Source organism: Arthrobacter sp. MA-N2 (assembly GCF_000517125.1).
GTDB lineage: Bacteria > Actinomycetota > Actinomycetes > Actinomycetales > Micrococcaceae > Arthrobacter > Arthrobacter methylotrophus.
Genome location: NZ_KI912155.1, coordinates 3,473,319 through 3,530,989, shown reverse-complemented (window position 1 = coordinate 3,530,989; position 57,671 = coordinate 3,473,319). Strand labels below are relative to the sequence as shown.

At 63.2% G+C, this 57,671-nt stretch carries 48 protein-coding genes and 1 pseudogene (1 of these 49 only partly in view); 33 read left to right on the top strand and 16 right to left on the bottom strand.

The annotated features are described in order from the left end of the window. A protein-coding gene (locus A3M3_RS0117270) for an elongation factor G-like protein EF-G2 (RefSeq protein WP_028267384.1) crosses the window boundary here: on the top strand, positions 1 to 687 show its end. The gene continues 1,488 nt to the left of window position 1, outside the view; 687 of the gene's 2,175 nt are visible here — the last part of the coding sequence; its start codon lies off the left edge, out of view; the stop codon is at positions 685 to 687. Between the two features lie 20 nt (positions 688 to 707). On the opposite strand, the gene A3M3_RS0117265 is transcribed toward A3M3_RS0117270, so the two are convergent. The 8 genes from A3M3_RS0117265 to kynA all read right to left on the bottom strand — a co-directional run bounded on the left by A3M3_RS0117265 (position 708) and on the right by kynA (position 8,170). Then, positions 708 to 1,409: an alpha/beta family hydrolase gene (locus A3M3_RS0117265; RefSeq protein ID WP_028267383.1), complete on the bottom strand. Its 702-nt coding sequence runs from the start codon at positions 1,407 to 1,409 to the stop codon at positions 708 to 710. A gap of 2 nt (positions 1,410 to 1,411) precedes the next feature. Next, positions 1,412 to 2,032 carry an L-threonylcarbamoyladenylate synthase gene (locus tag A3M3_RS0117260; RefSeq protein WP_028267382.1) on the bottom strand — a complete coding sequence of 207 codons (621 nt, stop codon included), beginning with the start codon at positions 2,030 to 2,032 and terminating at the stop codon, positions 1,412 to 1,414. Positions 2,033 to 2,059: 27 nt separating this feature from the next. After that, positions 2,060 to 2,944 carry an ABC transporter permease gene (locus tag A3M3_RS0117255; protein ID WP_035743125.1) on the bottom strand — a complete coding sequence of 295 codons (885 nt, stop codon included), beginning with the start codon at positions 2,942 to 2,944 and terminating at the stop codon, positions 2,060 to 2,062. Then, positions 2,937 to 3,923, bottom strand: a complete 987-nt coding sequence (locus A3M3_RS0117250) for an ABC transporter ATP-binding protein (protein ID WP_028267380.1) — start codon at positions 3,921 to 3,923, stop codon at positions 2,937 to 2,939. The genes A3M3_RS0117255 and A3M3_RS0117250 overlap by 8 nt, the downstream gene beginning before the upstream one ends. Next, on the bottom strand, positions 3,920 to 5,029 hold the full coding sequence (locus A3M3_RS0117245) for a LolA family protein (RefSeq protein ID WP_231497292.1): 1,110 nt from the start codon (positions 5,027 to 5,029) through the stop codon (positions 3,920 to 3,922). Before A3M3_RS0117245 ends, A3M3_RS0117250 begins: the two co-directional genes overlap by 4 nt. 127 nt (positions 5,030 to 5,156) lie before the next feature. After that, the gene (locus A3M3_RS0117240; RefSeq protein ID WP_028267378.1) at positions 5,157 to 6,005 is read right to left on the bottom strand and encodes a PaaX family transcriptional regulator; all 849 of its coding nucleotides are present in this window, start codon (positions 6,003 to 6,005) and stop codon (positions 5,157 to 5,159) included. Continuing rightward, a complete protein-coding gene (locus A3M3_RS0117235) occupies positions 6,002 to 7,240 on the bottom strand; it encodes a kynureninase (RefSeq protein WP_028267377.1) in 1,239 nt (412 codons plus the stop codon). The genes A3M3_RS0117240 and A3M3_RS0117235 overlap by 4 nt, the downstream gene beginning before the upstream one ends. 60 nt (positions 7,241 to 7,300) lie before the next feature. Beyond that, positions 7,301 to 8,170 (bottom strand): tryptophan 2,3-dioxygenase, encoded by an 870-nt coding sequence (gene kynA / locus A3M3_RS0117230; protein WP_028267376.1) that lies wholly within the window; start codon positions 8,168 to 8,170, stop codon positions 7,301 to 7,303. A 166-nt stretch (positions 8,171 to 8,336) separates the two neighbouring features. Between kynA and A3M3_RS0117225 the strand changes: the two genes are divergently transcribed. The 7 genes from A3M3_RS0117225 (at position 8,337) to A3M3_RS0117195 (ending at position 18,213) form a co-directional block, all read left to right on the top strand. Next, positions 8,337 to 9,776 carry an aspartate kinase gene (locus A3M3_RS0117225; protein WP_081736852.1) on the top strand — a complete coding sequence of 480 codons (1,440 nt, stop codon included), beginning with the start codon at positions 8,337 to 8,339 and terminating at the stop codon, positions 9,774 to 9,776. Between the two features lie 110 nt (positions 9,777 to 9,886). Next, the gene (locus tag A3M3_RS25705) at positions 9,887 to 11,323 is read left to right on the top strand and encodes a diaminobutyrate--2-oxoglutarate transaminase family protein (RefSeq protein WP_081736851.1); all 1,437 of its coding nucleotides are present in this window, start codon (positions 9,887 to 9,889) and stop codon (positions 11,321 to 11,323) included. A gap of 33 nt (positions 11,324 to 11,356) precedes the next feature. Further along, on the top strand, positions 11,357 to 15,472 hold the full coding sequence (locus tag A3M3_RS25700) for a Pls/PosA family non-ribosomal peptide synthetase (protein ID WP_231497291.1): 4,116 nt from the start codon (positions 11,357 to 11,359) through the stop codon (positions 15,470 to 15,472). A 53-nt stretch (positions 15,473 to 15,525) separates the two neighbouring features. Continuing rightward, positions 15,526 to 16,029 (top strand): HAD domain-containing protein, encoded by a 504-nt coding sequence (locus A3M3_RS0117210; RefSeq protein ID WP_035741976.1) that lies wholly within the window; start codon positions 15,526 to 15,528, stop codon positions 16,027 to 16,029. A gap of 163 nt (positions 16,030 to 16,192) precedes the next feature. After that, a complete protein-coding gene (locus A3M3_RS0117205) occupies positions 16,193 to 17,407 on the top strand; it encodes an inorganic phosphate transporter (protein ID WP_028267373.1) in 1,215 nt (404 codons plus the stop codon). Further along, positions 17,404 to 17,625, top strand: a complete 222-nt coding sequence (locus A3M3_RS0117200; RefSeq protein WP_028267372.1) for a hypothetical protein — start codon at positions 17,404 to 17,406, stop codon at positions 17,623 to 17,625. Before A3M3_RS0117205 ends, A3M3_RS0117200 begins: the two co-directional genes overlap by 4 nt. 36 nt (positions 17,626 to 17,661) lie before the next feature. Then, a complete protein-coding gene (locus A3M3_RS0117195) occupies positions 17,662 to 18,213 on the top strand; it encodes a dihydrofolate reductase family protein (RefSeq protein ID WP_028267371.1) in 552 nt (183 codons plus the stop codon). Position 18,214: 1 nt separating this feature from the next. On the opposite strand, the gene A3M3_RS0117190 is transcribed toward A3M3_RS0117195, so the two are convergent. Beyond that, positions 18,215 to 18,682: a hotdog fold thioesterase gene (locus A3M3_RS0117190; protein ID WP_081736850.1), complete on the bottom strand. Its 468-nt coding sequence runs from the start codon at positions 18,680 to 18,682 to the stop codon at positions 18,215 to 18,217. A 181-nt stretch (positions 18,683 to 18,863) separates the two neighbouring features. Between A3M3_RS0117190 and polA the strand changes: the two genes are divergently transcribed. The 4 genes from polA (at position 18,864) to rpsA (ending at position 25,541) form a co-directional block, all read left to right on the top strand. After that, positions 18,864 to 21,506, top strand: a complete 2,643-nt coding sequence (gene polA / locus A3M3_RS0117185; protein WP_028267369.1) for a DNA polymerase I — start codon at positions 18,864 to 18,866, stop codon at positions 21,504 to 21,506. Positions 21,507 to 21,594: 88 nt separating this feature from the next. Beyond that, on the top strand, positions 21,595 to 22,911 hold the full coding sequence (locus A3M3_RS0117180; RefSeq protein ID WP_028267368.1) for a GNAT family N-acetyltransferase: 1,317 nt from the start codon (positions 21,595 to 21,597) through the stop codon (positions 22,909 to 22,911). A 41-nt stretch (positions 22,912 to 22,952) separates the two neighbouring features. Then, complete coding sequence (locus A3M3_RS0117175) at positions 22,953 to 23,897, top strand: polysaccharide deacetylase family protein (protein ID WP_051423244.1); 945 nt, start codon at positions 22,953 to 22,955, stop codon at positions 23,895 to 23,897. 168 nt (positions 23,898 to 24,065) lie between these two features. Beyond that, positions 24,066 to 25,541: a 30S ribosomal protein S1 gene (rpsA, locus tag A3M3_RS0117170; RefSeq protein ID WP_028267366.1), complete on the top strand. Its 1,476-nt coding sequence runs from the start codon at positions 24,066 to 24,068 to the stop codon at positions 25,539 to 25,541. A gap of 334 nt (positions 25,542 to 25,875) precedes the next feature. On the opposite strand, the gene A3M3_RS0117165 is transcribed toward rpsA, so the two are convergent. Beyond that, positions 25,876 to 26,565 (bottom strand): IMPACT family protein, encoded by a 690-nt coding sequence (locus A3M3_RS0117165; RefSeq protein ID WP_028267365.1) that lies wholly within the window; start codon positions 26,563 to 26,565, stop codon positions 25,876 to 25,878. A 22-nt stretch (positions 26,566 to 26,587) separates the two neighbouring features. Between A3M3_RS0117165 and coaE the strand changes: the two genes are divergently transcribed. The 4 genes from coaE to A3M3_RS0117145 all read left to right on the top strand — a co-directional run bounded on the left by coaE (position 26,588) and on the right by A3M3_RS0117145 (position 31,473). After that, a complete protein-coding gene (gene coaE, locus A3M3_RS0117160; protein WP_028267364.1) occupies positions 26,588 to 27,808 on the top strand; it encodes a dephospho-CoA kinase in 1,221 nt (406 codons plus the stop codon). Between the two features lie 9 nt (positions 27,809 to 27,817). After that, positions 27,818 to 28,147, top strand: a complete 330-nt coding sequence (locus A3M3_RS0117155) for a hypothetical protein (protein WP_028267363.1) — start codon at positions 27,818 to 27,820, stop codon at positions 28,145 to 28,147. A 29-nt stretch (positions 28,148 to 28,176) separates the two neighbouring features. Next, the gene (uvrB, locus tag A3M3_RS0117150; protein WP_028267362.1) at positions 28,177 to 30,261 is read left to right on the top strand and encodes an excinuclease ABC subunit UvrB; all 2,085 of its coding nucleotides are present in this window, start codon (positions 28,177 to 28,179) and stop codon (positions 30,259 to 30,261) included. 177 nt (positions 30,262 to 30,438) lie between these two features. After that, positions 30,439 to 31,473, top strand: coding sequence for a TerC family protein (locus A3M3_RS0117145; RefSeq protein WP_028267361.1), 1,035 nt, complete (start codon positions 30,439 to 30,441; stop codon positions 31,471 to 31,473). Positions 31,474 to 31,516: 43 nt separating this feature from the next. Here A3M3_RS0117145 and A3M3_RS0117140 read toward each other — a convergent pair whose 3' ends face one another. The 3 genes from A3M3_RS0117140 to A3M3_RS0117130 are packed head-to-tail and all read right to left on the bottom strand — an operon-like array spanning position 31,517 to position 35,929. Further along, a complete protein-coding gene (locus A3M3_RS0117140; RefSeq protein WP_028267360.1) occupies positions 31,517 to 32,869 on the bottom strand; it encodes an alpha/beta fold hydrolase in 1,353 nt (450 codons plus the stop codon). After that, on the bottom strand, positions 32,862 to 33,362 hold the full coding sequence (locus A3M3_RS0117135; protein WP_028267359.1) for a GNAT family N-acetyltransferase: 501 nt from the start codon (positions 33,360 to 33,362) through the stop codon (positions 32,862 to 32,864). The genes A3M3_RS0117140 and A3M3_RS0117135 overlap by 8 nt, the downstream gene beginning before the upstream one ends. A gap of 20 nt (positions 33,363 to 33,382) precedes the next feature. Next, positions 33,383 to 35,929 (bottom strand): DEAD/DEAH box helicase, encoded by a 2,547-nt coding sequence (locus tag A3M3_RS0117130; protein ID WP_028267358.1) that lies wholly within the window; start codon positions 35,927 to 35,929, stop codon positions 33,383 to 33,385. A 57-nt stretch (positions 35,930 to 35,986) separates the two neighbouring features. Here A3M3_RS0117130 and A3M3_RS0117125 point away from each other — a divergent pair, with 57 nt between their 5' ends. The 17 genes from A3M3_RS0117125 (at position 35,987) to A3M3_RS27600 (ending at position 55,474) form a co-directional block, all read left to right on the top strand. Next, a complete protein-coding gene (locus tag A3M3_RS0117125; RefSeq protein WP_231497290.1) occupies positions 35,987 to 36,778 on the top strand; it encodes a trans-aconitate 2-methyltransferase in 792 nt (263 codons plus the stop codon). 138 nt (positions 36,779 to 36,916) lie between these two features. Further along, positions 36,917 to 38,662 carry an ABC transporter ATP-binding protein gene (locus A3M3_RS0117120; RefSeq protein ID WP_028267356.1) on the top strand — a complete coding sequence of 582 codons (1,746 nt, stop codon included), beginning with the start codon at positions 36,917 to 36,919 and terminating at the stop codon, positions 38,660 to 38,662. A gap of 89 nt (positions 38,663 to 38,751) precedes the next feature. After that, the gene (locus A3M3_RS25695) at positions 38,752 to 40,563 is read left to right on the top strand and encodes an ABC transporter ATP-binding protein (protein ID WP_051423243.1); all 1,812 of its coding nucleotides are present in this window, start codon (positions 38,752 to 38,754) and stop codon (positions 40,561 to 40,563) included. Beyond that, entirely contained in the window at positions 40,560 to 40,940 is a 381-nt protein-coding gene (locus A3M3_RS0117110; protein WP_028267355.1) for a GntR family transcriptional regulator, read from the top strand. Before A3M3_RS25695 ends, A3M3_RS0117110 begins: the two co-directional genes overlap by 4 nt. Before the next feature lie 65 nt (positions 40,941 to 41,005). Beyond that, positions 41,006 to 43,933 carry an excinuclease ABC subunit UvrA gene (uvrA, locus tag A3M3_RS0117105; RefSeq protein WP_028267354.1) on the top strand — a complete coding sequence of 976 codons (2,928 nt, stop codon included), beginning with the start codon at positions 41,006 to 41,008 and terminating at the stop codon, positions 43,931 to 43,933. Between the two features lie 100 nt (positions 43,934 to 44,033). After that, positions 44,034 to 44,750, top strand: a complete 717-nt coding sequence (locus A3M3_RS0117100) for an HAD hydrolase-like protein (RefSeq protein WP_028267353.1) — start codon at positions 44,034 to 44,036, stop codon at positions 44,748 to 44,750. Further along, on the top strand, positions 44,737 to 45,405 hold the full coding sequence (locus A3M3_RS0117095) for a lysophospholipid acyltransferase family protein (protein WP_028267352.1): 669 nt from the start codon (positions 44,737 to 44,739) through the stop codon (positions 45,403 to 45,405). The genes A3M3_RS0117100 and A3M3_RS0117095 overlap by 14 nt, the downstream gene beginning before the upstream one ends. Before the next feature lie 65 nt (positions 45,406 to 45,470). Continuing rightward, entirely contained in the window at positions 45,471 to 47,468 is a 1,998-nt protein-coding gene (gene uvrC, locus A3M3_RS0117090) for an excinuclease ABC subunit UvrC (RefSeq protein ID WP_028267351.1), read from the top strand. 83 nt (positions 47,469 to 47,551) lie between these two features. Further along, positions 47,552 to 48,475 carry an RNase adapter RapZ gene (gene rapZ / locus A3M3_RS0117085; protein ID WP_028267350.1) on the top strand — a complete coding sequence of 308 codons (924 nt, stop codon included), beginning with the start codon at positions 47,552 to 47,554 and terminating at the stop codon, positions 48,473 to 48,475. Next, positions 48,475 to 49,491, top strand: coding sequence for a gluconeogenesis factor YvcK family protein (locus A3M3_RS0117080; protein WP_028267349.1), 1,017 nt, complete (start codon positions 48,475 to 48,477; stop codon positions 49,489 to 49,491). Before rapZ ends, A3M3_RS0117080 begins: the two co-directional genes overlap by 1 nt. Before the next feature lie 9 nt (positions 49,492 to 49,500). Then, complete coding sequence (whiA, locus tag A3M3_RS0117075; protein WP_028267348.1) at positions 49,501 to 50,481, top strand: DNA-binding protein WhiA; 981 nt, start codon at positions 49,501 to 49,503, stop codon at positions 50,479 to 50,481. A 109-nt stretch (positions 50,482 to 50,590) separates the two neighbouring features. Further along, on the top strand, positions 50,591 to 51,214 hold the full coding sequence (locus A3M3_RS0117070) for a superoxide dismutase (protein WP_028267347.1): 624 nt from the start codon (positions 50,591 to 50,593) through the stop codon (positions 51,212 to 51,214). Positions 51,215 to 51,499: 285 nt separating this feature from the next. Continuing rightward, the gene (gap, locus tag A3M3_RS0117065) at positions 51,500 to 52,510 is read left to right on the top strand and encodes a type I glyceraldehyde-3-phosphate dehydrogenase (RefSeq protein ID WP_028267346.1); all 1,011 of its coding nucleotides are present in this window, start codon (positions 51,500 to 51,502) and stop codon (positions 52,508 to 52,510) included. Between the two features lie 9 nt (positions 52,511 to 52,519). Beyond that, a complete protein-coding gene (locus A3M3_RS0117060; protein ID WP_028267345.1) occupies positions 52,520 to 53,746 on the top strand; it encodes a phosphoglycerate kinase in 1,227 nt (408 codons plus the stop codon). A gap of 83 nt (positions 53,747 to 53,829) precedes the next feature. Next, positions 53,830 to 54,645: a triose-phosphate isomerase gene (tpiA, locus tag A3M3_RS0117055; protein ID WP_028267344.1), complete on the top strand. Its 816-nt coding sequence runs from the start codon at positions 53,830 to 53,832 to the stop codon at positions 54,643 to 54,645. 47 nt (positions 54,646 to 54,692) lie between these two features. Further along, positions 54,693 to 54,950 (top strand): preprotein translocase subunit SecG, encoded by a 258-nt coding sequence (secG, locus tag A3M3_RS0117050; RefSeq protein ID WP_028267343.1) that lies wholly within the window; start codon positions 54,693 to 54,695, stop codon positions 54,948 to 54,950. A gap of 125 nt (positions 54,951 to 55,075) precedes the next feature. After that, positions 55,076 to 55,474 carry an RNA polymerase-binding protein RbpA gene (locus tag A3M3_RS27600; RefSeq protein WP_331280367.1) on the top strand — a complete coding sequence of 133 codons (399 nt, stop codon included), beginning with the start codon at positions 55,076 to 55,078 and terminating at the stop codon, positions 55,472 to 55,474. Here A3M3_RS27600 and pgl read toward each other — a convergent pair. From pgl to A3M3_RS0117035, 3 genes and pseudogenes are all read right to left on the bottom strand, one after another. After that, on the bottom strand, positions 55,427 to 56,245 hold the full coding sequence (gene pgl, locus A3M3_RS0117045; protein ID WP_028267342.1) for a 6-phosphogluconolactonase: 819 nt from the start codon (positions 56,243 to 56,245) through the stop codon (positions 55,427 to 55,429). The genes A3M3_RS27600 and pgl overlap by 48 nt on opposite strands. An 8-nt stretch (positions 56,246 to 56,253) precedes the next feature. Beyond that, the gene (locus A3M3_RS25690; protein ID WP_051423242.1) at positions 56,254 to 57,177 is read right to left on the bottom strand and encodes a glucose-6-phosphate dehydrogenase assembly protein OpcA; all 924 of its coding nucleotides are present in this window, start codon (positions 57,175 to 57,177) and stop codon (positions 56,254 to 56,256) included. Continuing rightward, positions 57,174 to 57,671, bottom strand: a pseudogene (locus A3M3_RS0117035) (glucose-6-phosphate dehydrogenase); the annotation flags it as partial. The pseudogene A3M3_RS0117035 and the gene A3M3_RS25690, both read right to left, overlap by 4 nt.

Sequence of the window (57,671 nt, the reverse complement as noted above, 5' to 3'; positions counted from 1 at the left end):
GTCCTGGACAGGTTGCGCGAACAAGGAGTGAAGCTGCAAACGGTGGACGTCATCACGCCGCTGCGCGAGACATTCGCCACACGGGCCACCGGCCACGGGCGCTATGTCAAACAATCGGGCGGCCACGGGCAATACGCGATTTGCGATATCGAAGTGGAACCGCTTGACCGCGGGGCAGGATTCGAGTTTGTCGACCGGATTGTGGGCGGGGTGATTCCCGGAACGTATGTGGTTTCGGTCGAGAAAGGCGTCCGCGCGCAGATGAACAAAGGGGTGCGGGCCGGGTTCCCGGTGGTGGATATCCGGGTGACTTTGGTCGGCGGCAAGACCCACAGCGTCGACTCTTCGGACGCGGCGTTCCAGGCCGCGGGCGCGCTCGCCTTGCGGGAGGCTGCCGCCGCGGGCAGCATCCAGCTTCTGGAACCGATATCGGCCGTGGCCGTCCTCGTCGCCGATGATCACGTAGGGGCCGTCATGAGCGACTTGTCCTCCCGCCGCGGGCGTGTCACGGGAACCACCTCCGTAGGCGGGGAAATTACCGAGATCAGTGCGGAAGTTCCGGAACAGGAATTGCTGCGGTACGCGATCGTGCTGCGGGGACTGACCGCCGGCAGTGGTCGATTCCGCCGCGAGTACTTGCGGCACGAGCCGCTGCCGCCGGGGATCGCTGTTGCCGCGAAGGCTTAATGCCTGCTTCTGCGGGTGGCTCAGCTGTTCTTGCGAAGGAATGCCGAGACCGGTGCCGCCAGGGACGCCCCGATGTCCGCCGCGCTCTTCTTGACCCCGGCGCGTTCAAAGGAATGGTTGCCACCGTCCCACCACTCGATGGAGGCGGCGGGGCCGATTCGGGCCACGACGTTTTCGAGGAGCTGCGGAGTCGCGAAGGTATCCCGGGTGCCTTGGAGGAACAGCATCGGCAGCGTGAGTCCATACAGGTGCTCGTCGCGGAGCTTCTCCGGTTTCCCTGGCGGGTGCAACGGGTAACCGAGGTAGACGAGTCCGGACGCAGGCATGCCCTCGGCGACGGCCATCGACGCCATGCGACCGCCGAAAGACTTTCCCGCAGCCCATTGAGGTTCGCCCTCTGAACGGGACGCCGCTAATTCCATGGCGGCTCGCCAGGCAGCGATCGCCGCAGGCGGCCGGTCGGGGAATCTCTTGCCGGCTTCCCGGTAGGGGAAATTGAAGCGCAAGGTCGCGACGCCGTCGTCGTTCAATGCGCGGGCGAGGCCTTCGAGGAAGGGATGCTCCATGCCCGCCCCGGCTCCGTGGGCGAGCACGAGGGTTGCGAACGGTTTGTCGGGCCGGGCGTAGATACCGGAAACCCGGGTGCTTTCAGTGCCTTCAGCGTCTTCAGTGCCTTCAGTGTCTTCGGTGTCCATCGTGATACGGGTTTCGGCGGCGTCCATGCTCACTCGAAGCGTGAGGGATCGCCGGTCCCGTGCCGCACCACTTCCGCGGTGCCGCTGGAGAAGTCCACCACGGTTGTGGGTTCCGCGCCGCAGTCGCCGGAATCGATCACCGCATCCACCAGGTTGTCCAAGCGTTCCTTGATTTCCCAGCCTTGGGTCAAGGGTTCTTCTTCGTCGGGGAGTAGCAACGTGCTGGAGAGGAGCGGCTCGCCGAGTTCGGCCAGCAGGGCTTGGACGAAGTTATGGTCGGGAATGCGCACGCCTACCGTCTTTTTCTTGGGGTGCAGGAGCCTGCGCGGGACTTCCTTGGTGGCGGGCAGGATGAACGTGTAGCTGCCCGGGGTGACGGCCTTGATGCTCCGGAAGACGTCGTTGTCGATCATGACGAATTGGCCAAGCTGCGCGAAGTCTTTGCAGACCAGTGTGAAGTGGTGTTTGTTATCGAGCTTGCGGATCGCGCGGATCCGATCGAGGGCCTCCCTGTTGCCTATTTGGGCGCCGAGTGCGTAGCAGGAATCGGTGGGGTACGCGATCAGTCCGCCGGACTGCAGGATGTTCACCACCTGGGCAATTGCGCGTGGTTGGGGGTCCTGGGGGTGGACGTCGAAGAATCTTGCCATGCCATGAGCTTACGGGCACGCCGTACTTCAGGACAGGACATCCTTGCTCGTGAACTTGCCATAGGCCACAGCGCCGGCAGCCACAATGTAGCCCGCTTGCAGTAAAGCGTTGTCTCCGAAGCTCGTCCAGGAGATGGGTTGGCGCAGCAAGTCTGCGAAACCGAGCCAGTAGTGGCTGAACAGCCACGGGTGCAGCCAGTCCAATTGCGGTAGATTGTCGGCCACCTGCGACACCACGGACAGCACAACGGTTGTTGCCATGGCTCCGACAGGGACGTCGGTAAAGGTGGAGATTGCCAGCCCGATAGCGGAGAGCCCGAGCAACGACACGGCAATATAGGCGGAGATCAGCAAGGAACGCACCACGGATTGCCCGACGTCGATCGTGTCGCCGGAGAGCAGCGTGACGGGACCCACCGGGAAGAGTGCGACGCCGGCCAGCGCACCGGCGGCGGCCACCGTCAGGGTTGCTGCCAGGCAGAACGCCACCGCGGCTGCGTATTTGATGAGCAACAACCGCACTCGTCCCGCCGGCGCCACGAGCAAGTATCTGAGCGTGCCGAGATTCGCCTCTCCTGCAATCGTGTCGCCCGCCACTACCCCGACAGTGAGGGGCAGAAACAAGGGAACGGAAACGATCATCGCCGTCACGCCGACGAAGAGCCCGTTTTGGGTGATGCGGTCCAGGAACGGTGGCCCGCGACCCGGAGGGACAGGATGCGAGCTCAGCTTGACCGCAGCGGCAATGAGGACGGGAATCGCTGCGAGCGCCAGCAGCATGGCCCATGTCCGCAGCCGCCTGAACAGGACCGAGAGCTCCGAGGCCAGGAGCGACCATGAGCTGGATGGCCGGGCGCTTGGAGGCCCGGCGCCGGGATTGCCGGGGAAGGGTTCGGTTCCGCGTTCAGCCAGCAATGTCGAAGCCCTCTCCGGTGAGCGAGACGAAGCGCTCCTCCAGGCTGGCGTTTTCCACGCCGAATCCCCGGACCCGGACGCCGTCCGACACGAGGGCAGCCACAATGTCCTCGGGAACCACAGTGCTGCCCGGCGGCCCGGTGCTCACGAGGCTCTGGCCATCGGGACCGGACGAGCCGGAAGGAGCAGCTGACAGTTCCGGCCGCAAGCCCAAACGGGACAGGATACGGACAGCGGCCTCAACATCGGGCGTATGGAGCCGGATCGTGGCCTTTCCCGCGGCGCGGAGATCGTGGAGGGTTCCTTGCGCCACGAGTTTACCCACACTCATGACGCCTACATGTGTGCACATCTGCTCCACTTCCGCCAGGAGATGGCTGGAAACGAACACTGTGGTGCCACCGTCGGCAAGGGAGCGGACCAGGCTGCGCACCTCGCGGGTCCCTTGTGGATCAAGGCCGTTGCTTGGTTCGTCCAGGACGAGCAGTTCCCTCGGCCGCAGCAGTGCGTGGGCGATCCCGAGGCGTTGTTTCATCCCGAGGGAGTAGGCGCGGACCTTCTTGCCTGCAGCGTGTGTCAACCCCACCCTCTCGAGGGCCTCCTCCACACGTGCCGCCCGGGTTCGGGGGGAAGCGTGCAGATCGGCGCTGTCCAATCGCCGAAGATTCGCGGCCCCGGACAGGAAAGGGTAGAAGGCCGGTCCTTCCACCAACGAGCCGACGTGGGGCAGGACTGTTGCCAAGTGGCGCGGCATTTCGCCGCCAAGAACCCGGATGTGGCCACTCGTGGCGGCTGCCAGACCAAGCAGTAGGCGGATGGTGGTGGTCTTGCCCGAGCCGTTGGGACCGAGGAATCCAAAGACCGAACCATGGGGAACTGCCAAGTCGATTCCGTCGACGGCGTTCCGGTGGCCGAAGCGCTTGCTGAGGCCTTGTGTTTCTATCGCCAGTTGCGCTGGCGGGGATCCCTCCGTCATGAGGCGGCGGCTGCGGCCTGCAACCGCTCAAGGGGCACCATTCCCGCGAAGACGCGGCCGTCGTCGAGCATCAAAACACTCACCAAGCTGGTGGTCACCGCCCGGCCTCCCGGCACGGCCTGGCTGAGCTGGGCCGTCATGGGAGCGGCACGGACGTCGGTGGGCATGGTGCCTGCCGGCAACGCGACTACCGCGTCCCAGCCGCTGCCTGTGATCGACGGCTGGCCTGTTGCTGCTTTGGTTTGCGGCCCCTGGCCGGTCTTGGTCTTATCCGGGACTGCACCCATTTGCGGGGTTGCCTTCTCTTCCACGGCGGCACCGCGCGGCGGGGTGAAACTGAACAAGCCGACGTCGGGCGTTGCCAGGCTCACGTCGGTGAAGGCGATCGAGAAGGCCGCTGCGGCCTGGCCCCGGGCCCTGACGTCGACGCCGAGCGGCAGTCCGGAGGCGGAGTCGACGGCGATGGTCACGGAATCGACGAGTGTTCCGGTGCTGCGCGGCTTGATCACCAGCTGGTAGGCGGTGCGGCCGGCCACCGTGGTTCCTTCTCCTACGGTCACTTCGGTGCTCGGCCCGACTGCGGCGAGGAAGTGTTGGGCGACGACGTCAGGCGTGGTCACTCCGGGCGTTGCTGGAGAGTGCAGGGCCGGGCCCTGTTTTGGCTCCGCGGGCAGGGTCATATGCGCCGCGCTGTTGTCGGCCGAGTTGTAGAGCCAGAGATCGGTGCCGTTGCGGACGAGGTCACGCTCGGCGAGCATGTCCATCACTTGGAACCTGGCCTTGGCAGGGCCGTCCATGTAGACCCGGGCCGTGTGTGAGCCGCTCAATAACTCGATGACGGAAGCCGGGCCCTGGGTGGCAGCCGGTCCAGTGGAGGGGAGTTGGGGGAGTCCCAGATCGGAGTTCTGTTGAAGCGTTCCGGACAAAGCACGGACGTCGGAGCGGGCGATCATGGCGATGACTTCTTCGGCCGTCTTGTTCGGCAGGCTCGTCGCCGCCCCCGCTTGATATGAACCAGCCAGGGCCGCCGCAGCAAGGGCCAGGGGAACCACAGCGGCGGGCAACCAACGCAACCAGACGCGGGTCATGGCAACCTCGCGAACCATCCACTACAGGGGAAGTTCATGATTCAAGACTACTCCTGGTGCCGGAGCTGATCACGTGCTTCCGCAAGGTAGGAATCCTGGCCGGTCTATGCAGGAATTCGCAGGAAGCCCGAAATCCGGTCCGCGGCTACATCATCAGGGTGGTCCGAACGAATTCCGCACTAGGCCTTGCATAGGCGGCCCCGAGGCGCTCGAACAAAGCGATTCCGGCCATGCCGGGCCAATCCTCGGGAAGGAATTCCGCTGGTAGCCCGGGATCCAGGTAGGGAATGATCCGCCAGCGGTCGATACACCGGACATATCGGGCGAATGTTCCGGCGGAGGGCCCAGGAGAGGCTCCGCGCGGGCCCCCGACATCGGCCGCTGAGCCATGATGCCCGATGAAGTCGCGATGCAGCTCTGCCACGGCCTCCAAATCCCACCAGGCCGAGGCCGCATCGCGGAGGCTGCCGCCGACCAAGGGGGTCTCCGTGACGAACACCGTAGCCAGGGGGCGCAACTCAAGGTCCGCCAGGATCTCCTCCACTTCCTCGCGGAGCGAATCCGGGCAGATCCACAGGCCGGCTGCCACCGTGCCGCAGCCAATCCAGTGCAACCTCCGCCGGAGTTGGTGCCGCTTTTCCCGCTCGGTTTCCGGGATGGAAAAGGAAATCAGGCACCAAGGGTCTGCGGGTGACATATGGCGGGGGTTGAAGATCCGGCGGTCCCCGCGGGCAAGCATCGCCGCGGCGCCGTCGGTGACCGCGAAGCCGGGAGAACCGTGACGCAGCTGAGGAAGGATGATGTCCTTCTTCTTCAAGCGGGATAAGGCCGTCCGGGTCACAGCCGCGGTAACCCCGAGGGCCTCCATGAGGGCGATGATGTGCCTGGTGGACATCCATCCGCCGGCCTCACGCAGGTACAAGCCGATGACCGTGCGCAGCAACGACGTGGTGCTTCCCGGCCGGGAGTCCATGTCGTCAAGGACGGCACTCACAAGAGTTCGGCGAGGGCGTCACGGATGGCGGTTACGCCCAGCTCAATCTCGGCAAAACTGGTGCTGAGCGGCGAAAGGCCGATCCGCAGACCGTGCGGCGGACGGAAGTCCGGGATGACGCCCTGCTCCCACAGTTTCGGTGTCACTTCGCCGAAGAGGGGATGGTCGACCGTGACGTGGGAGCCCCGCTCCGCCGTGTTGCGCGGGCTGACAATCGCGGCGCCGAGCGGGACCAGCATCTCCTCAGCCAATGCGACCGCGTACTCGGTGAGCTTGATGGATTTCTCCCGGACGGCATCCATGCCGACTGACGCGATCAGTTCCACCATGTCCTTGAGCGGCTGCATGGCGAGCACCGGAGGAGTGCCGGTGATGAAGCTCCGAATGCCTTTGGCCGGTTGGTAGCTTTCTGTCATGCCGAAGGGGTTATCGGCGCCCATCCAACCCCAAATGGGTTGTTGCAGGCGGTCCTGCTGCGATGCGTTCACATAGGCGAAGGCGGGGGAGCCCGGGCCGCCGTTGAGGTATTTGTAAGTGCAACCCACTGCGAGGTCTACGCCCCAGGCGTCCAGTTCGAGGGGAACCGAACCCACCGAATGGCACAGGTCCCAGAGCATGAGCGCCCCGGCGTCCTTCACCATGGCGGTGATCGCCGCGGCATCCGCGAGGAAACCGGAACGGTACGCTACGTGGCTGAGCACGACGACGGCGGTCCGCTCGCTGAGCAGGCCCTCTAAGTCCGTGGTCCGGACACCGGAGGCCGGGTTGGAAGCGAGCCACTTGATGGTGGCGCCCTTTTCGGACGCGATGCCCTCGATGATGAAACGGTCGGTGGGGAAGTTGTCCCGGTCCACCAATATCTCGTTGCGGTCCGGCTGCGCATCCACTGCTGCGCGGATGAGCTTGTAGAGCATCACCGACGTGGAGTCACCCACGGTGACCTGGCCGGGAGCCGCGCCCAGGGTAACGACGCCGATCCGGTCACCGACCGTGGTGGGTTCGTCCATCCATTGCTCGTCCCAGCCGCGGATCAGGCGGCTGCCCCAAGCGTCCTCGACGAACGAAGCCAGCTTGGCCGAGGTGGCCTTGAGAGGGCGCCCGAGCGAGTTCCCGTCAAGGTAAGCGGTGAGCTGGCCGTCCGCCGGGGAATAAAAGGCCTCACGCTGCCCGGCGAGGGGATCGGCGGCGTCGAGTTCTGCCGACGTCGGCCGTTGCGTTTGCTGCGCGCTGTTCATGTCTCTCCTGAAGGAAACCGATGGGGTTGCTGGACGTGCTGGCTTGGCTGGAATTGCTGTTCAGTTGCCGATTTCGGTGCGGACGGCGTAGAGCTCCGGGAAGAAGGTCAAGTCAAGGGCCCGCTTGAGGAAGTCGACGCCTGAGGAGCCGCCCGTGCCCACCTTGAATCCGATGGTTCGCTGCACCGTACGCAGGTGGCGGAAGCGCCAGGCCTGGAAATTGTCCTCGATGTCCACGAGGTCTTCGCATGCTTCGTAGAATCCCCAAGGGGTGTCTTCCGATTCGTAGATCTCTTTGAAGACGGGGACTAGCTCCTTCTGGAACGTCCACGGTTCGCTGGTGTCCCGTTCCAGGATTTGCGGGGGAACTGCGTAGCCCGCCCGCGCGAGCACAGCGAGGAAGGCATCGTAAAGCGTCGGCTCCGCCAAGAGGGTGCTGAGCTGGCTGTGCGCTGCCGGATCGCTCTCGAAGACCCGGAGCATGTCGCGGTTCTTATTGCCCAGCAGGAACTCTACGCCGCGATACTGGTGGGACTGGAACCCTGACGAGCTGCCCAGGAAGCGCCGGAATTCGGAGTACTCGCGCGGTGTCAGGGTGCCAAGGACCGACCATTGTTCCGTCATGGTCCGCTGGATCGCCTTGACCCGTGCGATGCATTTCAGGGCCTTGGCAAGATGGTCCGCATCAAGGAGCCGGCGGGCTTCAAGGAGCTCGTGCAGGACGAGCTTGAGCCATAGCTCGCTCGTTTGATGCTGGATGATGAACAGCAATTCGTCATGGTGTTCAGGGGTGCTCAACGGGTGCTGCGCCGTCAGCAGGCGGTCAAGGTCCAGATACCCGCTGTAGGACATGGCCTGGCTGAAGTCGGTACGGACCGAATCCTCGATGTGCCTGATGCTTTGGGCGGAGTGGCCCGTTGGTTTTTCCATGTCTCGAGCGTATCAGTTATGTGACGAGCGTCAATATAGTGAATTTATGAAAAATCCTGGTTGTTGCGAGCCTTCCTAAGGTTCCTTTTTGTTGCCTGAGTGAACCGCTCGCGAGGTCTATACGTTGTAAAATCGGCAAGGGGGTATGCGGGCTCCAGGAGGCTCCATGTACCAGCAGACAGTCAGCATCCGAGACATATCAGCAGGCAGTCAGCATTCGGAGGTAGTTGGACCAGAACACCGCCTCGGTATCGAACAAAGTGCGCTTCAAGCGCACACAAAACTTCGAGGCCGGGACCTCATAGTGCAGAAATACGGGGGATCCTCCGTGGCCGACGCGGCAGGCATCAAACGCGTGGCTGGGCGGATCGCTGAGACCCGGGCGGCCGGACACCCCTTGGTGGTCGTGGTGTCGGCAATGGGCGACACCACCGACGAGCTTCTTGACTTGGCGGTGTCACTGAGTCCCAGTCCTCCTGCGGACGAGCTTGACACCTTGCTGACCACCGGCGAGCGGATCTCGGTGATGCTCTTGGCGATTGCATTGTCGGACCTGGGGGTTCCGTCCCGGACTTTCAGCGGAAAGAAAGCCGGACTGGTTACCGACGGCGTCCACGGTAAGGCACACATTGTCGACGTCGACCCGCGCCGTATCCGTGCATGCCTGAAGCGCGAAGAAGTTGCGATCGTGGCCGGGTTCCAGGGAAAAGGGCTCAAGAAGAAAGGGGTCACCACGCTGGGCCGGGGCGGTTCAGACATCACTGCGGTAGCCTTGGCCGCCGCCTTGGGCGCCGGGATGTGCGAAATCTACACCGACGTGGACGGCGTTTACACCGCGGACCCCCGCGTCGTTCCCAGGGCACAAAAGATCGACGTCATTTCAAATCCGGCAATGCTGGAACTGGCTGCCTCCGGCTCCAAGGTGCTGCATCCCAGGGGCCTCGAATATGCCAGCCGGTTTGGCGTCCCCCTCCATGTGCGCTCTTCATTCAGCCGTGCAGGGGGAACACTGGTCATGCCCGTTCAGGACCATGGACCCGGCCGTGACCATAAGCCGACATGGGACCATAAGCCCGACTGGGACACGGTTCCGGTTGTGGAGCGGCCAGTGGTCTCCGCGGTTGAGTGTGACTCGTCGATGGCGATGCTGACAGCGGTGGGAGTTGCAAACGTAGCCGGAAAGTCCGCCGAAATATTCAGGATTCTTGCGGATGAGCACGCCTACGTCAGCATGGTCGTCCAGAACTCGTCGTCCGGGAATGCAGGTGGAAGCGATATTTCCCTGGCGCTGGCCCGCCGTGACGGGCACCGTGTGCGGTCGGCCCTCTCCGCATCCCAGGTGGCCATTGGCTTCCGCGGACTTCACTACGACGACGAAGTCGGCAAGTTGTCGCTGATCGGGTTGGGGATGCGCACGGATGCCCAGGTATTTTCCCGGCTCTTCAAAGCCCTGTCGGACGCCGGGGTCAACATCGAGCTGATTTCGACGTCGGACATGCGCATCGATGTCACCATGCGGGCGGCCATGCTTGGGGACGCGAGCCGCGCCGTTCGATCGGCCTTCGGGCTGGAGTATGCCGGGGAGGAGGCCATCACTGCGACTTAGCGGGGCCGCAGCGCCGGCTCCCCTTCTCCCCGTGGCCAAGAGGAACGAACCGCGGTAAGCGCTCAGTCATGGATCCGCCGTGCGGATCCATGGGATAAGGACCTATTGCCATGAACACTCTCCCGCAGCAGGCTACACTGACCTCGGCGCACGTCACCGGACCCCTCCCAGGACCCAGATCCGCCGAAATGTTGGCGCACCAGGAACGCGCCGAATCCAGTGCCAGGACCTACCCGCGGCATCTGCCCATAGCGATCGCCGAAGGCCAAGGGGCCTTTGTCCGGGACATGGACGACAATGTCTTCATCGACTTCCTGTCCGGCGCCGGAGTCTTGTCCCTTGGCCACAGCCATCCAGAACTGGCTGACGTTGTCGCCCGTCAGGTACACAGTTTGAGCCATGGACTTGATTTCCCGACGCCGGCGAAAGACGCCTTCACGCGGGCACAGCTGTCGATGCTCCCTTGGGGACTCGCCGACAGGATGAAGATCCACTTCTGCGGACCGACTGGTGCGAACGCCGTGGATGCTGCCATCAAATTGTGCAAGACGGCTACCGGGCGCGCGGACATTGTGTCATTCCAAGGAGGGTTCCACGGCAGTAGTGCCGCGGGCATGGCGTTGACCGGGCTCGTCGAACAGAAGCGCCCGGTAGCGAACGGCATGCCCGGAGTGCACTTCTTCCCGTTCTCCTACTGCTCCCGGTGCCCGGTTGGCCTGCACCGGGCGACGTGTTCAACCAACTGTGTCCAGTTCCTCGAAAATTCCCTTAAGGACCCCCTCGGAGGCATTCCCCTTCCTGCGGCCGTCATTATGGAAATGGTCCAGGGAGAAGGCGGGGTTGTCCCGGCGACCACGGAATTCGCTCAAACCGTGCGCAGGGTGACCCGGGAGCTGGGGATTCCGTTGATTATCGACGAGATCCAGACCGGGTGCGGCCGTACCGGGACGTGGTTCGCGTTTGAGCAGTTCGGAATCGAGCCCGACGTCATCATCGCTTCCAAGGCCCTCAGCGGAATTGGCCTCCCAGTTGCGCTGATCATCTACAACAAAGACCTGGACTGCTGGCTCCCCGGCGCGCACACGGGCACGTTCCGAGGAAACCAGCTCGCCTTCGCGGCGGGAGCCGCAGCTGTGGAGATTATCCGGCGCGACGATGTTCTCGGCAACGTACGCAGGCGCGGGGAGCAGATAAGCCGGCTATTGAGTCCTTTGGCCGTCAATCGCTGGGTGCGAGAGGTTCGCGGCCGCGGCCTGATGTGGGGAATCGAACTCGCCGATCCGGAGACAGGCCGCCCGGCAGGGGACATGGCCCGTGCAGTTCAACTCAGCGCCCTCGAGTTGGGCCTGATTCTCGAATGCGGCGGCCGGGACGACGCCGTGGTCAGGCTCCTTCCCCCGCTGAACATCACGGAGGAGCTCGTCGAGGCCGCATGCAAGCTCCTGCTGGCCGCTATTACCGAACAGAGTTCCAGAGCGGGTCAAGCGGCTCTTGACAAGCAAGCGGCTCTCGCCGCCAACAAGACAACAGGCGAAGCGGCCCCCTAGGGCCACGACGCCGGGACTCCATTGGAGCGAAGCGTGGGAAGACATGTGGACCAGGGCAGGACCCTCAGCAAAGCGCCCACAAGCGCCAGGGTCAAGGCACACCTCAGGGACAGGACCTTGGTGCTGGTAGGCGCAGAGCAGGGGGCCTCCTCCACCCCGAGGGGTGCCGAAGAGCGCCTTGAGGAGCTCTTCGAAGAACGATGCGACCGGCAGCAAGCCGAAGGCCGCCGTGGCCATCCCGCCGTCGACACAGCGGATGGACCGCTGAGCTATGAAGAAATCGACGTCCGGGCGAACCGGCTCGCCCGCTTTCTCCTGGCCCACCGGGTCAGCCCGGGCGACAGGATCGCACTGCTCTTTGACGACGCGGTGCGGTCCTACATCTGCATGCTGGCCGTCCTCAAGGCCCATGCCGTCTACGTGCCCCTCGACCCGGCGTTTCCCTCGGACAGAATTTCTTATATTGTCGCCGACTCCGACGTAGCCAAGGTCCTGACGGAATCCCGCCTCGCGGACACGCTCCTGCCTGATGCTGCGGCTCGCGCGATGTACCTGGACAAAGCGGACCGGGAAATTTCAGAGTTCGCCCCGTCCCGCCTGGACTGGCCCGCGCCTACTACCTCGGCCGACGGCCTTGCCTACATCATTTACACCTCGGGATCCACCGGAAGGCCAAAGGGGGTAGCCATATCTCACGCGAGCATCTGCCACTTTGTGAGGGTCGCCGCCGACACCTACGGCTACAACGCGGATGACCGGGTTTACCAGGGCATGACCACGGCCTTCGATTTCTCGGTGGAGGAAATCTGGGTGCCTTGGATGGTAGGGGCCACCTTGGTCCCGCGCCCACCCGGGAACAACCTTCTCGGCGCGGATCTTGCCGAGTTCATCAGCGCCCGGAACATCACGGCACTGTGCTGCGTACCTACCCTGCTCGCCACCCTTGACGACGAGGTGCCCGGACTTCGGTTCCTCCTCGTCTCCGGCGAGGCATGTCCCGCCGACCTGGTGGTCCGTTGGCACAGGCCCGGGCGGCGCTTCTTGAATGTCTACGGACCGACCGAAGCGACCGTGACTGCCACCTGGGGCGTAGCCGAGCCAGGAAGGCCCGTGACCTTGGGCAGGCCGCTGCCGGGCTATTCGGCGGTCATCCTGGATCCCGTCCACGATCGTGCTCTGCCTTACGGGGAGCTGGGCGAAATCGGATTGGCGGGCATTGGACTGGCCCGCGGCTATATCAACCGGCCCGAGCTCACCGAAAAGGCCTTCATTCCCGATTTCCTCGGCTTGGCGGACAACCCCTCCCACCGCATATACCGCACCGGCGATCTTGGCAGGTTCAACGAGCGCGATGAGATCGAATACCACGGCCGGACTGACACGCAGGTAAAGGTCCGCGGCTACCGGGTCGAGCTCAGCGAGATCGAGAACGTGCTTCTGCAGATGCCGGGCATGGCGGCGGCCGTCGTCAAGACCTGGGAACCCGAGCCGGGCATGACGGAACTTGTTGCCTATTACACGCTGCACGAAGGCGCAGCAAGAGTGGAGGGAAGCGAAATTCGGACGTGGCTGGGCGAAAGACTCCCGGCGTACATGGTGCCGGGCTATTTCCAGTACCTCCGGAGCATGCCGGTGATGGTCAGCGGCAAGGTGGATCGCAAGAAGCTTCCGGATCCCAGCGGTCCACGCGCAATCAGTACCGACGTCGCCGACACGAGCCCCGCCACGGCGACAGAGGAGCTCCTTGCGCCGGCCCTGGCGGCGGCCCTGCAGCTCAAACGGGTCTCCACCACGGCCAACTTCTTCAACGACCTTGGCGCAAACTCCCTGCTGATGGCGCATTTCTGCGCGAACGTCCGCAAGGCAGCACATTCCCCGTCCGTCTCGATGCGCGATGTCTATGCCCATCCGACCATCGCTGCTTTGGCGGCCGCCCTGGACGCGAATGAAACGAGGTTGTCCCCAGCCCGCGCCGACGACGGCTCGGAAGCCGCGGCGGTGCCCTTCCTCCGTGTCGGGACAGGCCGGTACGTCTTGTGCGGGGCCTTGCAGGCAATCGCCGCGTTGGCTTACGCCTATGTGGCGGTCCTCATTCCTTTCGCCGGCCAACAATGGATTGCGGCGTCCCGGCAGCCCATCGACCTCGTGGGGCGCTCGGCCGGCGTCGGCTCCCTGGCGTTCCTGGTGCTGGCCACCATGCCCGTTGTGCTGAAGTGGGTCCTCATTGGCCGTTGGAAGGCCCAGGAGTTCCCCATCTGGTCCCTGCGCTACATCCGCTTTTGGTTCGTGAAGACCGTTATCAACACAAGCCCCATCCGCATGTTTGTCGGGACACCGGTCTTCCCCTTGTACCTGAAGGCATTGGGGGCCAAGATCGGGCCCCGGGTCACGGTCCTCTCCTCAAAGATTCCGGCCTGCACCGATTTGCTGACGGTGGGCGCGGACACGGTCATCAGGAAGGACTCCACGTTTAACTGCTACCGGGCCCACGCCGGCCGGATCCAGACGGGGTCCGTGACCCTGGGGCGCAACGTTCTGATCGGCGAGCAGTCCGTGCTGGACATCGATACAATCATGGGCGACGACGCCCAATTGGGACACAGCTCGTCACTGCACCGATTCCAAAGCGTTCCCCCTGGCTCCATCTGGAACGGCTCGCCGGCCCAGCCCGCTGGCACAGGCTTCCGCCGGGCGGGGCAGGCCAACAGCGGAACGCGCCGCCGGGCCAGCTTCAGCTTCTGGACGGTCGTCATCCACATGGTGGTGTCCGCCGCCGCACTCGCGGCTCTCGACGTCGTAATCGCCTCGCTCCCTTCAGGCGATACAGACCCGACCCGGCTCAGCTTCTGGACGGCGCTCCTGTTGCTCTCGTTCGTTGTTCTCTTCGGCAGCATCGTTGCCGCCTTCGTCCTTGCAGCCACCCTTCCCAGGCTGCTGGCGCTCGTGCTCGTCCCTGGCAAGGACTACCCGCTCTATGGCGTCCGTTTCGGACTTTTCCGCACCATGCAGCGGCTGACCAACCTCAAGGAACTCCTTAAACTGACCGGCGACAGCTCACTGATCGTGCACTACTTGAAGCTCTTGGGCTACAAACAACCGAATATGGTGCAGACCGGCTCCAACTTCGGCGTCGGGCTGAAGCATGACAGCCCCACCATGATTACCGTCGGCACCGGCACCATGGTCTCGGACGGTCTGTCCATCATCAATGCCGACTACTCGGACACGGCGTTCCGGCTCTCGCCTGCCACCATCGGGACCAAGAGCTTCTTTGGTAACAACATTGCCTATCCCGCCGGGGCTGCCGTGGGCGACAACTGCCTGATAGGGACCAAGACGATGGTGCCGCTGGAGGGTCCGCTCCGCCAAGGGGTCGGCCTCCTGGGGTCGCCGCCGTTTGAAATCCCCCGAACCGTGGACCGCGACAGCAGCTTTGACCGGTTCAGGACAGCCGATGAACTGCGGCGCCGCCTCCCGGCAAAGAACCGGCACAACGCCGTGACAGTGGCCCTCTATCTCCTGGCCCGCTGGGTCGAGCTGTACGTGATCCTCCTCGCGGCGTGGGCAACGCAGACCCTGTTGCCCAACGCAGGGGGCGTCGGCGCCTTGGCGGGGCTGGGGGCCATGATCGTGACCACGAGCGTTCTGACAATCCTCGTGGAGCGGGCATCCCTGGGTTTCGGAAGACTTGCCCCCGTGCTCTGCTCGATCTACGAAGTACCCTTCTGGCGGCATGAACGATTCTGGAAGCTCAGTGCCGGGGGAGTCGTGCAGATGTTCAATGGCACACCGTTCAAACCGGTGATCTGGCGACTGCTGGGGGTCCGCATGGGTAAGAAGGTCTTCGACGACGGCTGTGGCATCCCCGAAAGAACTCTCGTCACCATCGGAGACCACTGCACCCTCAATGCCAACTCCGTGGTGCAATGCCATTCCATGGAGGATGGCGCGTTCAAGCTGGATGCGATCTCTGTCGGCACCGGGTGCACCTTGGGGGTGGGCGCATTCATCCATTACGGCACCACCATGCACGATGGCTCGGAACTCGAAGCCGACTCGTTCCTCATGAAGGGCGAGGACGTCCCCGCCGGTGGTATCTTCGGTGGCAATCCTGCGCGCGAGCTGACCCGGCAAGCCGTACTGCGCTGACACCAGCGCTTGCCTTACGCTGGCCTTGTTGGCACGTCCGGGAGGGGGGCTGCATGACCACCGTGAGGGTGTCGCTGTACCTCGATGTCGACGGCGTGGTGAATCCTTTCGGTCCCATGGGCTTCACGGATTGGGGTACTGAGTGGAAGATCGCTGACGCCGGAATATTGGAGGTGGTGTATGCGGCCGAAGTGGTTGAAGGGCTCAACCAGCTCGCTGTCCACCCCGCAGCGCGGTTCGTCTGGCTGACGACGTGGCAGCGGCTGGCCCCGGAGTTCCTGTGCCCGGCAATCGGCCTCCATGGTGAGCACTGGCCGGTGCTGACTAGCGACGGCTGGGACATGAGTGCCGATTGGTGGAAGCTGGACGTTTTGCAAAGGGACGTCCAAGAGTCCGGAGTCGATCGCATCGTATGGATGGATGACCAGCTGGCCCATGAAGCCGCGGCCCGATCCTGGGTCGAATTCCTCGGCAGCCGTGTGCTTTGGATCTCACCAGACCCGCGGAGGGGCCTCTCCCGGAGCGAGATAGCGGCGGTTCGACAATTCCTGGGATAAATTCGGTGTTTGGCCATGCCGTCATTGGCACGTAGGATTCATAAGGTTTCAGACCGCCCTGTTGAACTCCGCCAGTGAAGTCATATGAACATTTGCTGAACTGTGCACGGCGGGCCCGGGGGAGTGGAACTGCGCATCGTCGACTCTGCAGATTGGGCACTAGGTGGGAATCACCTTCATGGTCGCGCTTGTTATAGCGCTGGCCTTATTTTTTGACTTCACCAACGGGTTCCACGACACCGCGAACGCCATGGCCACTCCAATCGCCACGGGGGCCATCAAGCCCAGGACGGCTGTTGCCCTGGCCGCGGTCCTCAACCTCGTGGGCGCGTTCTTGTCGACCGAAGTGGCGAAGACCATTTCCGGAGGCCTTATCCGTGAAGGCGCGGACGGTATCCACATCACCCCCGAGATCATCTTTGCCGGACTGATGGGAGCCGTCCTGTGGAACATGTTTACGTGGCTCAAGGGGCTGCCGTCGAGTTCTTCCCACGCGCTTTTCGGCGGCCTGATAGGTGCGGCGATCGTTGGCATCGGCTTCCATGCCGTCAACTTCGATACCGTGCTCCAGAAGGTCATTCTTCCGGCCGTATTCTCCCCGCTGCTCGCCGGTGCCGTGGCCTATCTGTGTACCAAACTGGCCTACGCCTTGACGTCCCGGCACGACCCCGAAACCGGTGACAAGCTGGCCCAGAAGCGCGGCGGATTCCGCACGGGCCAGATCTTCACCTCCAGTCTTGTAGCCTTGGCCCACGGCACCAACGACGCTCAAAAGACCATGGGAATCATCACCCTCGTCCTGATCGCCGCCGGAACCCAGCCCGCCGGCAGCGGCCCGCAGCTCTGGGTCATCGGTGCCTGCGCACTCGCCATCGCCATCGGAACCTACGCTGGCGGCTGGCGCATCATCCGGACCATGGGTTCCGGGCTGACCGATGTCAAGCCGGCCCAAGGTTTTTCTGCGGAGGCCAGCACCGCCTCTGCGATCCTTGCGTCTTCCCATCTCGGCTTCGCGCTGTCCACCACGCAGGTGGCCTCCGGTTCGGTCATCGGCTCGGGACTCGGACGTAAAGGCACTACGGTCCGCTGGGGAACAGTGGGTCGTATCGCCACCGGCTGGCTCTTCACCCTCCCCGCCGCCGCCATCGTGGGCGGCCTGACCGCTTTCCTCATCGGAACCGGCTCCGTCGGCGTGGCGATCGCCGCGATCGTGGGCACCGGCGTCGTCGTCTACATGTTCATTTATTCGAGGAAGTCGCACGTGGGCCACCACAACGCGGTGGAAGTCGAGGAGGCCGGCACTGCCGTCCGCTTCCGCAAGAAGCAGACTGTTAAACAAAGGCCGGGCAAGAGCAAAAGTAAGGACATGCAGGCATGAAGTGGTTGGAACTGGTGCAGGTCGCCGGGGCGACCCTGGTGGCGGCAGTGGTCTTGGTAGTGTTGTACTCGCTCGGTGTTCGCCTCACTGCCATCGCGGGCGACGCCCGGCAGAAGTCACCGGGCCTGATCCGGTCCTTTGCCTATCTTTGTTTCATAGCGTGCGGAATCGCGGTGCTTTTCGGGATCTATCTGATCGTCCCGTACTTCACAAAGTAGTTGGGAACCCCGCGGCCGAATGAGTAGGGTGGGGCCATGTCGGAATTCCAGTACTACGTGGCATCCTCGCTTGACGGATTCATCGCCACCCATGAGGACGATCTCGGCTGGCTGCTCCAGTTCGAAGAAGCCGAAGGCGTCACCGAAAGTTACGAAGACTTCATGACGGGCATCGGCTGCGTTGTCATGGGCGGCCAGACGTACCGCTGGCTCATGGAACATGAAGCCGGCAAGTGGCCCTACCCCGGGATCCCCTGTTGGATCTTCACCCACCGCGAATATTCCGCGCCCGCGGGAGCGGATGTCACGTTCGTGCGTGGTGAGGTCGAGGAGTTTGCATCGGACCTGCTTTCCGACGCCGGCGAGAAGAACGTATGGCTGGTTGGCGGTGGAAACCTCGTCGCCCAGTTCGCCAAAGCGGGACTGTTGGACGAGATGATCCTCACGCTGATCCCCGTCGCGCTGGGTTCCGGCAAGCGTCTCCTGCCAGTCGAGAGCCCGACGGCGTCCCTTGAGTTGCTCTCGTGCCGCACGCTTGGCGGCGCGGCAGTGGAGCTGCGGTACAGGTTCCCGGGGCGGGCTCGTTGAGTCAGCGGCGCTGATTCTCCCGGATCATGTTGGTGATCCGTGCCGTCGACAAGCGGCGCCCGTGCTCGTCGGTCATGACGATTTCGTGGGTGGCGAGGGTCCCGCCCAAGTGGATGGCTGTGCATGTGCCGGTGACCAGGCCGCTTGCTACCGAACGGTGGTGGGTTGCACCCACCTCGATCCCCACCACGTGGCGTCCGGCTCCCGCATGCAAGGCCGCTGCGAAGGAACCCAAGGTTTCGGCGAGAACCACATGGGCTCCGCCGTGGAGGATGCCGGCAACTTGGGTGTTGCCTTCCACGGGCATGGTGGCAACGGTCCGATCCGGGCCCAGTTCAAGGAATGTGATGCCCATCTTCGCCACGAGCGAGCCCACGCCATAGCGCGAAAGCCAACCATGTAACTCCTGCGGAACGCCGGCCGCATTGAGCTCGTCAGTGAATGGGCCCGGCGTGAAATTGTCCATCATGGCAACTAGGCTGGCACCTGTGAGCGAAACAACCAAACCGGACTCGGTTCCAACTGAAACGCCAGTGCCAACTGGAACAACAACATCGACTGCCACCGCAACGACACCAGACCCTTCAGGAACCATCGCAGGCACGACGGCGGGCAGCCGCCCCCGGCTTCTGGTCCTTGATGGGCACTCCATGGCATTCCGGGCGTTCTATGCCTTGCCTGCAGAGAATTTCGCCACGTCCTCGGGACAGCACACCAACGCCGTGCACGGATTCACCTCGATGCTGATCAACCTCATCAAGGACCAGAAACCCACCCACGTGGCGGTAGCCTTCGACGTCTCGGATGACACCACCTTCCGCAAGGCCGAATACAGCGAATACAAGGGTGGTCGCAACGAAACCCCGGCCGAATTCCGTGGACAGATAGATCTCATCGACCAGGTCATGGCGGCTTGGGGCATCAAGACCATCAAGATGCCCGGCTACGAGGCGGACGATATCCTCGCCACACTCGCATCCCGCGGCGAGGCCGCCGGTTACGAAGTCCTCCTGGTTTCGGGAGACCGGGACGCTTTCCAGCTGATCACGGACAATGTGTTCGTGCTGTACCCGAAGCAGGGTGTTTCCAACATCCCGCGCATGGACGCGGCGGCCATCGAAGAAAAGTACTTCGTTCCGCCGTCGCGCTACTCCGACCTCGCTGCGCTCGTGGGGGAGTCGGCGGACAATCTCCCGGGCGTCCCAGGCGTCGGGCCCAAGACCGCTGCCAAGTGGATCAATCTTTATGGCGGCCTGGACGGGATCCTGGAAAACCTGGATTCGATCGGCGGCAAAGTCGGCGGTGCGCTCAAAGAAAACCTCGATGCCGTCAAACGCAACCGTCGCCTCAACCAGCTGCTGAGCGACCTTGAGCTCCCGGTGACACTCGCCGAACTGGAAGAGCCGCGTCCCAACCGCCAAGAGGTCGAGGCCCTGTTCGATACCCTTGAGTTCAGGACGCTCCGTGCCCGGTTGTTCGCGCTGTATGGCGAAGACACCGCCGGAGCGCCCCCGGAAACCATCGAAGCGCCCGCCTATGCGGTCCTGGACGAAGCCGGGGCCTTGGAAGCCTTTTTCGCTGCCGGTGCGGGGAGCCGGGCGGCAGTCGCAGTGCAGTTGGTTCCGGGGCGGATTGGCGACGACGCCGCTGCCGTTGCCGTGGTGCGGTCAAACGGAGCCGCCTACATTGACCTTTCAAGCTTGGACGCGGCGGCGGATGCCGTCCTGGCCAAGTGGCTGCGGGACCCAGAAGAAGCCAAGGTCATGCACGAATTCAAGTCCGCGCTGAAGGCCCTGCACTACCGGGGTCTTGGCCTGGAAGGCGTGGTCGATGACACCTCCATCTCGGGCTACCTGATCCAGCCGGACCGCCGCAGCTACGAACTGGCCGAACTCGCCCAGCACCATTTGCGGATCACTCTCACCACGGCCGCTGCGCAAAGCGGCCAACTGGAGCTTGAGCTCGGTGATGGGCCGGACGGAGCCGCGGCCACCGCGCTCGTCCAGGAAGCCGCCGTCGTGCACGCACTGAGCAAGCACTTCGAAAGCGAGCTGGCCGAACGCAAGGCCGAAGCCCTCCTGACCACGCTGGAGCTGCCTGTCGCGCGGGTTCTGGCCCAGATGGAACTTGCGGGCATTGCCATCTCGCTTGACCGCCTGAACGAACAGCTGGCGGACCTCTCCAAGGTGATCGACAACGCGCAGGAGCAGGCGTTCGCAGCGATCGGCCACGAAGTCAACCTGGGCTCGCCCAAGCAACTGCAGACCGTCCTCTTCGAGGAACTTGGTTTGCCGAAGACCAAGAAGATCAAGTCCGGCTACACCACGGACGCTGCCTCGTTGAAAGCCCTCCTGGAGAAGACCGGCCACGAGTTCCTGGTCCAGCTCATGGCCCACCGTGAATCTTCCAAGCTGGCGCAGATGCTGGAGACGCTCAAGAAATCAGTGGCCGAGGATGGCCGCATCCACACCACGTACGCACAAAACGTCGCGGCCACAGGGCGTATTTCCTCGAACAATCCCAATCTGCAGAACATCCCCGTGCGTAGTGAGGAAGGCAAGCGCGTCCGGGGGATCTTCGTGGTCAGCGAAGGCTATGAATGCCTGTTGTCCGCTGACTACTCGCAGATCGAAATGCGTATCATGGCGCATCTGTCCGGCGACCAAGGGCTTATCCAGGCCTACAAGGAGGGCGAGGACCTGCACCGCTATGTGGGCTCGCATATCTTCAATGTGGCTCCGGAAGACGTCACGAGTGCCATGCGTTCCAAGGTCAAGGCCATGTCGTATGGACTGGCCTACGGGCTGACCTCGTTTGGCCTGTCGAAGCAACTGGAAATCTCGGTCGACGAAGCCAGGACCCTCATGAAGGACTACTTCGACCGCTTCGGCGCAGTGCGCGACTACCTGCGCGGCGTGGTCGAGCAAGCCAGGATCGATGGCTACACCTCCACGATCGAAGGCCGGCGCCGGTATCTTCCGGACCTGACCAGCACGGACCGCCAACACCGGGAGATTGCCGAACGCATTGCGTTGAACTCGCCGATCCAGGGTTCGGCTGCGGATCTCATGAAGCGGGCGATGCTCGGAGTTTCAGCAGAGTTGACCAGCCAGGGGCTCACATCGCGGATCCTGTTGCAGGTCCATGACGAACTCGTGCTCGAGGTAGCCCACGGCGAACGCGAAGCGGTCGAAAAGCTCGTGGCCGAACAAATGGGGTCGGCGGCCCAGCTGACGGTGCCCCTGGATGTGCAGCTCGGGGTCGGCTCCAGTTGGTACGAAGCCGGGCACTAGCCGGGGCCCGTTCAGGATTTGACCGGCCGGCATGGGGCACGCCGTCACTATGGTGGCGTGCTCCGGGCGGTCTGGCTAGGCTCGGGACGTGGCTGATCCCAAGGAAACAAAAGAAAAATATACTGCCAGGCGCTTTCGTTCCGTCGACAAGGAGAACCCGGACTACGGACAAGCACGTGATTGGCTCCGGGCCGTCGGCTTTGGATTCCACGACGAGCAACGAAGCGATGACCTTATCGACAAAATCCTCGCAATGTACCAAGCGGACAACCGCGAGCTGACGGGCGTCTACGTCAACGACGAACCTCCATTGCATGCCCTCAGCCCGGGATTTCCGGTGGCGACCTTTGGAACTCTGGAAAACAAGCTCAACGTTGGCTTCGGCCAGGAACTGCGGACACGCCAGATCACCGCCGTCACCGTACGCGGCACGCACCGGCGCCACGGCATCCTGCGGGGGATGATGACCGCCGATCTTGCCGACGCCAGGGACGATGGCTTGGCCATGGCGGCACTGACGGCTTCCGAAGGATCCATCTACGGCCGTTTTGGATTTGGTGTCGCCACCTTTGAGCGGAGCATCAAGGTGGATACCGGTCCAAGATTCCGCGTTCGTCACGAGCCCGTTGGCCGGGTGGAAATCGCGGATCCCAAGGTCCTGCTCGAACTGGCGCCCGGGATTTTCGACGGCGTTCACCGGCGCACCCCCGGGTCGATCGTGCGCCAGGACTCCTACCGCCACCACGTGTCGGGAGCCATGACGCGCGACGGCAGCGAGGACAAAGCGATCAAATGCGCCCTCCACTATGCGCCGGACGGCACCATTGACGGCTACGTGTCCTACAAGTTCGCCGGCTGGGACTCGAAGCCGTACACCGTGGAAATCGTGGACCTCATCGCCGCCACCGATTCCGGATATCTGGAACTGTGGCAATTCCTGGGCGGCATCGACCTCGTTGACCAGGTCTCCTGGGCTGATGCGCCCGTCGAAGATCCGCTCGCATGGTCCCTTGTGGACGGTCGTTGCGTCGCGTCGTCGGACTACCGCGACATGTTGTGGTTGCGTGTCCTGGACGTCCCTGCGGCTTTGTCAGCCCGCCGCTACGGCACTGACGGGCGTTTGGTCTTGAAAATCCGGGATGCGCTCGGCTTTGCCGACGGTACGTGGGAATTGGCGTCCGACGGCGGCACCGTCACGGTCAGTGAGGCGAGTGGCGGGAGCCAGGATGTGCGCCCGGATCTGAGCATGGACGTCACGGATCTGGGGTCTGTCTATTTGGGCGCCGTGAGTCCGGTAACCTTGGCTTCGGCAGGACGGATCCGGGAGCACACGCCGGGCGCAACAGTGACTGCCCAGCACATGTTCGCCGTCGAACGTCCAGCCCACTGCCTGACCCACTTCTAGGCAAAACCCACACGCAGGACCTACAACAGAAGAAGGATTCCATGGGGGAATTCGCGCCGGGTGGACCGCCCACCGGCCAATCAGTACTGCCTCGCCGGAGGTCGTTGCTGGCCGTGGCCGCAGGACTTGCGGCGACGGCCGTGGCTGCTTGCGGGGAACCGCAAGCCGCCAGGCCTCGTCCGGTCCAGGCTTCGACGCCGGTCCAGGCCTCGACGCCGGTCCTGGAAGATGTCAGCCAACGTCCGGTGGTGCCCGAAAAGCTTCCGGCAGTCCCGTCAAAAGCGCAGCTTGTGACCGAATTCTCCGGGCGCAAACCCGTCGAATGGGGGCTTGATGTCACTGGCGTGGTTTCGAAGACAGCGTCCACGCACGCGGTCTTGACGTTCGATGCTTGCGGTGGCCCCCACGGTTCGGACTGCGATCAACGCTTGCTCCAGACCCTGCGCAAGCTCAACGTCCCCGCCACGTTGTTCCTCAACGGGCGCTGGATCAAGGCCAATCCCGGGCTGGCTGCCGATCTCGCGGCTGATCCATTGTTCGAATTGGGCAATCATGGCTTCCAGCACCGGCCGCTATCGGTCAGCGGGCGTTCCGCTTACGGCATCGCGGGCACGTCCACCGCGGGCGAGGTGTATGACGAAATCATGGGAAACCAAGAGGCCATGGAGCAACTTTGCGGCAAAGCCCCCCGCTTCTTCAGGGCAGGAACCGCCTACTATGACGATGTCGCGGCCGCGATCACCCGCGCTCTCCAACTTGTTCCTGTGAGCTTCACCGTGAACGGCGACGGCGGTGCGACCTTCCCGGCCCCCACGGTGGCGGCGGAGGTGGGAAAGATCGGCGTAGGACAGGGCGCAGGCCAGATCGTGATCTCGCATTTCAACCAACCTGCCGGTGGAACCGCCGAGGGGTATGCGCGTGCCTTGCCGGGCCTGCTGGACCGCGGTGTGACGTTCGCGCAGCTCGGTGACACGCTGACGCTTTGACCCTCCTCGAGGCGAACGACTAGAATGAACGGGCGCATGCTACGTGCGCGCAAATTTACAATCCACAATTCAGGATGACCCGGCATGTTGCCGTGTCCTGCGGACCGGCGACGGAAAAGCGGGCGGTTTGCCTGACCGATACTCTATCCACAACGGAGCCCCTACTACATGACCATCACCTCCACCGAGAAGCCCGGTACCCCCGTAGTCGCGATCAACGACATCGGTACCGCTGAGGACTTCCTCGCAGCTGTCGACGCCACCATCAAGTACTTCAACGACGGAGACCTCGTCGAAGGTATCGTCGTCAAGGTCGACCGCGACGAAGTTCTGCTCGACATCGGTTACAAGACCGAAGGTGTCATACCTTCCCGTGAGCTTTCCATCAAGCACGACGTTGACCCCGGGGACGTCGTCTCCGTTGGCGATCAGGTCGAAGCCCTGGTGCTCACCAAGGAAGACAAAGAAGGCCGTCTGATCCTCTCCAAGAAGCGTGCTCAGTACGAGCGTGCCTGGGGCGACATCGAAAAGGTCAAGGAAGAAGACGGTGTTGTCACCGGTACCGTCATCGAGGTTGTCAAGGGTGGTCTTATCCTCGACATCGGTCTGCGCGGCTTCCTGCCCGCATCCCTCGTCGAGATGCGCCGCGTCCGTGACCTCGCTCCGTACATCGGTCAGCAGATCGAAGCCAAGATCATCGAGCTGGACAAGAACCGCAACAACGTTGTTCTTTCCCGCCGTGCATGGCTCGAGCAGACCCAGTCCGAGGTTCGCTCCACGTTCCTCAACAAGCTGGAAAAGGGCCAGGTTCGTCCCGGCGTCGTTTCCTCCATCGTCAACTTCGGTGCATTCGTGGACCTGGGCGGCGTAGACGGTCTGGTTCACGTTTCCGAGCTGTCTTGGAAGCACATCGACCACCCGTCCGAGGTTGTCGAGGTTGGCCAGGAAGTCACCGTCGAGGTTCTCGAAGTGGATCTGGACCGCGAGCGCGTGTCCCTGTCCCTCAAGGCTACGCAGGAAGACCCGTGGCAGACCTTCGCCCGCACCCACGCCCTCGGCCAGGTTGTCCCGGGTAAGGTCACCAAGCTGGTTCCGTTCGGTGCGTTCGTTCGCGTCGAAGACGGCATCGAAGGCCTCGTGCACATCTCCGAACTGGCTGTCCGCCACGTTGAGCTTGCAGAGCAGGTCGTCTCCGTTGGTGACGAGCTCTTCGTCAAGGTCATCGACATCGACCTCGAGCGCCGCCGCATCTCCCTCTCCCTCAAGCAGGCTAATGAGGGCGTTGACGCTGACAGCACCGAGTTCGACCCGGCTCTGTACGGCATGGCCGCTGAGTACGACGAAGAGGGCAACTACAAGTACCCCGAGGGCTTCGACCCCGAGTCGAACGAATGGCTCGAGGGCTACGAGACGCAGCGCGCCGCTTGGGAGCAGCAGTACGCTGATGCCCAGGCACGCTGGGAGGCTCACAAGAAGCAGGTTACGCAGCACGCTGCTGACGACGCCGCTGCTGCCGCTTCCGGCGAGAGCGACTCGGGCACCACCAGCTACTCCTCCGAGCCGGCTGCTACCGAGTCCAACGCGGGCACCCTGGCATCCGACGAGGCCCTCGCCGCTCTGCGCGAGAAGCTGACCGGCAACTAATTTGCCACGGGCCCGGGTCACCGGGCTTGCATGAAAGCGGCTCCCGCGATTCAGATACGAATCGCGGGAGCCGCTTTCTTTAACTGCTGGAACTGCTGATTCCTTCGTGCAGGTTCGCTCTTGCCCAGCCCTCCACGGGACATGCCCAGCCTTCGCACCAAGGACTGGGCATATTACTACTATGTCCAGTGCTAACGATCAGCGGAGGGCATGCTCGGTGTTCTTTAGCCTGCGTTCCCCACGGGACATGCCCAGCCTTCGCACCAACGACTGGGCATATCACTGCTATGTCCAGTGCTAACGATCAGCGGAGGGCATGTCCCTCGGTGGAGGCCTAGCCGGGGACGTCTACCCATTCCGTTCCTTGCAACCGGAGTCCGGCGGCGCCTCCGGTCATGGACGCGAGCCGCTCACCGGCGTCGGCGATTGCTTGTGGATCATCGGGCAGTGCCAGGCGGAGGATCGTCTCCGCGGGCTCGTAGCTGGTTTCAGCCATGACGAAGCCAGCTGAGCGCAGATCGTTTTCCAGCCTTCCGGCAGCGTGGTGGGGCACGGCGATGTCGCACATACGCAGGCGCCGCCGTCTAACGAGGGGAGCGGAGTCCAACGCCGCCGAGACCGACTCGGAGTACGCGCGGACCAGTCCGCCGGCGCCCAGGAGGATCCCGCCGAAATAGCGCACGACGACGGCACTCGCGTCGCTGAGATCAGCCACCCCGGGCAGGGTCTCGCGTTTGAGGAGTGCTTCGAGCATGGGGATCCCCGCTGTTCCGGAAGGCTCGCCGTCGTCGTTGGAGCGCTGGATGACGCGGTCCGGACCGAGCACGAAAGCGGAGCAGTGGTGCCGGGCATCATGGAATTCCTTGCGCAACTCTGCCACGAGGGTGCGCGCGGCGGCCTCGTCGGAGGCACGGCGCAGCACGGTGATGAAGCGCGAACGCTTGATCTCAATTTCGTGGCGGAAATCGACTCCGAGCGCCAAGGTCGTGTACGCGGTCGCCCTGCTGTCTTCCTGTTCTGCCACCGGACCAGTCTAGTGTGGAGGGGTGCTGAAGATTGGACTCACCGGCGGGATCGCGTCCGGAAAATCGCTTGTTTCCACCCGGTTGAGGGAGTTGGGTGCCGTCTTGATCGACGCCGACGCTCTTGCCCGGGAAGTAGTGGAACCGGGCACGCCGGGCCTGGCCCGCGTCGTGGCTGAGTTTGGCCAGGACATCGTCGACGCCGGTGGCCGCCTCGACCGGGCACGCCTCGGAACGATCGTGTTCGCCGAGCCGGATCGTCGCGAGGCGCTCAACGCGATCGTCCACCCCCTCGTCAGGGAACGGGCGGCCGCGATGCTTGCCACGGCAAAACCCGGAGACGTCGTGGTCCAGGATATTCCCCTCTTGGTCGAAACCGGGCAGGGCAGCGCCTTCCATCTGGTGTTGGTGGTGGATGCGCCGGACGCGGAGCGCATCCGGCGCATGACGGAGCTCCGAGGCATGACGGACAACGACGCTGTGTCCAGAATGGCCGCCCAAGCGAGCAGGCAAGAGCGGTTGGCTGCAGCGGACATCGTGTTGGACAACTCCGGAAGTGTCGAGGACATGATGGGGCTCGTGGACACCCTGTGGAAAGAGCGCTTGGCGCCGTTTGCCAGCAATCTCGCAGCAGGCAAAGCGGCACCACGAACCGGCGCGCCCGCGCTGTCCCCGCCCAACCCCGACTGGCCGGTCCAGGCCGGGCGTTTGCTTGCGCGGATCCGGCGGGCGTCTGCGGAAGTGTTGGACGCGGACCATATCGGCTCGACGGCGGTACCAGGGCTTCCGGCCAAAGACGTCATCGACCTGCAAGTCACTGTGTCCTCGATGGAAGCCGCGGACCGCATAGCGCCGGCCTTGGGTGAAGCCGGATTCCCGTTGCGGGAAGCTTCCGTCCGCGACACACCCAAACCGCCGGACCTGGATCCCGCCGCATGGCAAAAGCGATTCCATTCCAGCGCGGATCCCGGACGGCCCGTCAACGTCCATGTCCGGGTAGTTGGAAGCCCTGGTTGGCGCTACGCTTTATTGTTCCGGGACTGGCTCCGGGCGAACCCCGATGCCGCAAGAATGTATGCCGGGATGAAAAGGGAGCTTGCCGGGACGTACGCCGGCGACCATTGCACCGTGGGCTATGCGGCTGCCAAGGAACCATGGTTTACCCAGGTAGCCTGGCCGCTCATGGATGCCTGGGCCGCGAGCAGCGGGTGGCGGCCGCCGTCGTACTCCGTGGCGCAAAGCTAGGGGGCAGGCATGATCGGGAGACGCAGAATCACGCCGCATCTTGAGGGACAGCGGCTCCGCGGTATCCGCGCGCTGGCCTGGGCCGGCGTCGTTCTCATGGCCGGAGCCGCGCTGCTCTGGTTCCTGGCCGGCGGTCGCGGGGAATTCGTCGCCGGAATGCAAACGCCGACGTGGCGGGTCCTGGTACCGGCGGCCGCCTTCTGGCTGGCCTGGGTCCTGTGGCTCGTGGCCGGGGTGTGGTTCGGCATCAAGATGTTCCGCTCTATCATGGGGCGCCTGGACGACAGTTGGACACGGCCTGGCGGAGGTGGCGGTCCAGCGGGAAAACGCGGACAGTAACTGTCCGCAGGCGGGGGTACATTGGATTCATGAGCCTTGCCCAGGAGATCAACCGTATTGTCGCGCCCTTCGAGGTCATCAGCGAATTCCAGCCCGCAGGTGACCAGCCGGCCGCTATCGCGGAGCTGACGGAACGCATCAACAATGGCGAAAAGGACGTGGTGCTGCTCGGAGCCACCGGTACGGGCAAGAGTGCCACCACCGCCTGGCTGATCGAACAGGTCCAGCGGCCCACCTTGGTGATGGTCCAGAACAAAACCCTGGCCGCGCAGCTCGCCAATGAATTCCGGGAACTGCTCCCCAACAACGCGGTGGAGTACTTCGTTTCCTACTACGACTACTACCAGCCCGAAGCCTACGTTCCCCAGACGGACACCTTCATCGAGAAGGACTCCTCCGTGAACGAGGAGGTGGAACGCCTGAGGCACTCGGCAACCAATGCGCTGCTGACCCGCCGGGATGTCATCGTGGTCGCCACCGTGTCCTGCATCTACGGCCTCGGCACCCCGGAGGAGTACATTGCCGGGATGGTCACCCTCACCAAGGGCGCCGAATTGAACAGGGACGATCTGCTGCGCAGGTTTGTCGCCATGCAATACACGCGCAATGACATGGACTTCCACCGCGGGACGTTCCGGGTCCGCGGAGACACCGTGGAAATCATCCCCATGTACGAAGAGCTGGCCCTGCGCATTGAGTTCTTCGGCGACGAGATTGAGAACATCTACACTCTGCATCCGGTCACGGGAGATGTCATCCGTGAGGAAACCGAGATGTACATCTTCCCCGCCTCGCACTATGTCGCGGGGCCGGAACGCATGTCCCGCGCCATCACGGCCATCGAAGCAGAACTCGCGGAGCGGCTCAAAGTCCTGGAAGGCCAGAACAAACTGGTGGAGGCCCAGCGTTTGCGCATGCGCACCACGTACGATCTCGAGATGATGCAGCAAATGGGTTTCTGCAACGGGATCGAGAACTACTCACGCCACATCGATGGGCGCGGCTCAGGCACCGCCCCGCACTGCCTCATCGATTACTTCCCGGACGACTTCCTGCTGGTCATCGACGAATCCCACGTCACGGTTCCGCAGATCGGCGCCATGTACGAGGGCGACATGTCGCGCAAGCGCACGCTTGTGGACCACGGCTTCCGGCTTCCCTCCGCCATGGACAACAGGCCGCTTAAATGGGATGAATTCCTGGAACGGGTCGGCCAGACCGTCTATCTTTCCGCCACCCCGGGCAAATACGAGCTTGGCAAGGCGGACGGTTTTGTCCAGCAGATCATCCGCCCCACCGGACTGATCGATCCTGAAGTCGTCGTCAAGCCGACGAAGGGCCAGATCGACGACCTTCTTGGCGAGATCCGGACCCGTGTGGAGCGCGACGAACGCGTGCTGGTCACCACGCTGACCAAGCGTATGGCCGAGGACCTCACCGACTACCTGCTGGGCCACGGGGTCAAGGTCCAATACCTGCACTCCGACGTCGACACCCTTCGGCGCGTGGAACTGCTCCGCGAACTCCGCATGGGTAGCTTCGACGTCCTGGTGGGCATCAACCTGCTCCGTGAGGGCCTCGACCTGCCCGAAGTGTCACTTGTCAGCATCCTGGACGCCGACAAGGAAGGCTTCCTCCGCTCGGCCACCTCCCTGATCCAGACCATCGGCCGTGCCGCACGTAACGTGTCCGGCCAGGTCCACATGTACGCCGACCGGATCACGGACTCCATGGCCAAGGCTATCGAGGAAACCAACCGCCGTCGGGAAATCCAGGTCAAGTACAACGCGGACAACGGCGTCGATCCCCAACCCTTGCGCAAGAAGATCGCAGACATCACCGATCAGCTCGCCCGCGAGGACGCCGACACGCGTGAGCTGCTGGCATCGTCGGGCAAGAATGCTCGCGGAAAGGGCAAGGGGGCCACCACCGTCCGGAAGGATGGCTTGGCCGCGGCCCCGGCCGAAGACCTCGTGGGACTGATCGAACAGCTGACCGAGCAGATGCATGCGGCTGCCGCCGAACTGCAGTTTGAGATCGCCGCGAGGATCCGTGACGAGGTCGGCGACCTCAAGCGTGAGCTCCGCCAGATGCAATCCGCCGGGCACGCTTAGGGTAAAGTTGAGCCTACGTAGGGGAGTATCCCAAGCGCTACGTCCGTCAACACGCCAGGCATAGATGCCTCGCCGGGCCTAGCGGATCGCCGTGTGAGCTGATTGCCGTGAGGCATGGAGACACAGGCAGGTCGGAGAGACTTACGCCGTTTCGGCGTACCTGCGAAAGGCTTTTAGATGGAACTCCCCGTTTGGTTTGAGGTCGGCTCATTTGCTGTCCTCGGAATCATCCTCCTGGTCGACCTCCTTTTGGTGATCAAGCGCCCGCATGAACCTTCCATGAAGGAAGCAGGCCTCTGGGTCGCTTTCTACGTCACCCTCGCTTTAGTGTTCGCCGGAGCGATGTTCGCTTTTGCCGGGCCGGAGCATGGCAGCCAGTTCATCGCCGGTTGGGTGACTGAATACAGCTTGAGTATCGACAACCTCTTTGTCTTCATCATCATCATGGCGCGCTTCTCGGTGCCCCGGAAGTACCAGCAGGAAGTGCTGATGGTGGGTATTATCATCGCGTTGGTCCTGCGCGGTATCTTCATTGCTGTTGGCGCGGTGGTCATTGAGCAGTTCAGCTGGGTCTTCTACATCTTCGGCGCGTTCCTGCTGTGGACGGCGTGGAAGCAGGCCAGGGACGACGGCGAGGACGAGGAAGACACTTCCGAAAATCCATTCGTCGCCCGCCTGCGCAAGCTGGTACCGATGTCCGAGAAGTTCGACGGCGGCAAGCTGCGCACCACGGTTGACGGCAAGAAGCTCTTCACTCCCATGCTGATCGTCTTCGTGACCATCGGCATGACAGACCTTTTGTTCGCGGTGGATTCCATTCCGGCCATCTTCGGACTGACACAGAGTGCCTTCATTGTCTTCACTGCCAACATCTTCGCCCTCATGGGCCTGCGCCAGCTGTACTTCCTGCTCGGCGGCCTCATGAACCGCTTGATCTACCTCAAGCACGCATTGTCAGTGATCCTTGCGTTCATTGGCGTCAAGCTGGTACTGCATGCCATGCACGTCAACGAACTGCCCTTCATCAATGGTGGCCGGCATATTGAATGGGCTCCCGAGATCCCCACCTATGTTTCCCTGGCAGTCATCGTCGGCACCATCGTGGTGGCGGTTCTTGCGAGCATCATGAGTCCGGCCGCCAACAAGTCCAAGCTGGACGCCCGGCTCGAGGAAGATTCCCGCAAGAGCATAAACAAGGTCTCCGGCCACTGACGATTGAACACCGCTGAACCCCGGCCACAGTCGTGGCCGGGGTTCAGTTGGTACCGCGAACCATTCCCAGGAGACGGTTGAAGATCCCTTCCCCGTCTTCGCCGATCCCGTCGTGGTGGAAGTCTGCAGTGGTCCAGGCCTGCAGCCCGCGCACGGCGGCGGCGGTCTCCATGGACAGCTGGAAGTCCACATAGATGTCGTTGCGATACACCGCAGCCGCCACGGCCACCGTGTTCGCGTTCAGCCTGGCCACGTCGTAGAGGGGCTTCCAGTCCTGTTTGGCTGCCAGCAGTTCAGCCACTTCCCGCAAGGGAACCAGGGCCGGGTCCTGTTCGAAATACCAGGGATAGACCATTTCGCCCGTCAGGAGCGGCTCTTCGGCCCTGGGCTGGAACTCAGGGAACTCCGCAAGTACGCGCCACGCCGCCCAATCCGTGGCTTGCTGCTGGCCGTAGATGGCCTCGTGCAGGACCGCGTACAGGGGATTCGACGCCCGGGAAACGAGCCCGTGCACCTGTTCCAGAAATGCATCGGAGAGGCGCTCCCCGTCCCGGGACGGCACAAAGGCATCCTCCAGCAGGGTGTGCAGGGCATCAACGCGGGTGTTCCCGCCCAGGAACGATCCCACCATTTGGAAGCGTTCGGTGGTGAGACGTTCTCCGCTGGGCAGCCGTTCCTGGGTGGCTTCCAGATGCCGGGAAATCCGGGTGACCAGTTCGCGGTCCTCCGGATACCACGCGAAGTATTCCGCGTTACGTTCGGCAACCCGCTGGAAGGTAGCCCGGTAGACGCGCTCGGCGGGACCGTCCAACGGCGCGAGCCCTCCCGTGATGAGTACTTCGCTCAACCCTTCCGGCGCGAACGAGAGGTAGCTCAGTGCGCAGAAACCGCCGAAGCTCTGACCAAGGACGGTCCACGGCTCCGAGCCCAGGGCGTTACGGATGAGCTCGGCGTCGGCCACGATCGAGTCTGCCCGGAAATGCGTGAGGTAACGCGCCTGGGCCGCCGCATCGCCTTGGATCGGCAGTGAGGTGCGGTCCGCTGGCGTGGAGAGGCCGGTGCCCCGTTGGTCCAGCATCAGGATGCGGAAGCTCCTTGCGGCAGCCTTCATCCAGCCGGACAAGGACGTGGTCCGCGTTCCGCGTCCGCCTGGGCCGCCCTGGAGATAGAGCAACCATGGCAGCCGGCTCGCGTCTTCAGCAGTGTGCTCAGCGGAAACGAACTCCCGGGCAAAGACGGTGATGGTTTCCCGAGTGCCGTTCCCGGCGTCCTCCGGCCGTGTGGAAGGCCAATGGTCGAGGGGGACCGTGAAGAAGTGCTCGGCGGTCCGGACGCCCCGGAACTCGTGATGTGCCCGGATGGTGTGTGCCGCCTGCTCAACCACGGGCTCAGCCACGCGCCATCACCTTGTCATCGCTGCCGAAGGCACCCAGGGCTTCGCCGGTCAGCCGGAACGTGGTCCAGCCGTCCATGGGCACGGCACCCAGGCTGCGGTAGAAGTTGATGGACGGTTCATTCCAGTCCAGGACACTCCATTCCACCCTGGCGTAGCCGCGTTCGACGGCGGTGGCGGCCAGATGCTGCAGAAGCGCCTTCCCGTGGCCCTCGCCGCGTGCGTGGGGCGAGACGTAGAGGTCCTCAAGGTAGATGCCGTGGACGCCTTCCCACGTGGAGTAGTTCAGGAACCACAAAGCGAATCCCTGGACGTCCCCGGCCGCGTTTTCCGCAATGTTCGCGTATACCCGAGGACTCTCGCCGAACAAGGCCTCGGTCAGCAGTTCCGGAGTGTTCCTGACCGCGTCGGGCTCTTTTTCGTAGATCGCGAGTTCGTGGATCATCTGCAGGATCGCAGGGACATCGGACACTGTGGCAGGGCGGATAACACTCATTATTCGAGCTTACTAGGCGCCTAGAGGCGGTTGACTGCGGTCACTTTGACCACGGCGGTGCCGGTCTCGTCGGAAGCTGCCAAGTCCACTTCGGCGGAAACGCCCCAGTCGTGGTTGCGGGCCGGGTCATCGAAAATCTGCCGCACCCGCCAGACGCCGGGTTCCTCGGTGATCATGAGGAGCCCGGGGCCCCGGGCGTCGGGGCCGGTTCCGATGTCGTCGTGTTCGTCGAAGTAGTCGTCCAAAGCGTCTTCCCAGCGCTCCGAATCCCAGCCGCTGCCGGCGTCGAGCTCGCCCAAGGCGGCGGCGTCTTCGTCGGCGAACAGTTCGACGCGCCGGAACATTTCGTTGCGGACCATAACCCTGAAGGCGCGGATGTTGGACGTGAGCGACGGCGGCGGGGGAGGCGGAGCGTCGTGCGGCGTCGGAGCGACCCCGGAGGTGAGTTCTTCCCACTCGTCGAGCAGGCTGGAGTCGACCTGGCGGACCAGTTCGCCCAACCACGCAATGAGGTCTTCGAGGTCTTCCCGGAGGGCGTCTTGCGGGACCGTCTGACGCAGGGCTTTGAAGCCGTCCGCCAAGTACCGCAGTACGATCCCTTCGGAGCGGGCCAGTCCGTAGAACTGGACGAACTCGCCGAAATTCATGGCACGCTCGTACATGTCGCGGACCACTGACTTGGGTGCCAACTCAAAGTCGCCCACCCAGGGAGCGGCCTTGCGGTACACCTCGAACGCTTCGCCCAGGATTTCCGCCAGCGGCTGCGGGTAGCTGACCTCTTCAAGCATCGCCATGCGCTGGTCGTAGTCAATGCCATCGGCCTTCATTGCGGCGACGGCCTCTCCGCGTGCCTTTTTCTGCTGCGCGGAGAGGATCTGACGGGGCTTTTCGAGGGTTGCTTCGATCACAGACACGACGTCCAGAGCGTACGACGGCGATTCCGGATCCAGGAGTTCGAGCGCGGCAAGCGCAAACGGCGAAAGCGGCTGGTTCAGGGCGAAGTTGGCTTGCAGGTGAACTGTCAGCCGGACGGAACGGCCTTCCGCTTCCTGCTCGGCCTCGGGAATGCGTTCAACCACTCCTGCTGCCAACAGCTCGCGGTAGATACCGAGTGCCTTCTTCATGAGCTGCAGTTGGGCCGGGCGCGACTCATGGTTTTCGGTGAGGAGGCGGCGGGCGGCGGCAAACGGGTCGCCGGGGCGCTCCATCAGGTTGAGCAGCATTGCATGCGTCACGGTGAAACTCGACGTCAGCGGTTCCGGCACTGACTCGACCAAACGCTTGAAGGTGGGCTCCCCCCAGGAGACGAAGCCTTCCGGCGGCTTCTTCCGTACGACTTGCCGTAGTTTCTTCTGGTCATCGCCGAACTTCGCGGTGGCCTTGGCCATCGCCTTCGCGTTCTCCACTACGTGTTCGGGAGCCTGCACCACAACAGTTCCGGCAGTGTCATAGCCTGCGCGGCCCGCACGGCCGGCGATCTGATGGAATTCCCGCGAATTGAGCACGCGGGTGCGGACGCCGTCGTACTTGCTCAATGCCGTCAACAGGACAGTGCGGATGGGAACGTTGATTCCGACCCCGAGCGTGTCGGTACCGCAAATGACCTTCAGGAGGCCCGCCTGTGCCAGTTGCTCCACGAGGCGGCGGTATTTGGGCAGCATACCGGCGTGATGGACGCCGATGCCGTGCCGGACCAGCCGGTTCAGGGTCTTGCCGAAGCCCGCCGCAAAGCGGAAACCGGCAATAAGCTCGGCAATCTTGTCCTTCTCCTCGCGGGTGCACATATTGACGCTCATGAGGTTCTGGGCCCGCTCAATGGCCTCGACCTGGCTGAAATGCACCACGTACACGGGTACCTGCTTGGTGCTCAGCAGTTCCTCGAGGGTTTCGTGGACCGGCGTCTGCTGGAAGTAGTAGTGCAGCGGGATGGGCCGTTCGGCCGAACTGACAGTGGTGGTGGACCGCCCGGTGAGTTCGCTCAGGCCGGCTTCGAAGCGGCTGACATCTCCCAAAGTGGCCGACATCAGCAGGAACTGGGCCTGGGGGAGTTCCAGGAGCGGGACCTGCCACGCCCAACCGCGCTGGGGATCGGAGTAGAAGTGGAACTCGTCCATGATGACCGTCCCGAGCTCGGCTTCCTTGCCTTCCCGCAGGGCGGTATTGGCGAGGATTTCGGCGGTGCAGCAGATAATCGGTGCATCCTGGTTGACCCCGGAATCACCCGTAATCATGCCCACGTTCTCCGCCCCGAAGATATCGCAGAGGGCGAAGAACTTCTCCGAGACAAGGGCCTTGATGGGGGCCGTGTAGTAGCTGCGCACGCCCCGGGACATCGCTTCGAAGTGCGCGGCAATGGCTACCAGGGACTTCCCGGATCCGGTAGGCGTGGCGAGGATGACGTTGGCCCCGGAGGCGAGTTCCATGATGGCCTCGTCCTGGGCAGGATAGAGCTGCAGGCCGCGGCTCTCCGTCCACTCGACAAAGCGGGTGTAGATTTCGTCCGGGTCAAGGTTTCCGTCGCCTGATCCGGCATGGGAAGTTCCGGGAAGCTGCTCAAGAAGTTTCATTGCCTCCCAGCTTAGTGTGGGTGGAGCAGACCACGGAGCAGAGCATGGAGACCAGCGATGGAGACAACAGTGAAGTGGGATCCCGCCAAGTACATCGAGTTCGGCAATCATCGCGACCGGCCGTTTTTTGACCTGACGTCGAGGATCCTGACGGAAGGCCCTCGGCGCGTCGTGGATCTAGGCTGCGGTCCGGGGAACCTGACGGCGACCCTTGCGACGCGATGGCCGGGCGCCGTCGTCGTCGGGCTCGACTCCTCAGCGGAAATGCTGGCCGAAGCCGAACCCCTCGCTGCCGCCCGACCGGGTCTTTCGTTCGTCCACGCGGACATTGCCGGGTGGACGCCGGAAGCGGACACCGACGTCGTCGTCAGCAACGCCGCACTGCAATGGGTCCCAGGCCACCTGACCATGCTCGCAGGGTGGCTGGAGGCGCTGAAACCCGGCGCCTGGTTCGCGCTACAGGTCCCCGGAAATTTCGGCGCGCCTTCCCACGCGCTTATGCGGCAACTCGCGGGTTCGCCGGAATGGTCAGGGAGGCTGTCCGGTGTGCTGCGCCATGATGACGCCGTCGGGGAACCCGGTGACTACCTGAGGATCATGCTCGACGCCGGATGCGAGGCCGACGCGTGGGAAACCACCTACCAGCAACTGCTGCCGGGGGCCGATCCTGTGTTGCACTGGGTGCGGGGGACCGGTCTCCGTCCGGTGCTCGCAGCCCTCCCCGAGGACGAAGCAGCCGATTTCGAAAGCCAGTATGCGGCCATGTTGCGGGAAGCCTACCCCGCTGGCCCGCATGGGACGGTTTTTCCCTTCCGGCGGGTTTTCGCGGTAGCCCAAAAGCGTGGTTGAGCGCGCACGGCTCCTGCGGGCTTCCCAACAGCTCGAATTGCAGGGCTTCCCGGGGCGATCTGAATTAGAATGACAAGGCGGTCGTGGGGGCGGAATCGTGCGGAATCCGCCCTTCGGACACCAACGATGGGAGGCAAAGTGCTGGCATCCTTGCTGCTGCAGCGCCTAGCCCCCTACAAAGCCCACGTCCTAGCCATTGTGCTCCTGCAAGTGGTCCAGACCGGAGCTGCGCTCCTCCTGCCCACTTTCAACGCAAAGATCGTCGACGACGGCCTTGTGGCCGGAAACAGCGAAGTGATTCTGCGACTCGGCGGCTGGATGATGGTGCTCACGCTCATCCAGGTCCTCGCCGCCGTGTTTGCCGGGTACCTTGGTGCCGTCGTTGCCATGAAGATCGGCAGGGGTCTGCGCCGTGATCTTTTCGAGAAGATCCATTCGCTGCCCGACCAGGATATCGCGGCTTTTGGGCCGGCTAGCCTCGTGGTGAGAAGCACCAATGACGTCCTGCAACTCCAGAACATCACGGTCCTCGTTTTCAGCATGCTGGTTGCGGCGCCGGTCATGGGCATTGGCGGGGTCATTTTGGCAGTCGAACAGGACGTGGCCCTGTCGTGGATCGTTTTTGCCATCATTCCGGTGCTGACGATCATCATGCTCTTCATCGTCCGGAAGCTCGTGCCGCTGTACCGCGAGGGGCAGGGCTTAGTGGACCGGATCAACAGCGTGCTCCGGGAACAGATCATGGGGACGGCCGTGATCCGTGCCTTTGTCCGTCAGCCGTTTGAGATGAAACGCTTCGAGACTGCCAACGATGCCTTGACGAACAACAACCTCCGATCCGCCCGGATTGTCGCGGCCATGCTTCCGCTTGTCATGATCGTCGTCAACCTCTCCTCGGCAGGAGTGGTCTGGCTCGGTGGACACCGGATCGTTGCCGGAACCATGCAGTTGGGTGCACTCACGGCATTCATCGCCTATATCATGCAGATTCTCCTCGCGATCATGATGGCAATGTACGTATTGAGCACGGCTCCGCGCGCCGCCGTCAGCGCTGAACGCGTCACCGAAGTGCTCAACACTTTGTCTGAACAGGTCGTGGCGGGGAGCGATGCTGGCGCTGTGGGCGTTCGGGTGCCCCGCTCGAAGGGATTGCACTTCCACAATGTCTCTTTCGCGTATCCGGGGGCGGAAGCACGCGTAGTGGAGGGCATCAGTTTCCATGCGGCTCCCGGTACCACGACGGCGGTGATCGGATCCACCGGAAGCGGCAAGTCAACCATCGTCAGCCTGGTGCCAAGACTACTCGAGGCGAGCAGCGGCAGTATCTCGCTCGATGGCCAGGACATCGCCACGATGCCACTCGGTGCCCTGCGCAGCAGTCTCGCTGTAGTTCCCCAAGAAGCGTGGCTGTTTCGAGGAACCGTTGCGGAGAACCTGCGCATTGCACTGCCATCGGCCAGCGATTCCCAATTGTGGTACGCGCTTGAGATGTCCCAGGCTGCGGATTTTGTGGCCGGGCTGCCCGAAGGACTGGAAACCACATTGTCCCAAGGCGGCGCAAGCCTCTCCGGCGGTCAGCGACAGCGCCTGTGCATTGCCCGCGCAATGCTGCGTCCGGCGTCGGTCTACCTCTTCGACGACAGCTTCTCCGCATTGGATTCAGTCACCGAGGCAAGACTCAAGACGGTCCTTGAATCCGAACTTCGGGATGCCGCCGTCATCATTGTTGCCCAACGGGTCAACACCGTGGTGTCGGCAGACCAGATTCTCGTCATTGATGAGGGCCGCCTTGTGGCAAGCGGGACCCACGAGGAACTTCTGGGGTCTTCTGAGACGTACCGGGAGATCGTTGCGTCCCAGCTCGAAACGGAAGAAACCTCGTGAGCGGCGATAGCGTGCACGGTGAGCGCCCAGGGACGCCAGTGGGGTCGCTCATCCGTCTCGCCGGGTTGCTGCGGCCATCCCGGAGTATCATGACCGCCGCAATTTTGTGCATTTGCGGTTTTGTCACCCTCAACGTTGCTGCTCCCAAGGTGCTCGGCGACGCCACCGACGTCATCGCTGCCGCCGTGTTCGGTGCACAGTTCAACACGGAGCGCTTTGTCCTCCTGTTGCTGGTAGCCGCATCCATGTACGCGGTGGCTTCGCTGCTCAGTTGGTCCCAAGGCCGGCTAAACGCCCTCGCGGTGCAGCGCCTCGCGCACGACCTCCGGGAAGCCGTGGAAGCGAAACTGCATCGTCTCCCCGTGGCCTACTACGACGCCCGGTCCCGGGGAGACGTCCTGAGCCGAGCCACCAACGACCTCGACAACGTGGCACAGACGCTCAACCAGCTCCTGGCACAACTTCTGACCTCGGCGCTCATGGCCATCGGTTCACTGGCGATGATGCTCCTGCTCTCGCCCGTGCTCGCCGTCGTGTCGCTGTTGGCTGTGCCGCTATCGGCCTTGGTCTCGATCGTGGTGACCCGGCGTTCGCAGAAGTATTTTGTCCGGCAGTGGGAGGCCACGGGAGACGTCAATTCCCTCGTCGAGGAGACGGCTACGGGCCACAAGACCATCAAGCTTTTCGGTGCCAAGTCTGCAATGGCTGCACGCTTCGCTGACCACAACGACGGACTCTATTTCGCTAGCTCCAAGGCTCAGTTCGCTTCCGGACTGTTGGTGCCCCTCATGGCCTTCGTGTCGAACGCCAGCTATGTGGGGGTCGCAATCGTCGGGGGACTCCAATTCCTTGCCGGCGCGATGAGTATTGGCGGTATTCAAGCATTCATTCAGTTCAACCGGCTCTTCAGCCAGCCATTGGGCCAGATCGGCGGCATGGCCCAGGTCCTGCAATCCTGTGCGGTTTCCGCCAGCAGGGTTTTCGAGCTTTTGGACGCCGCTGAATTAACAGGGGAACCGACGGAGACAGGATACGGTGTGGGCGCGGAAGCCGCTCCGGGCGTGGGGGGTGGGCTGGATTCCCGGTTTGACTTCCCCGCGGGGAGGATTTCCTTCGACCGCATTTCGTTCAGCTATCGGCCGGATGCGCCCCTGATCGAGGACTTGTCTTTCACGGTGGAACCAGGGCAAACAGTGGCAATCGTGGGACATACGGGAGCAGGGAAGACTACCCTGATCAGCCTGCTCATGCGTTTCCACGAGCTCGACTCCGGGAGGATCACCATTGACGGCGTGGACATTGCCGGGATGGGGCGTGACGTCCTCCGCCGGAATTTCGGCGTCGTTCTGCAGGACCCGTGGATTTTCACGGGTACTATCCGGGAGAACATCGAATATGGGCTTCCGGGGGCCAGCGAGGCCGACATTGTGGCCGCAGCCGAGGCAAGCCACGTTGACCACTTTGTCCGTTCCCTGCCGAACGGGTACTCGACCATGCTCAGCAACGGAGGGGAACCTCTGAGCCAAGGTCAGCGCCAACTCCTGAGCATCGCCCGCGCGCGCCTTTCCGGCCGCCCCCTCCTGATACTGGACGAGGCGACAAGTTCAGTGGACACCCGGACGGAAGTCCTTATCCGCCAAGCGATGCACAGGTTGCGGCGCAATAAGACGTCGTTCGTGATCGCCCACCGCTTGTCCACCATCCGCGACGCTGATCTAATTCTCGTCATGGACCACGGACGGATCGTTGAACACGGCACGCATCATTCGCTGCTTGAGCTTGGCGGGCACTACTCGCGCTTGCACGAGGCCCAGTTTGCCGTCGGAGACGGCGAGGCTGCCGCGGCGCCGGTGCGGACAGCCAAGCACCGTGCGGTCCAGAGGGAGGGGAACGCCTCGTGAGCGGCACCATCGATTTTCCGGGTTCCTGGCGTCCCAACCAGTCGAGCACGGTTGCCCTCTATGAACAGCTCCGGCTCCGCATTATCGAGCTGGCCGACGGCGGCGCCCTCCCGGTCGGTTCCAAGTTGCCCGCCGTGCGCAGCCTGGCCGGGCAGCTCGATGTGGCCCCGCACACAGTGGCCCGGGCCTATAAGGAACTTGAAGCGGCCGGAGTGGTAGCCACCCGGGGACGCAACGGAACAGTGGTGTGCGCCCGGGATGACCGCTGGAGCGCCTTGGCAGCCGTGGCGGCGAGCTACTCTGCTGCGGCGAAGGCGCAGGGCGCCAGTTTCGCCGAGGCCGTGCAGCTTCTGGCGGCCGCCTACGACGCCGATTGATGGGCCTTGGTAGGCTGCGTGAAGCCACATGGAAATTCGAAGAAGTTTTCGATTAGCATTAGTGGGTGCCTAAAGCCGTAGCTGAAGTTCCCGCCGTCGAATCCCTCGCAAGTGTTTCCGCGCAGCAGCTTGCCACGCCCGTGAGACATGACCTGTCCCGGCTTGTGGTCAAAGGAGCGCGCGAACACAACCTTCGCAACGTCGATCTCGACCTTCCCCGTGATGCCATGATCGTCTTCACAGGCTTGTCGGGTTCGGGCAAGTCGTCCTTGGCCTTCGATACGATCTTTGCCGAAGGTCAGCGCCGGTACGTGGAATCGTTGTCGGCCTATGCCCGCCAGTTCCTGGGCCAGGTGGACAAGCCGGATGTCGACTTTATCGAGGGCCTGTCCCCGGCAGTCTCGATCGATCAGAAGTCCACCAGCAAGAACCCGCGTTCCACCGTGGGCACCATCACCGAGATCTATGACTACATGCGCCTTCTCTGGGCCCGCGTCGGCAGGCCGCATTGCCCGGTCTGCCATGAGCCGATCACGCGCCAGACGCCGCAGCAAATAGTCGACCAATTGCTGGAGCTTGAGTCCGGCACCCGCTTCCAGATCCTCGCCCCCGTAGTGCGGGGGCGCAAGGGCGAATTCGTCGAGCTCTTCAAAGAGCTCACCGCCAAGGGATACTCGCGTGCCCGGGTGGATGGAGAGCTTGTCCAACTGAGTGATCCTCCCAAGCTCGGGAAGCAATTCAAGCACTCCATTGAGGTGGTCGTGGACCGCTTGGTGGTCAAAGAAGGGATCAGCCAACGGCTGACCGATTCGATCGAAACCGGGCTCGGACTTGCGGAAGGCCGGGTGCTGGTTGAGTTCGTGGACCTCGACGCCGACGATCCCGCACGCATCCGGGCCTTCTCGGAAAACCTTGCTTGCCCTAATGAGCACCCTCTGGCCATTGACGAAATCGAGCCCCGCACGTTCTCGTTCAACAACCCCTTCGGCGCATGTGCGGCTTGCAGCGGCATCGGCACCAAGCTCGAAGTGGATGAAGAATTGGTGGTCCCCAACCCCGAGCTTTCCCTGAACGAGGGGGCCATTGCGCCTTGGTCGCTGGGTACGGCCACCACGGAGTACTGGAACCGGCTTCTCGAGGGCCTTGCCTTGGAGCTCGGTTTTTCCATGGATACCGCTTGGGAGAAGCTGCCCCGGGACGTGCGGCAGACGGTGCTGCACGGCAAAGACCACAAGGTCGTAGTCCAGTACCGCAACAGGTTCGGCCGGGAACGCAAGTACAGTACCGGCTTCGAAGGCGCCATCCAGTATGTCCACCGCAAACACGGCGAGACGGACTCAGACTGGGCGCGCGACCGCTATGAAGAGTACATGAGGCAAATTCCCTGCCCTGCGTGCAACGGCGCCCGGCTCAACCCGGCATCCCTGTCAGTGCTGATCAATGGCAAGTCGATCGCCGAGGTTTCGGCCCTCCCTATGCGTGAATGTGCGGACTTCCTCGGCAGTCTCACGCTCACCGACCGTGAGACACAGATTGCCCACCAGGTGCTCAAGGAGATTCAAGCCCGCTTGACGTTCCTCCTCGACGTCGGGCTGGAGTACCTGAATCTGGAACGGCCGTCCGGGACCTTGTCCGGCGGTGAAGCCCAGCGTATTCGGCTCGCCACGCAGATCGGCTCCGGGCTGGTGGGTGTCCTGTATGTGCTGGACGAGCCGTCCATCGGGCTGCACCAGAAGGACAATCGCCGCCTCATTGAAACGCTCACCCGCTTGCGCGACCTCGGGAACACGTTGATCGTCGTCGAACACGACGAGGACACCATTCACGAGGCTGACTGGGTGGTGGATATCGGACCGGGCGCCGGTGAACACGGTGGCCAGGTGGTGCACTCCGGTTCCTACAAGGAGCTCCTGGAAAACACCAACTCGCTGACGGGCGACTACCTGTCCGGGCGCCGGAAGATTGATATCCCGGCCAAGCGGCGCAAATATGACAAGAAGCGCGAGCTCAAGGTTATCGGCGCCCGCGAAAACAACCTGAGCAACGTTGACGCCACCTTCCCGCTGGGCCTCTTTACCGCAGTGACAGGAGTCAGCGGCTCAGGGAAGTCAACCTTGGTCAATGAGATCCTGTACAAGGTTCTTGCCAACAAGCTCAACGGAGCCAAGCAGGTTGCTGGCCGGCATCGTTCAGTGGCAGGCCTGGAGCACCTCGACAAGGTGGTGCACGTGGACCAGAGCCCGATCGGGCGGACGCCTCGTTCCAACCCGGCAACGTACACGGGGGTATTCGACAACATCCGGAAGCTCTTCGCGGAGACCACCGAAGCCAAGGTGCGCGGCTACCAACCCGGCCGCTTCTCATTCAACGTCAAGGGGGGCCGCTGCGAGGCCTGTTCCGGTGACGGGACACTGAAGATCGAGATGAACTTCCTGCCGGACGTTTACGTCCCTTGCGAAGTGTGCCATGGTGCCCGCTACAACCGGGAAACCCTTGAAGTCCACTACAAGGGAAAGACCATCGCAGACGTTCTGAACATGCCTATCGAGGAAGGTGCGGAGTTTTTCGCCGCTTTCTCGCCTATCGCCCGGCATCTTAACACTCTGGTCGACGTCGGTCTCGGCTACGTCCGCCTCGGGCAGCCCGCCACCACGCTTTCCGGAGGAGAAGCCCAGCGCGTCAAGCTGGCCTCCGAACTGCAGAAACGATCGAACGGCCGCAGCGTCTACGTTTTGGACGAGCCCACCACCGGCCTGCACTTCGAGGACATCCGCAAGCTGCTTATGGTGCTTCAAGGATTGGTGGACAAGGGAAATACCGTCATCACCATTGAGCACAACCTTGACGTCATCAAGTCCGCCGACTGGATTGTCGACCTCGGCCCCAACGGGGGTTCGGGCGGCGGACGCATCGTGGCAACAGGGACGCCCGAACAAGTGGCCAAGTCCACGGAAAGCCATACCGCCTCGTTCCTTGCGGAGATTCTGGGGTAGAGCGGCGGCTCCGGCCGGGGAGAATTTCGGCTTCGGACAAAGTATTCCCTGGCCGGCATGTGAGTTTCAGGCATGCCTCAACTCGTGAGAAACTAACCCGGTGACTCAAACAATGGTGCCCGTAATCTTCGATCTGGACGGCACCCTTGTCGATCCCGCCGGCGGCATAACCGGGGGCATTGCCGCGGCCTTGGACGGACTGGGTCTCCCCATCCCGGAACAACACGTGCTGGACTCCATGGTTGGTCCCAAGCTCAGCGATTCGTTGGAGCACCTTGCCAAGGTTCCCGCGGCAAAGGTCGACGAAGTCATTGGACGCTACCGCAGCCACTACCGATCCGTGGGAATCGGCCAAAGCCTGCTGTATCCCGGCATTCGTGAGCTCTTGGAGTTCTTTGCCGAGTCGCGGCGACCGGTTGCAGTGGCGACGCAGAAACCTCAAGGCCTGGCGCGCTTGGTTTTGGAGCACCATGGCATTGCGGGGGTTTTTGCCTCCATCTGCGGCGCCTCGGATGATGAATCGATGGGCGCCAACACGGCCCCCGGCAAAGTGGAAATCGTTGGGACGGCCCTGGCCACGCTAGATTCCCAGCCCGCCGTGATGGTAGGGGACCGCCACCATGACGTCGCGGGAGCCATGGCCAATGGCATTGACTGCATCGGCGTCAGTTGGGGATTTGCGCTTCATGGCGAGCTTCAAGAGGCAGGGGCCGTCGCTGTCGTAGACACCGCGGCCCAGCTGCTGAAGAAGATCGAAGAACTTGACGCTGTCCGCGCGGCGGCCCTGAGCGAGGTGCAGAACGATGGAAGCCTTTGATGTCATTCGCTGGACCACCCGCGGACTGATTTCCGGCACCTGCCGGCCCACGGTCATTGGCTTGGAAAACGTACCCAAAGAAGGGCCCTTCATCGTCGCCCCGAATCATTTGTCTTTCCTGGACAGTGTGATCGTCCAGGCCCTGATGCCCCGTCCGGTCGGCTTCTTCGCCAAAGCCGAGTATTTCACCACCAAGGGTTTCAAAGGCCGCGCCATGAAGGCGTTCTTCCAGGCTGTTGGATCCATTCCCGTGGAACGCGGAGAGCAAGCGGCCAGCGTGCAGGCGCTCAAGACCCTCCTGGAAATCCTGGAGAACGGCAGGGGCATCGGTATCTACCCGGAGGGGACCCGCTCGCGTGACGGCCTGCTCTACCGCGGGCGGACCGGCGTCGGCTGGCTTGCGCTGACCACGGGGGCGCCCGTGGTACCGGTGGGCCTCCTGGGCACGGATAAGTTGCAGCCCGTGGACTGCAACACCGTCCGCCCTCAGCATTTCACCATGAAGGTGGGCGCTCCGCTGTACTTCGAAAAGACGGGGCCGGACCACTCCCTGCCTGCCCGGCGCGAAGTGACGGACAAGATCATGGATGCCATTGCGGTGTTGAGCGGCCAGGAACGTGCCACCGGCTACAACCAGAGCAAGTCTGCGGAGTAGTTCCAAGCCCGGTGGGTGCGCTGAGTGCGTGCTGGGGCACGGGTTTCCCTTACTAGACTGGATCTGTGGCAGATCCAGCGAGTTATCGTCCCCAGACGGGAGAAATCCCCACCACCCCCGGCGTCTATCGGTTCCGGGACCCGCACGGTCGTGTCATCTACGTGGGCAAGGCAAAGAACCTGCGTTCCCGCTTGAACTCGTACTTCGCCAACCCGGCGGGCCTGCTGCCGAAAACCCATGCCATGGTGCATACCGCCAGCAGTGTCGAATGGACCGTAGTAGGCAGCGAGCTTGAATCACTTCAGCTCGAATACACGTGGATCAAGGAATTCAAACCACGCTTCAACGTGGTGTTCCGCGACGACAAAACGTATCCGTACCTTGCCGTGAGCATGGCGGAGAAGCTACCCCGGGTCCAAGTGATGCGTGGGGAGCGCCGAAAGGGGACCCGCTATTTCGGCCCGTACACGGCCGGTGCCATCCGGGAAACCATGGACACCCTCCTTCGGGTCTTTCCGGTCCGTAGCTGCAGCCCCGGAGTCCTGAAGCGTGCGCAGGCCAGCGGCCGGCCATGCTTGCTTGGCTACATCGACAAATGCTCGGCCCCGTGCGTCGGTCGTGTCACAGCGGAGGAGCATCGGACGATTGCCGAAGACTTCTGCTCGTTCATGGGTGGCGAAGCGAAACGTTTCATCACCCGCCTCGAAAAGGACATGGCAGCTGCCGTGGCCGAACTCGACTACGAACGGGCGGCGCGAATCCGTGATGACATCGCGGCTTTGCGCAAAGTGTTCGAGCGCAACGCGGTGGTACTTTCCGAGGACACGGACGCAGATGTCTTCGCCCTGTACGACGACGACCTCGAGGCCTCGGTGCAGGTCTTCCACGTCCGCGGTGGCCGGGTTCGCGGGCAGCGGGGCTGGGTGGTCGAGAAGGTCGAAGACGCCACCACTCCGGAGCTCATTGAGCATCTCCTCCAGCAGGTCTACGGAGAGGACAGCGACAACCAGGGCCGTATCCCACGCGAAGTCCTGGTGCCGGAGATCCCGTCCAACCATCATGAGCTGCTTGAATGGCTCGGCGGCCTCCGCGGCGCCAAGGTGGATATCCGCGTGCCGCAGCGCGGTGACAAAGCCGCACTCATGTCGACTGTCCGTGAAAACGCAGAACAGGCCCTGAAGCTCCATAAAGTCCGGAGGGCGGGGGATATTACCGTCCGCTCGCAGGCGCTCCAGGAATTGCAGGAGGCGCTTGAGCTTCCGGTGCCGTTGCTTCGGATCGAATGCTACGACATCTCCCATGTGCAGGGAACCAACGTGGTCGCCTCCATGGTGGTGGTCGAGGATGGCCTCCCCAAGAAGTCCGACTACCGGAAGTTCTCCATCACCGGGGCAGCCGCCACCGACGACACGGCCGCGATGCACGACGTCCTGACGAGGCGTTTCCGGCACTACTTGCAGGACAAGTCCGCCCAGCTTCCCAAGAGCGGGGAAGTCCCCTATCCGGGTTCCGGGGAGGCGCCGTCGTCGGATGACGCTGCCCTCACCGGTGCAAAGGCGCGGTTCGCCTACCCGCCCAACCTCGTCGTCGTCGACGGCGGGCAGCCCCAGGTCAACGCGGCCGCGCGGGCACTGGCGGAACTGGGCATCGACGACGTCTACGTCGTGGGCCTGGCCAAGCGGCTTGAGGAAGTGTGGCTGCCGGACAGCGACTTCCCGGTGATCCTGCCCCGCACTTCACAAGGGCTGTACCTGCTGCAGCGCATCCGCGACGAAGCCCACCGTTTCGCCATCACCTTCCACCGGCAGAAGCGCGGAAAGGCCATGACAGTGTCCGCGCTCGATGGCGTTCCGGGCCTTGGCGAAGCCAAGCGGAAGGCGCTCGTGGCACAATTCGGTTCGCTCAAGAAAATCAAGGCTGCGACGGCTATCGAGCTGACCGCCGCGAAGGGGATCGGTCCGGCCTTGGCGGAAGCTGTGGTCAATCACTTGGCGGCGGCCGGTGCCTCGGGCGAAGCCGCCCCGGCGGTGAACATGACCACCGGCGAAATCCTCGATTTTTAGCTAGGGTAATAACCGGACCCCTCCTGAAGGCGGTCCAGCCTGGACCGGCAGCAACTTGGACCATCTCAGAACGGGGACACTAGATGTCAGAATCAACAGCAGGATCCGACGCGGAGCAGGACGGTCTCATCCCCGTCAAGCCTGTCGAAGCGGAACTGCTGGTGGTCACGGGCATGTCCGGTGCGGGCCGCAGTACCGCCTCGGACGCCCTTGAGGACCACGGCTGGTACGTCGTCGAAAACCTGCCGCCGCAAATGCTGGGGACGCTCGCCGAGATCGTGTCGCATGCACCCCAGTCCATCCCTAAACTTGCCGTCGTCGTGGATGTCCGCAGCAAAGGCCTCTTCACCGATATCCGGACGGCTCTGGGCGCGCTCAGCGCCAGTGGAATCACGTTCCGCGTGCTCTTTCTGGACGCCAGCGACAACGTCCTGGTCCGTCGCTTTGAGCAAGGGCGCCGCCCGCATCCGCTCCAGGGCGGTGGCCGGATCCTGGACGGTATCGCGGCAGAACGCGACGTGCTGAAGGAACTCCGGGAATCGGCAGATGTTGTCCTGGACACCAGTACATACAACGTCCACGGCCTGGCGACAGCCATCACTGAACTCTTCACCGACACCGGCCCCGTCGCTTTGCGCCTGAACGTCATGAGTTTCGGCTTCAAGTACGGCCTGCCCGTGGACGCCAACTTCGTAGCGGACGCACGCTTCATTCCCAACCCGCACTGGGTCCCGAAGTTGCGCCCGCACACGGGACTCGATGCCGACGTCAGCGACTATGTGCTGGGGGCCGACGGTGTCAAGGACTTCATTGATCGCTACGTTCTTGCCCTGGAACCGGTCCTCGACGGCTACCGGACGGAAAACAAGCATTACGCCACCATTGCCGTCGGCTGCACAGGGGGCAAGCACCGTTCAGTCGCGGTCGCCGTCGAACTTTCCAAACGGTTGGCGCAATTTCCCAGGGTCACCGTCACCACGAGCCACCGCGATCTGGGCCGCGAATAATGGGGGTCTTGACCGGACCCCTGCCGCTTGTTCCTCCCAAGGGGACGCCTGGCAGCCAGCCGGCCAAAGGGCCCACGGTAGTTGCGCTCGGGGGCGGTCACGGGCTGTCCGCATCACTGTCTGCGTTGCGCTTGTTGACCTCCGAGCTCACCGCGATTGTCACCGTTGCCGACGACGGCGGCTCCTCCGGGCGGCTCCGGGAAGAGTACGGCGTCCTTCCGCCCGGCGACCTGCGGATGGCGCTGAGCGCCCTCTGTGATGACACCGATTGGGGGCGCACCTGGCGGGACGTCATGCAGCACCGCTTCAAGACTCCGAGCGGCGGGGAAGGCTCCCTGGACCACCACGCCATGGGAAACCTGCTCATCGTTACTCTCTGGGAGCTGCTCGGGGACGCCGTAGCTGGACTGAAGTGGGCCGGTGCCCTCCTGGGTGCCCGCGGTCAGGTCCTGCCGATGTCCACCCAACCTTTGAACATCGAAGGTGACGTCAGGGTTCCGTTGTCCGGGGGCGGGTACGAGCTCCAGACGGTGAAGGGCCAGGCCAAGTGCGCTGTTGCCGGGTCCCTCGAAAACGTCAGGCTCTCCCCGGAGGATGCCCGGGCATGTATCGAAGCGCTCACGGCAATCGAGTTCGCAGACTGGGTGGTCCTGGGTCCGGGCTCTTGGTACACCTCGGTGCTGCCCCATTTGCTTTTGCCCGAAATGCGCCAGGCTTTGTGCGATACCCCTGCCAAACGCTGCCTGACCATGAACCTCGCCATGGACACCAAGGAAACCTCCGGGATGTCGGCTGCGGACCATCTGGACGCCCTGCGTCATTACGCGCCGGAGTTCAGTGTGGACGTGGTGCTCGCCGATCCTTCCTCAATATCGGACCTGAAGGAATTCGAACGGGCCGCAGGGATGATCGGTGCAGAGGTGGTCTTGGGTAAAGTAGGGGCGTCGAGTCGCCGTCCAGTCCACGACCCGCTGCGTCTGGCGTCGGCGTATCACGATATCTTCGGGAATAGTTAGGAACATGCCATGGCACTGACCGGATCGGTCAAGGAAGAACTTTCCCGGCTGGACATCAAGAAGTCGTCCGTCCGCAAGGCCGAGGTGTCGGCCATGCTGCGTTTTGCCGGCGGACTGCACATCATTTCAGGCCGCATTGTGATCGAGGCAGAGGTTGACCTGGCCTCCACGGCGCGGCGACTGCGTGCCGCGATCGCGGAAGTTTACGGGCACCAGAGCGAGATCATCGTCGTCTCCGGCGGGGGGCTCCGGCGAGGTAGCCGCTACGTGGTCCGCGTCGTGCGCGACGGCGAAGCCTTGGCCCGCCAGACGGGTCTCTTGGACGGCCGGGGACGGCCCGTACGCGGGCTGCCGTCCGCCGTCGTCAACGGTTCGGCGTCCGACGCCGAGGCGGTGTGGCGCGGTGCTTTCCTGGCGCACGGTTCACTCACCGAACCCGGCCGCTCGTCTTCTCTCGAGGTAACATGCCCGGGCCCGGAATCCGCGCTTGCCCTGGTGGGAGCCGCCCGTCGCTTGGGCATCCAGGCCAAGGCGCGGGAAGTACGCGGCGTCGATCGCGTGGTTATTCGTGACGGCGACACCATCGCCGCATTGCTCACCCGGATGGGCGCCCATGACGCCCTCATGGTGTGGGAGGAACGCCGCATGCGCAAAGAAGTACGGGCTACTGCCAACCGGCTCGCGAACTTCGATGACGCCAACCTGCGCCGCTCGGCCCAAGCCGCCGTTGCGGCGGGCGCCCGCGTGGACCGGGCCTTGGAAATCCTGGGCGACGACGTTCCGGACCACTTGAAGTACGCAGGCGAACTCCGTGTGGCGCACAAGCAGGCCAGCCTGGATGAACTGGGCCGGCTCGCTGATCCTCCCATGACCAAAGATGCGATCGCGGGGCGGATTCGCCGGCTGTTGGCCATGGCGGACAAACGGGCTGGAGACCTGGGCATTCCGGGAACTGACGCAAATGTGACCCCCGAAATGATGGACGAATAATTCAGCCGCCCTAGAATCATCAAGGTGTAGATTTCCGGCCGGTTCGCCGGTCGGATGAACAATACGAGAGTTACCAACCGGACCCCGGTCCACTACATTGGAGGATTTCGTGACAGAGTACGTACTGCCCGAGCTCGGCTACGACTACGCAGCACTTGAGCCGCATATTTCGGCGAAGATCATGGAGCTGCACCACAGCAAGCACCACGCTGCCTACGTAGCCGGCGCCAACAACGCCCTGGCCCAGTTGGCCGAGGCCCGCGACAAGGGCGACTTCGCCAACATCAACCGCCTTTCCAAGGACCTCGCGTTCCACACCGGTGGCCACATCAACCACTCTGTATTCTGGAACAACATCTCCCCGGACGGCGGCGACAAGCCCGAAGGTGAGCTGGCTGCAGCCATCGACGACGCCTTCGGTTCCTTCGATGCATTCCGCGCCCAGTTCACGGCAGCCGCCCTCGGCTTGCAGGGATCCGGTTGGGGTTTCCTCGCCTACGAGCCCATTGGCGGAAATCTGCTCATCGAACAGCTCTACGACCAGCAGGGCAACGTCGCAGTCGGCACTACCCCGCTGCTCATGCTGGACATGTGGGAGCACGCTTTCTACCTGGACTACGTCAACGTCAAGGCTGACTACGTCAAGGCATTCTGGAACATTGTCAACTGGGCAGACGTCGCCAAGCGCTTCGAGGCAGCCCGCGCAAACGCCACCGGGCTGATTGTCCTGTAGGGAATTATCTGCTGGTTCGGTGAGTGACGCGGAATACACGAGGATGTAACAAACTTCACATTAAGGTGAATTTCGCCCAAATACCGGATTGCCTGCCCCCGCAGTTGCGGGGGCAGGCGTAGTTAAACGTAAGATAGGTCACGGAAGGCGGTTAGCCTTCAGCAATGTGGCTGGTCGCCCTCCGATCTGATAATCACTTCTGCCCAAAGATGTGCGGGAATTGTTAGTTGGAATCAAGATCCGACTCACTAGGTGTGCTTGCAAGAGCACCAAGGAGACTGAATAGTGACCACCCGTATTGGAATCAACGGCTTCGGCCGCATCGGCCGCAACTACTTCCGGGCAGCACTCGCCCAGGGCGCCGATCTCGAAATTGTCGCGGTCAACGACCTCACCAGCCCCGAGGCACTCGCCCACCTGTTGAAGTACGACTCCGTCGGCGGTCGCCTGGCACAGCCCGTTGAAGTCAAGGATGGCAACCTCATTGTTGACGGCAAGATCATCAAGGTCCTCGCAGAGCGCGATCCCGCGAACCTCCCGTGGGCCGAGCTCGGTGTGGACATCGTCATCGAATCCACCGGCTTCTTCACCAAGGCCGCTGCCGCGCAGAAGCACATCGATGCCGGTGCCAAGAAGGTCCTGATTTCCGCTCCGGCTTCCGACGAAGACATCACTATCGTCATGGGTGTCAACCACGAGCTTTACGACCCCGAGACGCACCACATCATCTCCAACGCTTCCTGCACCACCAACTGCCTCGGCCCGCTGGCCAAGGTTGTCAACGACGCCTTCGGCATCGAGCGCGGCCTCATGACCACGGTGCACGCCTACACGGCGGACCAGAACCTGCAGGATGGCCCCCACAACGATCTTCGGCGCGCCCGTGCCGCCGCCATCAACATGGTCCCCACCTCAACGGGTGCTGCCAAGGCAATCGGGCTCGTCCTTCCGGAGCTCAAAGGCAAGCTTGACGGCTACGCCATCCGCGTTCCGGTCCCCACCGGTTCCGCCACCGACCTGACTGTCACCGTTTCCCGCGAAGTCACCGTTGAGGAAGTCAACGCAGCCCTCAAGGCAGCCTCGGAGACCGAGCAGTTCAAGGGCATCCTCAGCTACACGGCAGACCCGATCGTCTCCTCGGACATCGTCGGCGAGTCTGCTTCTTCGATCTTCGATTCCGGATTGACCAAGGTCATCGGCAACCAGGTCAAGGTTGTTTCCTGGTATGACAATGAATGGGGCTACTCCAACCGCCTCGTTGACCTCACGAAGCTCGTCGCATCCAAGCTGGGCTAGGGTAGACACATGACATCTCACACCCTCAACGAGCTCATCGCTGAAGGTGTCCGCGGGCGGTATATTCTCGTCAGAAGTGACCTGAATGTGCCGCTCGACGGCTCTACAGTGACCGACGACGGCCGCATCAAGGCCTCACTTCCGGTCATCGAAAAGCTCTCGGACGCCGGTGCCCGCGTGCTCGTCACCGCCCACCTCGGACGCCCCAAGGGTGCTCCCGAGCCCAAGTACTCGCTCAAGCCCGCCGTGGAGCGCCTTGCGGAGCTCGCACCGTTCAAGGTCAAGCTCGCGGAAGACACCGTGGGCGACTCCGCCAAGGAACTCGCCGCCTCTCTCGAGGACGGCGACGTCCTGGTCCTTGAGAACGTCCGTTTTGACGCTCGCGAGACGAGCAAGGACGACGCCGAGCGCGGCGCCTTCGCTGATGAGCTGGTCGCCCTGACCGGCGGGAACGGCGCCTTCGTGGATGACGCCTTCGGCGCCGTGCATCGCAAGCACGCCAGCGTTTACGACGTCGCCACCCGGCTTCCGTCCTACCAAGGGGACCTCGTGCACACCGAGGTCGAGGTACTGCGTAAGCTCACCACGGATACCCAGCGCCCGTACGTCGTCGTTCTCGGCGGCTCCAAGGTTTCGGACAAGCTTGCAGTGATCGACAACCTCCTGGGCAAAGCAGACACCATCCTCGTCGGTGGGGGTATGCTCTTCACCTTCCTGGCAGCCTCCGGTCACAAGGTTGCGGGCAGCTTGCTTGAAGCAGACCAGATTCCCGTGGTCCAGGACTACCTCAAGCGAGCTTCCGACGCTGGTACCGCTTTCGTCATTCCCACCGACGTCGTGGTCGCCAGCCGCTTTGCTGCGGACGCCGAACACGAAGTGGTTGCGGCGGACGCTATCGAGGACAGCTCATTCGGTGCCGCCGGCATTGGCTTGGACATCGGACCGATATCCGCAGCAGCCTTCGCCGAGCAGATCAAGGCCGCCAAGACCGTGTTCTGGAACGGCCCCATGGGCGTCTTCGAGTTCGAGGCCTTCTCGGGCGGCACCCGCGCCATCGCCCAGGCATTGACTGAGTCCTCGGCATTCACCGTCGTCGGCGGTGGCGACTCTGCTGCGGCTGTCCGGACCCTAGGTTTTGAGGACTCGCAGTTCGGCCACATTTCCACTGGCGGCGGCGCCAGCCTGGAATACCTCGAAGGCAAGGATCTTCCCGGCCTGAGCGTTCTGGACCGTTAGGCCACGCAGCCGGCGGGGCGCCCTTCCCAAAAGAGGCGCGTGCCCCGCCGGCTTCCCCATCTCAACGCATTTATGGAGCACACATGACAATTTCTGCCAATGGATCCTTTGTTCGAAAGCCCTTTATTGCCGGCAACTGGAAGATGAACATGGACCACGTCCAGGGCATCACCCTGTTGCAGAAGCTGGCATGGACCTTGTCCGACGCCAAGCACGATTACAGCCGGGTCGAGGTTGCAGTCTTCCCGCCGTTCACCGACCTCCGTGGCGTGCAGACGCTTGTGCAGGGAGACGAGCTGGACGTAGTCTACGGCGGCCAGGATCTCTCGCAATTCGACTCGGGAGCCTACACGGGAGACATCTCCGGACAGTTCCTCAACAAGCTCGGTTGCGCCTACGTCCTGGTGGGCCACAGCGAACGCCGCACCATCCACCACGAGGATGACCTGACCCTCAACGCGAAGGTGAAGGCTGCCTTCCGCCACGAGGTGACGCCGGTCTTGTGCGTCGGCGAGGGCCTTGAAGTCCGCCAGGCCGGCACGCATGTCGAGCACACACTGTCCCAGTTGCGAGCCGGCGTCGAAGGTCTCGCCGCAGAACAGGCAGGCGAACTGGTTGTAGCCTACGAGCCTGTCTGGGCCATCGGGACAGGCGAAGTCGCCGGTCCCGAAGACGCGCAGGAAATGTGCGCCGCGATCCGCGCCGAGCTCGCATCCTTGTTCGGCGATGCCGTCGCGGCCAAGACCCGTCTCCTGTATGGCGGTTCGGTGAAGGCCAACAATGCGGCGGCAATCATGGTCGAAGGCGATGTGGACGGCTTGCTGGTGGGTGGAGCGAGCCTGGACCCTGCTGAGTTTGCTAACATTGTCAGGTTCGAGAGCCACCTTAGCGCGGCTTAGTCCGTTTCAGGTTCCGCTCCCGTTTTCCGTTCTTCTGAAAGGCCGTCGTGGACGTTCTTCAAGTCATTTTGCAGATTCTGCTGGGCATCACCAGTCTTCTGCTGACGCTGCTCATCCTCCTGCACAAGGGGCGTGGCGGCGGGTTGTCCGATATGTTTGGCGGTGGCATGAGCTCGGGACTGAGTTCTTCGGGTGTCGCAGAACGCAACCTCAACCGCTTCACCATCGTTTTGGGCTGCACTTGGGGCGTCGTGATCATCGGACTCGGCCTCATTATGAGGTTCACTTCGGGCGGTAATTCCTAGACCTACGCCCGCCAGTTCCCGGGCAAACAAAACTGCCCGGAAGCAGGTCTGCCGCCATCCGCATCCCCGCATTAGACTAGGCTCCGTGGCCTTCACCGCCATGCACCCGGCTCGCAAGGGGATCGATGATGGTTCATGGTACTTCAGGTTTCAGAGGCACGCGGGCTGGCGTAACAGCTGGCTCGACCCCAAGAAACAAGCCCGACCCGCTCGTTGGCGAAAGCCTGCCGCGTATTCGTGTCCCGTATTGGTGCGCCAAGGGACACGAGACGCGGCTCGTTTTCATTAAGCTCCCGGAAGACCAGATTCCGTATCAGTGGGACTGCCCGAAATGTGGCCTGATTGCCGTTCGCGAACAAGGCGAGGCGACGATGGAGCGGGCGGACGAAGAAGTCGTCAAGAGTCACCTGGATTACGTTAAAGAAAGACGCTCCAGCCAAGAAGCCGAAATGGTTCTGGCCGGAGCGCTCGATCGGCTACGAGCCCGCAGGATCCTTACGGATGAGCTGCTGGGGGACACGTGAAGCCGCATTTTCATCAATAAGCCACAGCGTCCTGGATCGGCCGCTAGGGCCGGAGGCTGGAACCTGGACCGGATTGGCCCCGGCGAGGGCCAGCCCCACGGCCCCGGCCTTGTCCTCGCCCGCCACAACCATCCAGATCTCCTGGGCCGAATTGATGGCGGGGAGGGTCAGGGAAATCCTCGACGGCGGTGGCTTGGGGGAGTTCTCGACCCCCACCACGGTGCGGTCCTGCACGCGGATCCCCGCCTGTTCAGGGAAGAGCGAGGCAATGTGCGCATCCGGACCGATACCTAGGAGAAGGACATCGAAGCGGGGCAACTCTCCGGCTTCCTCCGGACGATTGTCCGAAGTATCCGCGGCGTGTTCTGCCTCCGCAGCGGCCTTGAGCCGGGCCGCGTAGTCCACAGCGGCGTCCTCTGCCGTGGCGAACTCGTCCGATGAACCGGGTTCGTGCACCCGGGCGGGATCTACAGGCAGGCCGGAAAGCAATGCTTCTCGGGCCTGCACTGTGTTGCGGTCTTGACTGTCCTTGCCAACGAAACGCTCGTCACCCCACCAGAAGTTCACCCGGGACCAGTCGACCGCGGGCGCAGCAGGGGAGTCGGCAACCGCTTTCAAGGTGCCGATGCCCACGGTGCCGCCGGTGAGGACCACTGTGGCTTCACCGTACTTGTCTTGTACGTCCACCAGCTTGGTGATCAGCCGTGCGGCGATCGCGGCCATAAGGACAGCGGAGTCGGGATGGATGCTTACTCTGGGGTTAGCGCTCACTGGATCGGTCACTCCTTGCTATTCGTTCGGGGCAGTCCCATAGTAATCACTTCTCCGAAGACCTCGTCGGGGTCGAGGCGGCGGAGTTCTTCGGCGAGGCAGTCGCGTAGGCTGCGGCGCGGGAGGGAGATCCGCTGGTCGGGCTGACCGGGCTGGGTCAACTCGGCGATGGACAGGCCGGGGCGGACCAGCTGGACGTCGCCGGTGACACGGCTGAGCCGCACCCGGCGGATCCCCGTTCCGGCGGGGTCCGCGACGATCTCGACCGGGGCCTCGAGGAACAGCGTGAGCCAAGCGGCCAGCAGCAGGGTGCTGGGTGAATCGGATGCGCCCTCGACCTCGATCGCTGTGACGGGGGATTCGTCTACTTGGTCCAGGGCGGCGGCGAGTTGGATGCGCCAGTTGGTCAGGCGTGTCCAGGCGAGGTCGGTGTCTCCGGCGCGGTAGGTTTCCCGGATCCGGGCCAGTGCTGCTGCGGGGTCGGGTTCGTTGGCGGAGTCGGTGATGCGGCGGTGTGCGATGCGTCCGATGGAGGTTTCGCACGCGTTCTCGGGGGCGCCGTGCGGCCACCAGGCCACGATGGGTGCGTCGGGCAGGAGCAGGGCCGCGACGAGGGATTCGCTTTCCTTGGCGAGTTCCCCGTAGCCGCGCAGCACGATGACTTCGGAGGCTCCGGCGTCCCCGCCGACCCGGATCTGGGCGTCCAGTCGGGTCGGNGCGTGGGCGCCGGCGTCCGCGAGGACGATGATGCGGCAGGGGTGTTCGCGGCTGGCGTCGTTGGCTGCCTCGATGGCTTCTTCTTCCAGNCCGGAGGTGGTGACCACTACCAGGGTCAGGACNCGTCCGAGGGCGATCACGCCTCCTTGCTCGCGCAGGGAGGTGATCTTCTTGGAGATCTTGGAGGTGGTGGTGTCCGGCAGGTCTACGATCATGGCCTTCTCCAGGTTCGTCCGTCGCGGGCAAGCAGCTCATCGGCCGAGGCCGGGCCCCAGCTGCCGGGAGCGTAGGGTTCGGGTTGTTCGTCCAGGGACGCCCAGTAGTCCTCGAACGGGTCAAGGATCTTCCAGGACTCCTCGACTTCGGCGTGCCTCGGGAACAGCGGGGGTTCGCCCAGCAGCACGTCCAGGATGAGCCGTTCGTAGGCTTCGGGGCTGGACTCGGTGAAGGAGTGCCCGTAGCCGAAGTCCATGGTCACGTCGCGGACTTCCATCTGCGTGCCCGGGACCTTGGACCCGAACCGGATCGTGGCGCCCTCGTCGGGCTGGACCCGGATGACCACGGCGTTCTGGCCGAAGTCGTCCTCCCCGTGCCCGCGGAAGAGCAGGTTCGGTGCGCGTTTGAATACCACGGCGATTTCCGTGACCCGGCGCCCGAGGCGTTTACCGGCACGCAGGTAGAACGGTGCCCCGGCCCAGCGCCGGGTATG

Coding starts and splice junctions, on each gene's coding strand:
- A3M3_RS0117210 (WP_035741976.1), top strand. CDS start 15,526: ATGACCACCGTGAGGGTGTCGCTGTACCTCGATGTCGACGGCGTGGTG.
- A3M3_RS0117250 (WP_028267380.1), bottom strand. CDS start 3,923: ATGACGGAGGGATCCCCGCCAGCGCAACTGGCGATAGAAACACAAGGC.
- A3M3_RS0117175 (WP_051423244.1), top strand. CDS start 22,953: ATGGGGGAATTCGCGCCGGGTGGACCGCCCACCGGCCAATCAGTACTG.
- A3M3_RS0117135 (WP_028267359.1), bottom strand. CDS start 33,362: ATGAGTGTTATCCGCCCTGCCACAGTGTCCGATGTCCCTGCGATCCTG.
- rapZ (WP_028267350.1), top strand. CDS start 47,552: ATGTCAGAATCAACAGCAGGATCCGACGCGGAGCAGGACGGTCTCATC.
- A3M3_RS0117200 (WP_028267372.1), top strand. CDS start 17,404: ATGAAGTGGTTGGAACTGGTGCAGGTCGCCGGGGCGACCCTGGTGGCG.
- whiA (WP_028267348.1), top strand. CDS start 49,501: ATGGCACTGACCGGATCGGTCAAGGAAGAACTTTCCCGGCTGGACATC.
- A3M3_RS27600 (WP_331280367.1), top strand. CDS start 55,076: ATGATGGTTCATGGTACTTCAGGTTTCAGAGGCACGCGGGCTGGCGTA.
- A3M3_RS0117125 (WP_231497290.1), top strand. CDS start 35,987: ATGGAGACAACAGTGAAGTGGGATCCCGCCAAGTACATCGAGTTCGGC.
- A3M3_RS25695 (WP_051423243.1), top strand. CDS start 38,752: ATGACCGCCGCAATTTTGTGCATTTGCGGTTTTGTCACCCTCAACGTT.
- A3M3_RS0117265 (WP_028267383.1), bottom strand. CDS start 1,409: ATGGACGCCGCCGAAACCCGTATCACGATGGACACCGAAGACACTGAA.
- A3M3_RS0117145 (WP_028267361.1), top strand. CDS start 30,439: ATGGAACTCCCCGTTTGGTTTGAGGTCGGCTCATTTGCTGTCCTCGGA.
- tpiA (WP_028267344.1), top strand. CDS start 53,830: ATGACAATTTCTGCCAATGGATCCTTTGTTCGAAAGCCCTTTATTGCC.
- A3M3_RS0117260 (WP_028267382.1), bottom strand. CDS start 2,032: ATGGCAAGATTCTTCGACGTCCACCCCCAGGACCCCCAACCACGCGCA.
- A3M3_RS0117245 (WP_231497292.1), bottom strand. CDS start 5,029: ATGGTTCGCGAGGTTGCCATGACCCGCGTCTGGTTGCGTTGGTTGCCC.
- A3M3_RS0117095 (WP_028267352.1), top strand. CDS start 44,737: ATGGAAGCCTTTGATGTCATTCGCTGGACCACCCGCGGACTGATTTCC.
- A3M3_RS0117195 (WP_028267371.1), top strand. CDS start 17,662: ATGTCGGAATTCCAGTACTACGTGGCATCCTCGCTTGACGGATTCATC.
- rpsA (WP_028267366.1), top strand. CDS start 24,066: ATGACCATCACCTCCACCGAGAAGCCCGGTACCCCCGTAGTCGCGATC.
- A3M3_RS25705 (WP_081736851.1), top strand. CDS start 9,887: ATGAACACTCTCCCGCAGCAGGCTACACTGACCTCGGCGCACGTCACC.
- A3M3_RS0117130 (WP_028267358.1), bottom strand. CDS start 35,929: ATGAAACTTCTTGAGCAGCTTCCCGGAACTTCCCATGCCGGATCAGGC.
- A3M3_RS0117080 (WP_028267349.1), top strand. CDS start 48,475: ATGGGGGTCTTGACCGGACCCCTGCCGCTTGTTCCTCCCAAGGGGACG.
- A3M3_RS0117190 (WP_081736850.1), bottom strand. CDS start 18,682: ATGATGGACAATTTCACGCCGGGCCCATTCACTGACGAGCTCAATGCG.
- A3M3_RS0117060 (WP_028267345.1), top strand. CDS start 52,520: ATGACATCTCACACCCTCAACGAGCTCATCGCTGAAGGTGTCCGCGGG.
- A3M3_RS0117155 (WP_028267363.1), top strand. CDS start 27,818: ATGATCGGGAGACGCAGAATCACGCCGCATCTTGAGGGACAGCGGCTC.
- A3M3_RS0117225 (WP_081736852.1), top strand. CDS start 8,337: ATGTACCAGCAGACAGTCAGCATCCGAGACATATCAGCAGGCAGTCAG.
- uvrB (WP_028267362.1), top strand. CDS start 28,177: ATGAGCCTTGCCCAGGAGATCAACCGTATTGTCGCGCCCTTCGAGGTC.
- A3M3_RS0117235 (WP_028267377.1), bottom strand. CDS start 7,240: ATGAACAGCGCGCAGCAAACGCAACGGCCGACGTCGGCAGAACTCGAC.
- polA (WP_028267369.1), top strand. CDS start 18,864: ATGGCATTCCGGGCGTTCTATGCCTTGCCTGCAGAGAATTTCGCCACG.
- kynA (WP_028267376.1), bottom strand. CDS start 8,170: ATGGAAAAACCAACGGGCCACTCCGCCCAAAGCATCAGGCACATCGAG.